The sequence below is a fragment of the Corynebacterium sp. CCM 9204 genome (genome assembly GCF_041357695.1).
Taxonomy (GTDB): domain Bacteria; phylum Actinomycetota; class Actinomycetes; order Mycobacteriales; family Mycobacteriaceae; genus Corynebacterium.
Window position 1 is genome coordinate 519,044 of sequence record NZ_JAUERX010000001.1, and the last position, 57,542, is coordinate 576,585.

Below are 57,542 nucleotides of genomic sequence, written 5' to 3' on the forward strand. Positions count from 1 at the left end.
GAAGGCCGTCATCGCCCAACTACCGGAAGGTAGCTACTGGTACGGGACTTCCAAGGAGGGACACACCGAGCCCGGCTCGGGTGCCGCCTGCGCCTGGAGGCCCTAGCTCTTCCCCTCATCCCGGAGAGCGTCGAGGTATCCCTGGACGAGCCCCGCCCCGGTGTCGGCGTCATCGACGGTGACGGCGAAATCGGTAGCGTTCCGGCGGGAGAGCACGATCGCCGGCCCACCGCGCAGGACGAGGGCGGTACCGCGTACGCTCAGGCGCCAGCCCCAGCCGCCCCATTCACGAGGGTCGAGGTCGATCGCGCGGACCCCGGTGATCTTCTCGTGGGGGATCGTGGAACGGATGAGTCCCGGCCACAGGGACCAGGTTAGGCCACGGTTGTCGACGCGCACCCGGACCCGGGTGAACATCAGTCCGACGACGGCGAGAACGAGGCCTGAGCCGATCATCACCCGGTCCGCGCCACCGGTGTCGTCCGGGAACAGCAGGCCGATGGCGGTGAACACGGCGCCGATGCCCACCGTCACCGCGATCAGCCACGGGCGGGCTGTCGCGTGCCCGAACCACACGGCGCGCCGGGACGCGGAGACCGGCACCACCGCGGCAACCCGCTCCCCGTCGGATTCCTTCGGCACGGGCGTCGCCGCCCGGGCCAGCAGCGCCCCGACCGCCACAGACAGCGCCAGGAAAAGCAGGACCGAGACCGTGCGCAGTCGGACATCCTGAGGTGAGGGGGCCACGAGATTGACGTGGACGGTCCAGATCTCCAGTGCGCCCAGGAAGGTCGCGGCGAAGCCCGCGCAGCCCGCGAGGAACCGCTGGCGGGTTCCGGCCAGGGCGCCCATCAGCGCTGTGGTTCCGATGGCCATGCCGCCGACGACTAGGAGGAACGCGGTGGGGGAGTCGAAGCCGTCGGGGGTTCCATCGAGGGCGAAGTGCGTAGCGAGTTCGCCCCGGTGTCCCCGCACCATGACGGCGGCGACCCCGGTGAGGGCGACGGCGATGAGCAGCGGTATTCCGAGGGCCAGGGTACGGAAGCGTGTCGTTGGCTTCATGGATGGGCTCCGTTTCAGGGTCATCCGGTGACGCCGCGTGCGGCGAGGGACGCGGTGAGCTGGTCGAGGGAGATCCCCGATTCCCGGGCGAGGCGGGCGAGAGTGTCCAGGGTGTTCTCCACGGCGGTGGTCCGTTCGGGTGGCCGGAGCACCGTGGCGCCCTTTCCCCGGCGCAGCTCCACCAGTCCCTGGTCGCGGAGCTGGCGGTAGGCGCGCAGCACCGTGTTCCGGTTGAGATCGAGTGCCTCGGCGAGCTCCCCGGCCGACGGCAGCCTTGCACCCGCGGGTGTCTCCCCGTCGGTGATCGACCGGGTCAGTGCCGCGACGAGCTGGGTGTAGACGGGCATCGGTGACGAGGTGTCGAGGGTGATCAGCACGGGGACCTCCCGAATGGTAAAGAACTGATAGTGCTAATTAAACTAGCATTATGTGACGGGGTGTCAAGGGGCCCGGCGCCGGCCACTAGACTGAGGCGAATGATCATCTCCACCATCGCCCGTGAACTCGGAGTCCCGGAGGCCCACGTCCGGGCCACCGTCGTCCTCCTCGACGAAGGCAACACCGTCCCCTTCATCGCCCGCTACCGGAAGGAGGCCACCGGCGGCCTGGACGACACCCAGCTCCGGCAACTGGAGGAGCGGCTCGGTTACCTGCGCGAGCTCGAGGACCGTAAGGCCGCCATTCTCACAGCCATCGAGGAGCAGGGGAAACTCACCGACGACCTCCGGGTGCTCATCACCGCCTGCGCATCCAAGGCCCGCCTCGAGGACCTCTACCTGCCGTTCAAGAAGCGCCGCAAGACCAAGGCCGACACCGCGCGGGAAGCTGGCCTCGAACCCCTCGTCGACACGCTCACCACCGAACAGGGCACCGACGCCGAGACAGCCGCCGCCGGCTACATCTGCGAGGGCTTCGAGGACACGAAGAAAGTGCTCGACGGGGCGCGCGCCATCCTCATCGACAGGTTCGCCACCGACGCCGACCTCGTCGGCGAGGTCCGCGAGGAGATGTACCGCCGCGGACGCATGTCCGCCACCGTCGTCGAGGGCAAGGAACAGGAGGGAGCGAAGTTCAAGGACTACTTCGAGTTCTCCGAACCCTTCACCCGGCTGCCCAGCCACCGGATCCTCGCCCTGCTGCGCGGGGAGAAGGAGTGCGTGCTGCACCTCGACCTCGACGCCGGCGACGACGAGTTCTACCAGGGACTCATCGCCGACCGCTTCGATCTCGACGTCACCGCCTCCACCTGGCTCGCCGACGCCGTCCGCTGGGGCTGGCGCACCAAGCTCTACGTCTCCTCCGGACTCGACGTCCGCATGCGCCTCAAGGAGCACGCCGAAGCCGGGGCCCTCGACGTCTTCGCCACCAACCTCCGCGACGTCCTGCTCGCCGCGCCCGCCGGCCAACGCGCCACCCTCGGCCTCGACCCCGGCTACCGTAACGGCGTGAAGACCGCTGTCGTGGACCCCACCGGAAAGGTCCTGGCCACCACCATCATCCACCCGCACCAGCCACAGAACCGGTGGGACAGCGCCGTGCGCGAACTTGCCGACCTGTGCGCCACCCACGGCGTCGAACTCATCGCCGTCGGCAACGGCACCGCCAGCCGGGAGACCGAGAAACTCTCCCACCAGGTCGCGGACCTCCTGTCCAGGGCCGGTGGGCGCAAACCCACCACCGTCGTCGTCAGCGAATCAGGCGCCTCCGTCTACTCCGCGAGCAGCCTCGCCGCCGCCGAGTTCCCCGACATGGACGTCTCCCTGCGTGGCGCGGTGTCGATCGCCCGCAGGCTCCAGGACCCGCTCGCCGAGCTCGTCAAGATCGACCCCAAATCCATCGGTGTCGGCCAGTACCAGCACGACGTCAACCAGACGCAGCTCGCCCGCACCCTCGACGGAGTCGTCGAGGACGCCGTCAACGCCGTCGGCGTGGACCTCAACACCGCCTCCGCGCCGCTGCTCACCCGCGTCGCCGGAATCAGCTCCACGCTGGCCGACAACATCGTCGGCTGGCGCGACGAGCACGGCCGCTTCCCCTCCCGCCGCGCCCTCAAGGACGTGCCCAGGCTTGGCCCCAAGGCCTTCCAGCAGTGCGCCGGCTTCCTCCGCATCACCGGCGGCGAGGACCCCCTCGACGCCTCCGCCGTCCACCCCGAGGCCTACCCCGTCGTCCGTCGCATCGCGAAAGCGACCGGACTCGGCGTCGCCGACCTCATCGGTAACTCCCGGGTCCTCGGCACCTTGAACCCGGCCGACTTCACCGACGAGAAGTTCGGTCTGCCCACCGTCACCGACATCATCGCCGAACTCGACAAACCGGGCCGCGACCCCCGGCCCGAGTTCACCACGGCGACATTCAAGGAGGGCGTGGAGAAGATCTCCGACCTGACCCCGGGCATGATCCTCGAGGGCACCGTCACCAACGTCGCGGCCTTCGGCGCATTCGTCGACGTCGGCGTCCACCAGGATGGACTCGTCCACGTCTCCGCCATGTCCACAAAGTTCGTCGAGGACCCGCACACCGTCGTCCGCTCCGGACAGGTCGTCAAGGTCAAGGTGATGGAGGTCGATGTCGACCGCAAACGCATCGGGCTCTCCCTGCGGCTCGACGACGAACCAGGTGCACCCGCCCCGAAACCACAGCGTGGCGGTGCGGGTAGCGGCAACCGAAGTGGTGGTGGCAACCGTGGCGGCCGGAAGGGGCGCGGCGGGGGAGACGGCACCCGCAGCAACGCCAACGGCAGGCCCGCCCCCGGTGGGTCACTCGCGGACGCGCTGAAAAAGGCCGGCTTCGGGAAGTGAGGTGGGTAGAGTTCTAGCTCTTCTCCCCAGTCACGTCTCCTTCCCATGCCGAGATTCCGCCGTCGAGTCCAACGGCGGAATCAATTCCAGCTTCCCGTAGACGCTCGATAGCCTCCTCGGAGCGACTATCGTCGCTGCGGCAGTAGACGGCGTAGTTCCGGCTCTTGTTCAGATGTCCGGCGAGTGCGTCGAAGTCATCTGCGGTGACATCGAGGAGAACGGCGCCCGGGATGTGGCTCTCCCGGTATTCATCTGCGGTACCCACATCAAGAACCATCGCACCATTGTTGATCGCCGCAGCGAACTCGGCAGGAGAGACATGGGACCCGTCGAACTCGGGGACCTCCGAGGGCGTCTTCGGGACCGAACTGGTGGAATCGTCACTCCCTTCGGCCTCGGTGATGGGGGTTGTGGAGGTTTCCGTACCGGTGGTTGCGGTGACAGTAGTTTCACTCCCCGAGATGGTTGCCCCGGAATCGTCGGTATCTCCGGCGCAGGATGCCAGGAGGATCATACTGAGGGACAGGAAACACGTGATCTTCTTCATGGATACAGATAATGCACGATCCCTCTGTCTGAAGGGTAGCGCCGCTCCGGGAATCGGTCCACGGAGGAGAGTGCACGATGCAAGTCCTCCAGAACTGGAGATGGCTTGTGTCCTGGTTTTCCCGGTGGCATACTTGAGCAGTTGTCATATCGGGCCAAGTCCGGGGGCGACGCACATGTACCGGGCACGAACCGGCCGAGCGCCCGACACCGGGAGACGCCGCCAGGGTCCTCTGTCCATGCACCAGAATCTAAGGAATCAACACATGAACATTCTCGACAAGGTCGATGCCGCACAGTTGCGCGACGACGTCCCGGCATTCCGCGCCGGCGACACGGTCAACGTGCACGTGAAGGTCATCGAGGGCGAAAAGTCCCGTATCCAGGTCTTCAAGGGTGTCGTCATCCGCCGCCAGAACGGTGGCATCCGCGAGACCTTCACCGTCCGCAAGGTCTCCTTCGGCATCGGTGTGGAGCGTACCTTCCCGGTCCACTCCCCGAACATCGACCACATCGAGGTACTGACCCGCGGTGACGTGCGTCGTGCCAAGCTGTACTACCTGCGCAACCTGCGCGGCAAGGCAGCCAAGATCAAGGAGAAGCGCTGATCCCACCCCAGCGGGTGTTTTCGCACCCGTTGACGGAACAGGCACTCCGGTGACCACCCTGCTCCCTCGCCACAGGCCGGGGAGCAGGGTGGTTTTCTTGTGCCGGGGTTGATCCCGTGCATGGTTCGCTGCGGCGGTGACAGGGATACGACTGCTGGTAACGTGAGCGGGCGTGAGTGAATCGACGAATCCAAGCCCCGCAGCAGACCGGGCCCCCAACGAGGCCCGGGGCACCGGATCGGTGCCTCTTGAACGAAACTCCAGCGAAGAATCCCGTGAGGACAAGAAGGGTTCCTACCCGTGGTACGTCGAAATCCCCGTCGTCGTGGTGCTCACACTGATCATGGTGGCCATAATGCAGCTTTTCGTCGGGCGGATCTACCTCATCCCCTCGCAATCCATGGAACCAACCCTGCACGGATGCGAGGGGTGTACCGGTGACCGGATCGCCGTCGACAAGCTGACCTACCGTTTCAGCGAACCGAAAGCCGGCGACGTCGTCGTGTTCAAGGGAACCGACTCCTGGAACGCCCAGTTCACCACGCACCGCTCCGCAAACCCCGCCATCCGTGGTCTGCAGAACCTCGGCTCCTACGTCGGGCTCGTCGCACCCGACGAGAACACACTGGTCAAACGGATCATCGCCACCGGCGGCCAGACCATCGAATGTCAGGCGGGCGACCCCGGTGTCATGGTCGACGGCAAAAAGGTCGACGACTCCTTCATCCAGCAACCCCCGACCTACCCCGTCGACGAACGAACCGGATCCGTCGAATGCGGCGGTACATATTTCGGCCCCATCACCGTCCCTGAAGGAAACATCTTCGTGATGGGCGACAACCGCACGAACTCCGCGGACTCCCGTTACCACCTCGGGGACCAGTTCCAGGGCACCATTCCCGAGGAGAACATCCGTGGCAAGGTGCAGGCCATCATCCTGCCTATCAGCCGCATCGGCCTCGTCGACGATCCCGACATCCAGAACTGACCACCGTGGTGGCGAACGTCGTGCGCCAAGTCCGGGTCCGGCGGATGCCCCATGCCCGGACCCTCGAACATGCCCTCGACAAACACGGCCTCGGCCCCGTCGCCGGAGTCGATGAAGCCGGGCGGGGCGCCTGCGCCGGACCGATCTCCATCGCGGCCTGCATACTCCCGGACGGGCCCATCCCGGAGCTGGAACGCCTCACCGACTCGAAGAAGCTCAGCCCCGCGCTCCGCGCCCGCCTCGCACCCCTGATCAAGGACACCGCACTCGCGTGGTCGGTCGTGCTCATCGACGCCGACGACATCGACCGCTGGGGCATCCAGCACGCCAACATCTCCGGAATGCGCCGCGCGGTCGCCCAGCTCGGCACCCCGCCCGGATACGTCCTCACCGACGCCATGCGGGTCCCCGGCTTCCGGGCACCCAGCCTGCCCATCATCGGCGGCGACGCCGCAGCCCGGTGCATCGCCGCAGCCAGCGTCCTGGCGAAACAGACCCGCGACGAGATCATGGTCGAACTCGACCGCACACACCCCGGCTACGGCTTCGCCGCACACAAGGGATACGGAACTTCCGCGCACATGGACGCGGTGCGCCGCCACGGCGCAAGCCCCGTCCACCGCTACACTTACGCCAATGTGGCCACGGCACACCGACAGTGGTGTGCCGGGTCAGCGTCAGCTGTCACACGCGGCCCCGAGGAGGTCAGGCACAAATGAGCGCCGAGGAACTGGAGAACTACGAGGCAGAGGTCGAACTGTCGCTGTACCGCGAGTACCGGGACATCGTCAGCCAGTTCTCCTACGTCGTCGAGACCGAGCGCCGCTTCTACCTCGCCAACGCCGTCGAACTCATCCCACGCAACGCCAACGGCGAGGTGTACTACGAGGTACGCATGTCCGACGCCTGGGTCTGGGACATGTACCGCTCCGCACGCTTCGTGCGCTTCGTCCGGGTGATCACCTTCAAGGACGTCAACATCGAGGAACTCGACAAACCGGAGATGATCATCCCGGAGTGATTCGGGGGCGCAGAGATTTGGGGCGGTGGTGATGTCGCGGGCGTAGAGCACCCAAGGGTCGTAGACGAAGTTGTCATCCGAGTACTGCTCCTGTCCGACGAACACCCGATCCGAGCCAGACCACTTTCAGCCATGAACGGATACGTCCCGGCCAGCGTGGCTTCCGCTCTGTGCGCTTTGGGGGCGGGCGCCCTTATTCTAGGGCGCTCGATCCTTGTTGATGCAGCGGTTTTCTTCATGTCACTGTCAATGTCGATGCGCACCCGGCTCTTCGCTGGCCAGGAGCACAGTCGCGCCGTCTCGGCGTGGATTGCGGCGGTCGCCCTTGATATTCCTGTAGGACCGGTCCTGGTCAGCTTCCTCCTCGATCACTTCTGGTGGTGTTCCGTCTTCCTCCTCAATATCCCGCTCTGCCTTAGAGCGGGGAGAACGAGTGGATCTCCGCTGCTACGGTGGTTCCGCTGGTCGGAGGTGTGGTACTCGGTGCCCGGGTCATCATCTAGCTTCGGACGGTTTCCTTGCCGCTCATTGACGGCCTTGTGATCACCGTTCCCCTTGGTGAGGTGGCTCTCAAGGCCAGGGACTATCGGCCTGTGGTTGCGGTCAGCTTCATCGTCCTGGCCGTTGCGTGCGGCTTGGCTGCTACCACGACCACATCCTTGACGGCGGCAAACTTCATAATGTGGAATGTGATCATAGGCATCGGGATCGACTGTTCTCTGCCGAATTGCATGGACCTCTCCATGAGATCTCTTGATGTCGAACGCTGCGGGGTCGGCTCGACCCCCGTGCAGAGTATGCGGCAACTCGGCGGTTCCTTTGGAGTTGCCGTATTCGGTACCGTCCTCACTTCGGCTTATCGTGGTCATCTACGCCTCGACGGCGGCCTACCCAGCGAACTCATCGAAGGAGCCACAGATTCGCCCTCATGTGGTGGCGTCGTGGCCCGCGAGGTCGGGCCAATCGTTCCTGGTCTTTTCAGGACGGATTTGTCGCGGGGATCAAGCAGTTTTCTGGGGGAATGTGTGTTAGTAGAGTAGGGTTGGCTGCGGTCGTCGCTGTTCTCAGGGTTTCCCGTGGCCCCGGTTCCGGATCGGAGGAGTTCGCTGATGAATGATGAGAACAATGGCATCGCTATCTCGGAGGTGACGACTCGGCTACGAGGCCAGACAATCCTCGACGCAGTTACACTCCACATTAAACCTGGTAGCGTCCACGCGCTCGTCGGCATGAATGGGGCAGGAAAGACGACCTTAATGCGCAATTTACTTGGTATGCTGCGCATCGACTCGGGACAGATTCGCCTTCTGGGATCCCCCCTTAACCGGCTCTCAGCTGAGGCTTGGAGCCGGATCGGGCATATGATCGAAGGTCCCGCGCTCTACCCCGAGTTCACGGTGCGCGAGCATCTGAGCAATATGTTCGCTCTGCGTGGTCTGTCGGACACCTGCACGGTCGAGGTGCTCAACCACACCGTCGAGCGCCTAGGGCTCACACCCTGGATCGATGTCCGGACGAACCGGCTTTCTCTCGACACTCGGCAGAAGGTCGCCCTTGCTGCGGCGCTTGGACCTTGCCCCGAGATTCTCATCTTAGACGAGCCCGCGAACGCCCTTGACCCCATCGCCATTCGTGCGCTGCGTGATCTCATCCGGGAGGTCGCCGACTTCGGCGGGGCGGTACTGATCTCCAGTCATCACCTCGACGAACTCGCTCGGCTTGCAGATCATGTCACCCTGCTGCACCGTGGTTCGATCGTCGGTGACCTTGACACGAGCGGCCACGATCTCGAGAAGGTCTTCTTCGAGACGATTCTACGCGCCGACAAAGCGCGTCAGAGCAAGGAGTCGTAGCCATGAGTCCACTCTTCTTGGTGACCCTGCGGTTCGAGGCCGAGAAGCTGCGCCGATCGAACGTCGTTAGAATAGCGACGCTGATCCTCGTGTTTTTCCCGGTCGCGCTTGCAGCGGGCGGTGTCACCGCGTTGCGTACCGATCTCCAGGGTGCCTTCGCTGCCAAGGCCTCCCTGCTTGTGCAAGGCGAGGGTTGGAACGCTTATCTCGGCCTGTGTGCACAGGTGCTTTCCGTCGCGGTACTCCTCGGAGCTGGGTTTGTCTGCGCTTGGACCTTTGGTCGAGAGTTTGAGCAGAACACGATTGTCAACCTCTTCGGTTTGTCCGTAGGCCGCCGCGACTTTGCCTTGGCCAAGTGTCTCACGCTCATCGCATGGGTCCTCATCATTTCGGTCTTCGTCACGATCGTTACCCTTGTCGTGGGCGTGGCGCTCGGCCCCATGAGCGGTTCCCCGAATGGTGTTTGGCTGCCCTTTTTAGTCTCTGTGCTCTCGGGACTAAATGCTCTTCCCCTAGCTTGGGTCGCGACTGTCCGGCGCAGCTATCTGCCTGCCATCGCGGTGCTTCTCGGCATCGTCGTCATGGTACAGCTACTCATGATTATCGGGGTCGGCGCGTGGTTTCCATGGTCAGTCCCCGGCCTGCTGGCGGGTTTTTCGCCCACGTTGCGCCCTACCTTCATACAGTGTCTCCTTCCGTTGGTTGTCGCAGTCATTTCGATCTCGGCTACCTTACTAACTTGGGCCCGTTTGGAACTCGGACGTAGCTGATCTGGACCACCAACCGACGTGTCTCATCAGGCCGCCCACCACCGTGGGGTACGACCCCTGTTGTCTTCGTCTTCGGTGGGCAGGGTACCCAGTACTTCGGGATGGGTCGCCACCACTTCGACCACGACGAGGTCTTCCGGGCATCCGCGCTAGCCATCGGCCCGATCTGCGGCGATTACGGGCATGGAGGTGTCCTCAACGAGACTATGGCCCGCCCACCTGACGTGCGGTTTGCCATGGAGGACTGACGGCTCTCACGCCCGGGTATTGCCATCATCCAACTCGCCTTCGCCGATAGTCTGATGGCCCCTGGAACGATCCCAGATGTCGTGGCGGGATCCAGTCGGCGTAACTCATCGCCCCTCAGTGTCGCCGGTGTCTTTGACCGGGAGTGGCGACTCAAGGTGCTCGTCGAGCAGGTCTGTTCGCTTGAGCGGCACCGGCCCGTTGGCGGCTTGCTCGCCAACCTCGCGGATGTCGTGGGCCAGCCGGAGGCCCGGCTGGCGGCGGAGATCGCCGCGGCCGGTGGCCATGACATGTTGATGATCGGTCCACCCGGGTCCGGGAAGTCCATGATCACGGCACGTCTCCCGGGGATTCTCCCGCCGTTGACGGAGCGGGAGTGCTTGGCTGCGACCGCCGTGCACTCTGTGGCCGGGCGGACGTTCACCGGTGTCGTGTCCCGGGCTCCGTTCATCGCGCCCCACTTCAGTCGGCGGTGGTGCGAACCCGCTGCCGGGGGCGGTGAGTCTCGCCCATCACGGTGTCCCCTTCCTCGACAGGGGTCGAGAGATGACTGCTCCACACAGGTGCCGTAAAAGGACTGTGCCACGGTGCTTGTCTGTGAACGTCGTGCCCGAATAGGAGCATTCGGACCGTGAACCCTGCGTGGTTCAGTCGGGGCTGAGGTCATGCAACGCTCACCGGGAGGACCCGGAGTTCGGCTACCGCTACCTCGCCGACGAGGCTCACGCCGCCGGCGAGTCGATGTGTCACCGGACCGTGCGGCGGATCTGTCAGGACAACGGATGGGCCAGCACCATCAGCTGACGTGGGAGGGGCAGGCACAGGCGTTCGGGACCGCCCGTCCACGACGACCTGGTCAACCGCGAGTTCACCGCCGATGTCAGGGGAACGGTGCTGCGCCGGGACCATCCCGCCGACAATGTGGCCATGGCGCTGCTCGCGGCGCATACGGTGCGGGGCCGGATCAGCCAACGGCGCGTCGACCGAACGCTCCGGGTCGCATGGACATTTGCGGACCTGGAATACAGGGACGCACCTGATCTTGAGCGGATCGTCATGCTGTGCAGTAAACATATCTAGACACATTTAGCGCCGGTGTTCTTCTCATGTCGTTCCCGGCCTCCGGTGGACAACCGCCGGTTCCAGCGTGTTGTGCACAGTGCCCGGCGATGTGGAACCTCCGACGCAGGTGTTTCGGGGGACGGTTACGCAACCCACCGCCGCTGTGTCAGACGGGGCGGAGCCCTTGCCACCGATCCTCCGAGAGTCACCCCAGGTCCCGAACGATGGCTGGCCGGGCGGCGGAGCCCTTGCCACCGATCCTCCGGGAGTCGCCCGAATGCCCATTCCCACACCCGCTGAACTAGGTCGTGTCGGTGAAGAAGCCGCCGCCCGGTACTACACGTCCCAAGGCGACCGCATCCTCGCCAGGAATATGTCCTGCTCTCAAGGGGAGGTCGACCTGATAGTCGAGGCTGCTGACGGAACCGTCGTCTTCGTCGAGGTGAAGACCCGCTCCACGGCGTGGTTCGGTGGGATCGAGGCGATCTCGCCCCTCAAGTTCGTCAGGGTCAGGCGTGCGGCGGCTGTCTGGTTGGCGGAGCATCCCGCGCATTCGGTGCGTTTTGATGCGATTCTGGTGACCCCGCACGCGGGTCACTGGTCGATCGAGTGTTGGGAGGACATCGACCGTGGCGCTCGGTAGGAACCGCACCGCAGCGGTCAGGGGTGTCACGGCCGGCGTCATCGATGTGGAGGTGAGTACGGGGCGTGGGCTGCCCGCGCTCGACCGGTGTCCGACTCGCGGTCACGAGGCAGGATCTGCCCATGGGTGTGGTTCAATGAGGTATGGACCAGTCAAGGGTCGCCCTCATCACCGGTGTTCTCGGCGTGGTGGAATAGGCTTCGCCGTTGCTTCACGATTGGCGGCGCGTGGGTTCGATCTTGTTCTCGCCCATCACGCGCCGCACGATGCCGATCAACCGTGGGGTGCGGATGATGTTGACGCAGTGGTGTCAGCCATTCGCGATCGGCTGGAGCCCGGGCGGCGAGTTGAGGCGTTCGGTGGCGATCTCGCGGAACCCGATGCGCCAACCCGTCTGGTCGGCGAGGCGCGGACCGCATTTGGTCATGTCGACGTCCTGGTCGCCAACCATGCTCGCTCCGGCGGCGATGGTCCCCTACTTGAGCAAACGTCTGCGTCCCTGGATGATCATTGGGCCGTCAACGCCCGTTCCACCCTTCTGCTCTGCAAGGAGTTCGCTGCCCAGCACGACGGTCGTTCGGGTGGTCGAATCGTCATGATGACCTCAGGCCAGAACCTCGGGCCCATGCCCGGCGAGGTTGCCTACGGGGCCGCCAAGGCCGCCTTGGTAGGCATCCTCGCGACCGTGGCGCACGAGCTCGCTCCGCGCGGTATCACGGTCAATTGCGTCAACCCGGGACCGATCGATACGGACTCCTATGTGACCGACGAACTCCGCCAGATGCTGGCGGATCGCTTCCCGTTCGGTCGGTGGGGCGAGCCTGATGATCCGACGCGCCTGATCGACTGGCTGGTGTCCGACGACGGCAGGTGGCTCACCGGTCAGGTGATCAACAGCGAGGGTGGTTTCATTCGGTGATGATTTCGCCTCGTCAGCGCAAGCCCTCGGCGCGAGAGGTGCGGTATGCAACCCCGGCTGAACCGTCCTGGGTTCGGTTCCGAGTCTTGTGAATGAGAATCAAGGTGAGTCGGTTGATCGCCGGGTCTATCACGCGATGCCGGTCGGGCCGTGCTTTCGCTTTGCGGTCGCCATGCGTACCAGGCCACTGGTGACCATGCTGAGGCAGCCGACCGTCAGGACGCCGATTGCGTCGGGGGCGAAGCGGAACAGCCACGGCCACGGCGTCCCGGACGCCTGACGGATACCGAGCATCAGGGCCGTCGGTAGTACGGCGTGGTACAGCAGCGATTCCTCCAGTCGTCGGGGTCGCGTGCGCGAGTGCCAGCCGAAGACTCCGACCGTCAGGAATGCGGCATAGGCCAGATTCAGGATGCTCTGTCGTATTCGTGCCTTCCGCTTGTCCGGGAGCTCCTTGATGGGCAGGTTGAGCAGCACACGAATGATGTCTCCGCCCAGGTCTTCGAGCAGTGGCGTACGCACCGGGAAGTCACCGAGGTTGGTTACCAGAACGAACGCGATGCCCAGATCAGGTACGAGGCCGAAGACGCTCGAGGATTGCGGGACTTTACCACTGTGCGTGTAGACGGCATGACCCGCGATGTCCTTCTTCACCCATCCGAAGCCGTACAAGCCGGAGTCACCGAAGGTGTCGCTGACTGCTGGGCTGCGTCGCACGGTGACACCGGAATTCAGCATCGTGTCGATCGCGCACTGTGAGAGTATCTGTCGACCGCAGAATGTGCCGCCCGACAGGATCATCGACAGGAACCGGCCTGCATCCTCAGATGAGGCAACGACGCCTCCGGACGGCCCCTGGATCCATGATTTTGGGCCGAAGTCGGCCCGCATAGCCGGGCAGTTCTTTCCGAAGACGTTTGTCCGGCCGCGCGTGCCGATGACCTCAGGCGCGGACCCACTGTGTCGCATCCCCAGTGGCTCCAGTATCCGAGCGGACAGCAGGCGTCCGAACGGGACCCCTGAGGCCGTGCTGAGGACCTGCCCGAGCAGGTTGTAGTTCTGGTTGGCGTAGCTGAAGCTCTGTTCGCGTCGTCGGGTGAGGCGCCCGGGAGTGGCGTCTGTGCGCAGGCCACTGACGTGGCAGGCGAGGTCGCTGAGGGTGATGTCCTCCGGGAGATCCGCCTCTGTCAGGTATCGTGTCGCCGGGTCATCCAACCTGAGCAGTCCTTCGTCGACGTGCTGTAAGAGCAGTGCAGCAGTCATTGACTTGCTGGTCGATCCCAGCATCACCGGGGTCCTCACCGAGAGTTCACCGTGTTCAACGGTGAGCAGCGGCCCGTCGGACGTGACGACATGGAGGACGGCTCCGGGTAGGTCGGCTGCGACGAAATGTGCGCGTGCTACCCGTTCCAGTTCAGAGAGTGTGACGCTGCTCGTCATGCGTGATCCCACCGAATCGTGACCTCGACCGGGGTTCGTGCCCCGCCCGCCTGGCCGGTGCACGGTCTGTCGCGCACGTCAGGTCCGGTGCCTGCATTCATCGTCACAACGCCCAGTGTTCCCACACTGGTGAGTGGAATGCAACCGTGTGTCGGGAGATGGGCAAAACCGACACCAGAGTCGATGCCGTCGTCAGGAGGTAGGACGCCGACATGGCCACCGAAATGCGCCGCTCCTGGCGTGATGGACTGCAGACGAAGATCACCCCGAGCATGCGGAACACCATGTGGTGGGTGAAGAAGACTGTGGCGGCGCAGAGTGCGAGCCGGATTTCGGCTGTCTCGTCACGGGTGCTTTTGGGTCGAGGGACTGCCGGGCGCTCGAAAAGCGTGGGTCAGCCTCGGCGCCGATGACTGTCGGTGCTCCGGGTGGGCGTAGTCCCGGGCCGGGATTGTGGGGGATTCGTTCGACTCAATGGTGGAATCTCGGTTGCGGCATCCATGTGTTCGTTGCCGCTGCTTCGATGCGTGGTGACGTCGCTGCGGCTGCATCGCCCCGCGGTAGGGAATCGCAATTTCGGAGGATGGATGTTCGACAGCGTGCTTTCACTCCGTGACCGTACGGTCGGCTCTGCGGGAGGACTCGGGAACCGGCTCCACGCCGCGCTGTGGGCAGCTTTTCGTTCAGGTCCAGAAGCGCCGTGCTCCGGTGACGGGGGTCGGGACTGTGGGCGTCGTTCAACCTGATGAATCGGTAGTGATCATTTGCGGGGCCGGAAACAGGATGGACCGGTGGACAACTGTTGATTCTGCCGTGTTGTGCACAGAGTGTGCGGGGACCGGGCACCCGATTTTGCGTTTCGGGGGACGGTGGAGTCACCACCACCGGTGTCCCGGGGACTGGGGTGGGGAACCTTATCGCCCATTCTTAGGAGACATCTTCATGCCTACCCTCACATCGCCTGAAATCGGACGCGTCGGCGAGGATATCGCTGCACACCATTACCGGAGCACAGGTCACCGTATCCTCGCCAGAAATGTCTCGTATCCGGTGGGGGAGATCGATCTGATTGCGGAAACCCGTGACGGAACCGTCGTCTTTGTCGAGGTGAAGACCCGGTCCACCGCTGCGTTTGGTGGTATTGAGGCCGTCTCGTGCCGCAAGGTGTCCAGGATGAGACGGGCGGCGGCATTGTGGTTGTCGGATCACCCGGCACCTGCCGTGCGTTTTGACGCGGTTCTCATTCTGCCGCGTGGGGACAATTGGGGGATCGAGTGCTGGGAGGATTTCGACGGTGGCACTCGGTAGTACACGTACGGCGGCGGTCACGGGAATAGCCGCCAGCATCGTTGATGTCGAGGCCAGTGTGGGGCGTGGACTACCTGGCATTCATGTGCTCGGGTTGGGGGATACCGCCGTCAGTGAAGCACGGGACCGGATTCGTACCGCGTGTTTGAACTCGTCCCTGCCGTGGCCCAGGACGCGCATCGTGGTCAGTCTCTCCCCGGCGTCACTGCCTAAATCTGGTTCCGGTTTCGATCTGGCGATGGCCTTGGCTGTTCTCACCGCGGGGGATCAGTCTGAAGGTGTCGGTGTCCTGGATTCGACACTGATTCTTGGTGAAATCGGTCTTGATGGTGCGGTTCGCCCGGTCACCGGTGTACTGCCTGCACTGCTGGCGGCCCGTGATGCGGGACTTGGTCGAGCCGTCGTACCGAGGGCTAATGCGGCGGAAGCCGCCTTGGTTCCTTCTTTTCCGGTGTTCATTGTTGACACTCTCGATCAGGCGTTTCGGTGGGCTGTCGGTCGTGGAGAGCTTGCTTCGGTGTCTGAGGTGGCGTGTGGGGTGAAGCTGGAGGAAGCCGTCCCTGATTTCTCCGACGTACTCGGACAACCCGAGGCCCGTTTGGCTGCGGAGATCGCCGCCGCAGGAGGTCATCACATGCTGATGACCGGTCCTCCCGGGTCCGGTAAGTCCATGATCGCGGCCCGGCTTCCGGGTATTCTCCCGTCGTTGTCGGAAAGGCAACGTCTGGAAGTGACTGCGGTGCATTCGGTTGCGGGGAGGACCTTCACGGGGCCGGTGCTCCGGGCACCGTTCGTTGCACCCCACCACAGCATCACCCGTGCCGCTCTGTTGGGGGGAGGGGCGGGTTCGCCGCTTCCCGGGGCTGTGAGCCTGGCTCACCATGGCGTGTTGTTCCTCGATGAGGTGAGTGAGATTCCTGCGGGGACACTCGACAGCCTCCGCACACCCCTGGACACCGGAATGGTGCGGGTGCTCCGGTCGCGGAGGGATGTGACGTTCCCCGCCAGATTCCAGCTCGTACTCGCCGCCAATCCCTGTCGTTGCGCCGCGGAGAGTGCACGCCGGTGCCGGTGTCGCTCCGGGGAACGGGCACGTCACCTCTCCAATCTGTCCGGACCGTTGCGGGACCGAATCGACCTGCACGTAACGACACGGGCCCGTGGCGCTGTGGTGACACCGGGCAGTGAGGAATCGTCGGTGGTTATGGCTGAACGGGTGGCGGTGGCCCGGGAACGGGCGTCATACAGGTGGCGGCATGCGGGTGGGGAAGCGGTGCTCACCGCGGATATCTCCGGGGCTGTGCTCCGTCGGGATCATGCTGCGGAGGACGCGGCCATGGCGTTCCTTGCCAGTCATACGGCACGTGGACGAATCAGTCAGAGACGGGTCGACCGGACTCTCCGTCTCGCGTGGACATTGGCTGACCTGGAACAGCGGAATCGTCCGGATCTGGATCACATTGCCCGCGCGTTGGAATACTCCGTCTCCGGTGGAATGGAGCCCGCTGATGACTGACCGGATTGAATTCAGTTCACGGTGGTCGCGTCGCCGACATGCGTGGGCCTACCTCTCACGGGTTATCGAGGGGCCATCGGCTCCCCTGCAACATCTACTGTCGGAGGGACACGACGTGGAGGCGATCGCGGCTGGAATTCGTGCGCGGGAAAAGTGGATCGGTCCGCTCCTGGAACAGACGGCCAGCCGATACCTGGTCGACCGGGCTGCGGCTGATCTCATCACTGCGGATCGGGAGGGGGCCAGGCTGATCACCCCGGATGATGATGAGTGGCCGACGGAGCAGTTTGATCGGGCTTTCGCGTTCGCTGACTCAGCACGGGATCACGCAGGCAGGTCAGGTGGGAAGGATGCCGTCGCTCCGCATGCGCTGTGGGTGCGGGGAGATGCTCTGGCGCAATTGTCGGAGAGGGCGGTTGCCGTGGTCGGGACCCGCGCCATCACCCGCTACGGGTGGGAGGCGACCCGCATGCTCGTCGAAGGGCTGGCGGCATCCCAGTGGACTGTTGTATCTGGCGGAGCACTCGGTGTTGACACTGTTGCGCATGAGACCGCGGTGGAGAACGGGATCCCGACGGTGGTCGTTGCGGCGTGCGGAATGGGACGCTGCTATCCGGCACGCAACGCCGCCTTGTTCGACCGGGTATCGGGCGATGATGTTCGCGGGGCTGTCATCACAGAGTATCCACCGGGTGTCCATCCGGCGCGGCACCGCTTTCTCACGAGAAACAGGCTTGTCGCGGCATTGGCTCAGGGCACCGTTGTTGTGGAGGCTGCGTGGCGTTCAGGAGCGCTCAACACTCTCACCTGGGCGGCGAAATTGGGCTCTGTGGCGATGGCTGTACCTGGCCCGGTGACGAGTCGCGCTTCACTCGGCTGTCACGAGAGGATTCGGAATGGCGACGCCCAGATGGTGACGTCTGCTGACGAGATCAGGGAGCTGATCGAGCCTCTGGGAACTCTCGATGTGAAGGAACAGTACGAATTGGCTTTTCCCGCCAATGCGGCTCAGTTACTCAGTCACACGGAACTGAAGGTCTACGATGCTACATCTTTTGAGACCTGTGTCACAGAAGCGATCGCCGAAGCTGCCGGGATCACAGTGCCGTTGACCGTTCATATCCTTGTTGACCTGCAGCAGAAGGGATTGGTCCGAAGAGACCGTTCTGGCTGGCGGCGCGAGCTGGAAACGATCGGCTGAAGAAACTTCAACCAAAGGGTTGCACGATTGCAGAGCCAACCCTAAAGTTACAGAGGCAAGCCTAAGTTACTGCTTCAAGGTTCGGGCTGGTTCCTTGTCGCAACTGCCTCTGAAGCTTCTCACGCACCGGGCGGTGTCCGCACCTCCAAGTCCTGGATGAGGCTGATGAAGGCGCTAGGGTTATGCATATGGGTGAGTCAGATGCGAAGGCGGCACGGTCAGGGATGATCGTGCCGCCTTCCGCATGTCCGAGTAGGATCATCTCTGATTCTCGATTTCGTTTACTCCTGCTCCATCGCCGACTCCCGCTGCCGGAAGGTGGTGTATGTGACTGCTGACGAGAAGGTGCCTGTTTCCGCAGGGCCTCTGCCGGAGGCGCTGGAAGACTTCTGTGAACATCTTCTTCTGGTGGAGAACCGTTCGGCTGCGACGGTTCGTGCTTACCGTAGTGATCTGTCGCCCCTTTTTGAATCCATGGGTCAATGGGGTGAGTTCACTCAGTCGGCGCTGCGAGCGTGGCTGGCGGACGCCCACCGCGACGGGCTTTCACGTGCCACTCTCGCTCGGCGTACCGCGGCCGTTCGATCCTTCAGCGCCTGGGCGGTCCGGCAGGGTTATTTGCCAGCCGATGTCGCGGCCCGGCTCGCGAGTCCGAAAACGACCCGCCATCTTCCTCGGGTACTACGGATTGATGAGGCCGCGTGTGTGCTCGAATCGGTGGATGCAGACACAGAGCCCGAGCAGCTCCGGGACCGGGCGATGCTCGAATTCCTGTATGCCAGTGCGGTCCGGATCTCTGAGCTGTGCGGTCTCGATGTGTCTGACGTGGACCTGTCCACGCGCATGGCACGGGTGACGGGCAAAGGCGGGAAACAGCGGGTACTTCCTTTCGGGCCGACGGCGGCCGCTGCCGTCGGTGCCTGGTTGGACACCGGACGCGGACATCTCGCGTGTGCTACCGAAAACGCGTTGTTCGTCGGGGTTCGCGGTGGTCGCATCAACCCTCGTCAGGTTCGTCGTATCGTGCAGGCTGCGGCTGTGACTGCGGGCACGGATGGACTCACTCCGCACGGGATCCGGCACAGTGCCGCGACGCATCTGCTTGACGGTGGTGCGGATATCCGGGAGGTGCAGGAGTTACTTGGCCATTCCTCTCTGCAGACCACGCAGATCTACACGCATGTGTCGACCGCGCGTTTGGGGGAGGCGTTCAGACAGGCTCATCCACGGGCTTGAGTCGAATGAGTGGCCTCGGGAGAAGGCTCAGAGGATTTATATAAGAGGAATCTTCCTGTAGTGCGCCCCAACTGATCCCGGGCCAACCGCGTGGATCTGATCCCAGCCTGCCTATGATCTGTCCCTCCGTGACGGTGTCACCGGTGGACACTGTCGCGACGACAGGCTGGTAGGTCGTTCTGGTTCCGTCTGGGTGGTCGATGGAGACGGTTCCGATGCCTGCAACGGAACCCGAGAATCGGACCGTGCCGCCCCCCGCGGCGTGCACCGGAGCGCCGGGAGACAGCTCGAGATCAACGCCCCGGTGTCCCGGTAACCAATCTTGCTCCGGAGGGTCGAACGGACGGAGGACCGTGCCCGGGCTCTCTTTGCCGGTACTGGGTGACACCCACGCGTGTGCGGGTGTCGTGGTGTCGGGATGCGTCGACGGGATGATGAGCATGAGGAACCCGAGCACGGGAATGAGAGCGGTTCCGCGACAACTGCCGCGTCGGAGTCGGTGAATCATGGGTGTTTATAGTGCCCGGGGCATGGATCTCCAGGGACCGTAACATCCGGATGCTGTGAGTGCTGTGATGCCTGTGGCCGTTGATGCACAGGGGTCATCGGTTCCGGATGGTTATGGCAGATTCTTTTGGCTTCGCGGCGATTATGAGGCTAGAATTGCTGGTTAGCAGTGTGCCCGTTCCCGGGTGTGCTGACTACGCGCGGCCACATGCCGGACGCACCTGGTTGCCGGGTCTCTTTTTGAGGGGATTCTGGGCGATCTGGCCCGCTTCCGGAAACCTGAACAGACTTCCCGTGGTCCCGGATTTCACCGCTGTTGTTTGGTTGGTGTCGCCTGGGTGGGAAGTCGGGTGTTGGTCGCCAGGGTGCGGGATAAAAACCCGCACAATCAAGAACCGAAACTCCGAGCACAGAAAGGGAGCATCACCATGGCAGTTGTGACCATGCGCGAGCTTCTCGACGCCGGTGTCCACTTCGGACACCAGACCCGCCGTTGGAACCCGAAAATGAAGCGCTTCATTTTCACCGACCGTAACGGCATCTATATCATCGATCTGCAGCAGACGCTGACCTACATCGACCAGGCCTACGAATTCGTCAAGGAGACCGTCGCCCACGGTGGAACCATCCTCTTCGTCGGCACGAAGAAGCAGGCGCAGGAAGCTGTCGCCACCGAGGCTGACCGCGTCGGTATGCCGTACGTCAATCACCGTTGGTTGGGTGGCATGCTCACCAACTTCCAGACCGTCTCCAAGCGCCTGCACCGCATGAAGGAACTGCAGGCCATGGACGCGGCTGAGGACGGCTATGATGGCCGCACCAAGAAGGAAATCCTCATGTTGACCCGCGAGCGCACCAAACTCGAGCGCGTCCTGGGTGGTATCTCCGACATGACCCGCGTGCCCTCCGCACTGTGGATCGTCGACACCAACAAGGAGCACATCGCCGTCAGTGAGGCTCACAAGCTGAACATCCCGGTCGTCGCCGTGCTGGATACGAACTGCGACCCCGATGTCGTCAACTTCCCGATTCCCGGCAACGATGATGCGATCCGCTCCATCTCCGTTCTGAGCCGTATCATCTCCTCCGCTGTTGAGGCAGGCAAGAAGGCCCGCTCCGATCGCGAACTGGCCGCAGCCAAGGAAAACGCAGGCGAGAGCAAGGCTGAGGCCACTGACGAGACCGCCAAGGTCGAGGTCGCCGCAAAGGTCGAAGCCACCGAGGCCGTCGCTGAGTCCGCTCCGAAGGAAGAGGTCGCCGCAGAGCAGCCCGCCGAGGAAAAGACCACCGAAGCTACCGCTGCCGCGGAGTAGTCAACGCCTCCGTCTGATCTCACACCCCCTCGCCGCGACCCAGCCACCACACCACCAACCATCCACGGTCAGTGGATGGGGGCCGGGGAGGATCAAGGCGCGGGGGTTTCGTGTCGCAAGGGTACCCCCGGATCTGCGGGTACCCTGCAGGCCCGGATGAGATCGGACACACTCGGTATCCGGGAGGATTCCGGGCGTCGAGGATGTCTGGCAACCGGTTCCCACGGTTTTGCTGTCCGGCTAGGCTCGTCGACGACGTATCCCACGCACAGATTTCTGTTTTAATAACCCAACAAGGAGGATCGCCCCCTAATGGCGAACTACACTGCTGCAGACGTAAAGAAGCTCCGTGATATCACGGGTTCCGGCATGATGGCCTGTAAGAAGGCACTGGCCGAGCATGACGGCGACTTCGACAAGGCCATTGAGTTCCTGCGTATCAAGGGTGCGAAGGATGTCGGTAAGCGCGCTGAGCGCACCGCCGCTGAGGGCTTGATCGCCGTCTCCGGGAACACCATGGTCGAGATCAACTCCGAGACTGACTTCGTCGCCAAGAATGACGAGTTCAAGGCTTTTGCCGCGAAGATCGCCGAGGCGGCCGCCTCCGTGAAGGCGAATTCCCCGGAGGATCTGAAGAACGCACCGGTCGATGGTGCTACTGCCGAAGAAGCGATCCAGCAGCTCTCCGCCAAGATCGGCGAGAAGTTGGAACTGCGTCGCGCAGTCACCGTCGAGGGTGACAACGTAGCTGTTTACCTGCACCACCGTGCCGCCGACCTGCCCCCGTCAGTCGGTGTGCTCGTGGCCTACACGGGTGAAGGCGAGCAGGCTGCTGAAGCTGCCCGAGTGGCAGCGATGCAGGTCGCCGCGATGAAGGCAAGCTACCTCAACCGGGATGACGTCCCCGCCGAGATCGTGGAGAAGGAGCGTAACATCGCGGAGACCATCTCCCGTGAGGAGGGCAAGCCGGAGAAGGCCCTGCCCAAGATCGTCGAAGGGCGTCTCAACGGTTTCTTCAAGGATGTCTGCCTCAACGAGCAGGCTTCTGTGACGGACAACAAGAAGACCGTCAAAGCCATCATGGAAGAGGCCGGTGTCACCCTCAGCGGGTTCGTCCGTTACGAGGTCGGCCAGCACTAGGCCTAGCTCTTTTTCGGGATAGAAACACCGGAAGCGCCCTCTCCATGAACGGGGAGGGCGCTTCCGGTGTTCTGTCTGTGGCGGAACAACTTAGATGGTGGTTCCGCCATCGTGGTTACCTGAGGACAGTGATCAGAGCTTGGGCCTCAGATAGCCAATGAGATGGGATTTGGTGAATTTTGCTTCGTGCGCGGCTCCGGGGTTCTGGGTCCACACCTTGACATGCGAGCCACTGTCTGAGGTGACCATGGCCACGTGGCCTGCCTCTGGGGCCCACGGCCAGCCTCGGCCCCAGACAGCGACATCACCGCGGCGTGGCTTCGCATTCGCAGGCAGTTTCTCCCAGTGCGCCCCGGGGGGGGGGCGGCCGCGTACAGATCCCTGGCGTAGTACGCGGGAATGAAACGATGTCCGAGGATGTTCTCGTTGTAGTGGTTGAAGAGGGCTACGCACTGGTTCGCGCAGTGATTGTCCTGCTTGCCCCGTGTTTGAGAGGTCAGACGGTCCATCGCTTTGCTTGTTTTGGTGGAAGTGTCTGTTTTGTGCTCCGGATGCATCCAGAAGACATGGCCGTTCTCTCCTTTGCCCCGGAGAACACCGTCGTTGCCGCGTTCCAGAATACGGGCCACTGTGTTTGCGGTGTTCGATGCAGACGGTGCTCTGCCACTGGCAGTAGAACATGAGGTTCCCGTCCTTCTGCATACGCATGTACGCATCGTTTCCGGCGACTTTTTAGGTTCCTGTCACCCAGATCCCTGGTGTGCCGGATCACGAAATTGCCGTCGCTCTACATCGCGGCGAAATATACGCCGTTCTCTGAAGTGAGTTGCTGTCCAGAAATGAGCCGAACGTTCGCGATGATTTTCGACGTGCGTTTCGGTTGGGGTTTGGGCGTCGGTTTCCGGGTTGCACCGCGTTCAGGTTACGGGGTCTGGTTAGCGGATTCTTCGCCGGTTGTCCGTGCCGAAGATCATGGCGATTAGGCTTATGACAGTCCGACTCCGAGTGCGCCGAGAATCTGAACCAACTGCGGTGTCAACGGCGGTAGCGGCGGGAGAGATGGAAGGTCCGTGACAAACTCGGCGATGATGTCCCCTTTCCGGTCCCGGTGGGTATAGGGGCCTCATGCAATGTTCCTTTAGGTCGGGTACAGACCAACCTTGCCTTAGATAGTTCTGTTGGGAAAAAATAATGGGTTGCTGAAATTTTCCTATGGCTCGGGTCGCCCGCTTTTGTCTCGCTAGCCCTGAGCCGAGGACGTGTGAGATCCACGAGTGACAGTGCCATTTGGCTGTGCCATCGGGAGGTGATCCGGGACTCGGGTAAGATCGCCTGATGGTAGAGGAAGACACCGAAGATATGTAGAACCGCGATCAAACCACGAGATCCACAATGGAAGGACACTGCGGCATGGCCGATGAAGCGAGCACCAAACGCCAGGGATTCAAACGGGTGATGTTGAAGCTCGGGGGGGAGATGTTCGGCGGAGGCAAGGTCGGCATTGACCCGGATGTGGTGGAGAATGTCGCCCGTCAGATCGCTGCGGTGGTCAACAATGGAACCGAGGTTGCGGTTGTCATCGGTGGGGGAAACTTCTTCCGTGGCGCGCAGCTTCAGCAGCGTGGCATGGACCGTGCCCGCTCGGACTACATGGGCATGCTCGGCACCGTGATGAACTGCCTCGCGCTCCAGGATTTCCTCGTTCAGCTCGGTATTGACTGCCGTGTTCAGACCGCGATCAACATGGCCCAGGTCGCGGAGCCGTACCTTCCGCTGCGGGCAAAGCGTCATCTGGAGAAGGGACGTGTCGTCATCTTCGGTGCCGGGATGGGTATGCCTTACTTCTCGACGGATACGACGGCCGCGCAGCGTGCCCTGGAGATCGACTGTGAGGTGTTGCTTATGGCGAAGGGCGTCGATGGTGTCTACGATTCTGATCCCAGGACGAATCCCGATGCCCAGCTTTTCGATCAGATCACCCCCCGGGACTGCATCGAGAAGGGGTTGAAGGTCGCGGACGCTACCGCGTTCTCCCTGTGCATGGACAACAATATGCCGATTTTGGTGTTCAATCTGCTCACTGAGGGAAATATCGCACGCGCCGTCACCGGCGAGGGCATCGGAACCCTCGTGCAGTCCTGATAGATTAATCGGGAGAAATAGAAAACCAAACCAGTCCAGCCCCATTCCGCTGTCTGCCCTGGCCACGACAATGCTCCGCTGATACACGTGGTACTGGGGGAGGCGTCGGTCGGCCGAGTCCGAAGGAACAAGCGAACAATCATGATCGATGACACTCTCCTCGAAGCTGAGGAACGAATGACCAATTCTGTCGAGCACGCCCGAGAGGATCTCACCACCATCCGGACAGGTCGAGCTAACCCAGGCATGTTTAACGGTATCGTCGCAGAGTATTACGGTGTACCGACCCCGATCACGCAGATGGCGACGATCTCGGTGCCGGAGCCACGGATGCTCATCATCCGCCCCTACGAGCAGAACGTGATGAACGTGATCGAAAATGCGATCCGCAACTCCGATCTCGGTGTTAATCCGACGAATGACGGTCAGGTACTGCGTGTCACTGTTCCTCAGCTCACCGAGGAACGCCGTCGGGACATGGTCAAGTTGGCCAAATCGAAGGGTGAGGACGCGAAGATCGCCATCCGCAATGTGCGTCGTAAGCATATGGAGATTCTGAAGAAGATCCAGAAGGACGGAGATGCGGGCGAGGATGAGGTGATCGCCGCAGAGAAGGAATTGGACAAGACGACCCAGAAGTATGTTGCGCAGGTCGATGAGCTTGTGGAGAAGAAGGAGAAGGAGTTGATGGAGGTCTAGATGGCCACCATCGAATCCGGTAGACAGTTTCCCGTGCGTGCCGAAGCCCCGAGGGCGTGCTTCGAGGGCTTTTATCAGGCATTAGCCGGGAGACCTCCGCTGCGGATCTGTCATGTCTGAAAACCACACCACGCCCCAGAATCGCGATGATTCGACAGCCCACTACGCGGGGCTTCCCGATCCGTCGGTACTCGACGGTGCTGTGATTGCCGATACGGAGAGTACCGACTCCGACGACCCGGTACGCGGACTGTTCTCCGGTGGTCTGCGCGGAGGAAGCGCCGATGTTGCTGAATCATTGCGTGCCCTCGGCCTCGACCATCTCCCGAAACCCCGTAATTCCGCCGGGCGGGACCTGAAGAAAGCCATCGGAGTCGGTGTCGGACTCGGAACGATCGTTCTGCTGATGATCTTCGTCGTCCCGTTCGGCTGGTATCCGGCCGTTGCCGCTGCGGTTGGTGTCGCCACCTGGGAAGTGCATTCCCGGTTGAAGGAAAAGGGTTATGTCATCCCCAGGGTGATTCTCTTTGCCGGTGGACAGATGATGCTCTGGTTATCGTGGCCGTTCGGGACGAAAGGCCTGGTGGCTGGCTTCGTGGTGAGTGTACTTGCGCTCATGTTCGGGCGTCTTTTCCATCATGGACCGAATACCGCTCCCCAGAACTATCTCCGTGATACCTCGCTCGGGATCTTTGTACTGACCTGGATACCGCTGTTCGCGTCGTTCGCGGCGATGCTTTCACTGATCAATCGGGAAGGCGTGCCGGGGCAGATGTTCATCGTCACCTTCATGGTGTGCGTGATTGCCTCGGACATCGGTGGTTTCGTCTTCGGAGTCATCTTCGGTGCTCATCCGATGGCGCCTGCCGTCAGTCCGAAGAAGTCATGGGAGGGGTTCGCTGGCTCCATGCTGCTCGGAACGGTGTCCGGTGTTCTCCTCGTGCACTTCCTTCTCGATGATATCTGGTGGCGGGGCCTGATCCTGGGGCCCGGCCTCGTCGTGTGTGCGACACTCGGTGATCTGGTGGAGAGCCAGTTCAAGCGGGAACTCGGTATCAAGGACATGTCAACTCTTCTCCCCGGACACGGTGGCCTGATGGACCGGCTGGACGGTTTACTACCGTCAGCGATGGTCACCTGGTTGGTTCTGAGTTTCCTTCAGACCTGATCCAGAGACGAAGAAGCAGGAGCATGAGAGGGTCCCGTTCCGGACAAGAGAGCCGGAACGGGACCCTCATCTGTCAGGGATACTGTTCAGCGGTACTTCTTCAGTTCCCGTCGGAGTTCGAGCATCCGCATGCCTCCCACGAGAGCCATGATCAATGCTCCGGTGATCACTGCGAGTAGAACCCCGACACCCGCGGGAACACTGAACTCCCAGGCGAAGAGAGTGAGATCGACGTGCTGCTGGTTCTGCATGATGAAGACGAGCAGCAGGATCAGCAGTAGTGCTCCGATGATCAAGGCGACCCAAGTGCTACCGGCGACCGTGCGGGCTTTCGTGTTTTGGGTTGCTGGAACATCGTTGGCCGGGTATCCGGTAACTGGGGTGGGAGCGTCAGATGTCAGTTCCGTGGAGTCGGCGTCGGAGGCCTCTGTGTTTCGGGTCATGACCCCATTCAACGGCTTTACGGTGGGATACACAACCCACCGGTTCCATGAATCGTTGTCTGTCGTGCAATGATGGGGGAACTATGACAAAGGAATTACCCCTGGTTTTCGCGGCCCCCAAAAGGGGTATGCCGCCCACCCATTTCGCTGATCTCGATGGAGAACGTCGCATCGCTGCCCTCTCCGACCTCGGGTTACCGCGATTCCGTGCCGACCAGCTCGCCCGCCACTACTATGGCCGGTTGGAAGCGGATCCGCGTACGATGACGGACCTCCCGGCAGCGCAACGTGACACGGTCCGGGATGCGTTGTTCCCCGATATGATGACCTGCATTCGGAGCATCAGTTGTGATGAAGGGCAGACCAGTAAAACGCTTTGGCGACTGCATGACGGCACACTTCTCGAATCCGTACTGATGCGCTACCCGGATCGAGCTACGTTGTGCATCTCGTCCCAGGCGGGATGCGGTATGGCGTGTCCGTTCTGTGCCACGGGGCAGGGAGGGCTGGACCGCAACCTCTCCACCGGTGAGATCGTGGATCAGGTACGGGCTGCAGCCGCCACCATGCGCGATGAGGGGCGCAGATTGTCTAACGTCGTTTTCATGGGTATGGGGGAGCCGTTGGCCAACTACAAGCGTGTGGTGCACGCGGTGAAACAAATTACGGAACCGAACCCGCGCGGTTTCGGTATCTCCCAGCGAAACGTCACGGTGTCCACGGTGGGACTCGCTCCCGCGATCCGCAGACTCGCGGATGAGGGACTGTCGGTCACCCTCGCCGTGTCCCTGCACACGCCAGATGATGAGCTGCGAGACTCTCTCGTTCCGGTGAACAACCGGTGGTCCGTCGACGAAGTCTTGGATGCTGCGCGTTATTACGCGGACCAGACGGGACGGCGGGTTTCCATCGAGTACGCGTTAATCCGGGACATCAACGATCAGGACTGGCGAGCGGACATGCTCGGAAAAAAGCTCCGCAACGCTCTGGGGGCCAGGGTCCATGTGAATCTGATTCCGTTGAATCCCACTCCGGGGTCGAAGTGGGACGCGTCCCCGAAGGATCGGCAGGCGGAGTTCGTGCGTCGGGTCGTGGCACAGGGGGTCGCCTGCACTGTCCGTGATACCCGGGGCCAGGAGATCGCCGCCGCGTGTGGTCAGTTGGCTGCGGAAGAACGCTGAGGGCTGTTCTGAACACGTAGCGTGGGAGATCGGTCGGCCTGTGGAGCGGGTTGCTCCGCTCCGAGACCCCGCCTCCCGTTTTATTCGCTGTGTGATTTAGGGGCCGGTTACGTGGTGATCTGTGAGTAGGCCTCGTCGAGTTTGATACGGGTCCGGTTGCGCTCAATTGTGGGATCAGGAATGGGAATAGCCGACATGAGCGCCTGTGTGTAGGGGTGCTGGGGGTTGTCGAAGAGTTCATCGGTCGGGCCGTGCTCGACGAAGGTCCCCTTGTACATCACGGCGGCTCTGTCGGAGATGTGCCGGATGACGGACAGGTCATGTGCGACGAAAAGATAGGAGATTCCGAGTCGGGCTTTGAGCTCATCAAGAAGGTTGAGCATGCCAGCCTGGATGGAGACATCGAGAGCGGAGACGGGCTCATCCAGTACGATGAGACTGGGGTTTGCCGCGAGTGCCCGGGCGAGACTGATACGTTGCCGTTGGCCGCCGGAGAAGTGACCTGGGAATCGGTCGACGTGTTCCGGGTTGAGTCCGACGAGAGACATGAGTTCGGAGACCCGATCATCCTTGTCGCCATCCCAGCCGAGGGCGTCGAGGGGTTCCCTGAGAATCTCGGAGACGGTGAGTCGTGGATCGAGGGCACCCATCGGATCCTGGAAGACGATCTGGATGTCCTTGCGCAGGAGCCGTCGTTCACGGCGGGAGATCTTTGAGGTGTCTGTGCCGTTGAGGATGATGGTGGTTTCTTCGTTTGGGTTCAGTTCCATCAACTCGAGCAGTGTCGTGGTCTTACCGCAACCGGATTCTCCGACGACCGCGAAACATTCGCCGGCTTTGATGTCGAAGGTGAGTCCCTTGACGGCCTCAACCCAGCCGACCCGGCGCTTGAGCAGTGCGCCCTTCATCAGAGGATAGGTTTTGACGAGGTTCTTGACCTCGAGAACCGTTTTTCGTTCCTCCCTCGGGACGTCGCCCAGAATCTCCTCCGGGCGGGGTGGCACCGGGAAGATTGTTTCTCCGTCCAGGGTTCGTTCGGAGATGTGGGAACTGCGAATGCAGGCGGCGTGCTGGCCTGGACTTACTTCAGTGAGGACCGGTTCGCGGTCGAGGCAGGCTGGTATCGCGATGGGGCAGCGTGGTGCGAATGTGCAGGCATCGGGGAGGTTGACCACCACTGGCGGTGAGCCCTCGATAGTCGTCAGCGCGGTCTTCTCGGTGGCGACGAGGGACGGTATGGAACCGAGGAGGCCGACGGTGTAGGGCATCTTCGGGTTGTCGAAGAGTGTGTGGACGTCGGTTTTTTCCACCGGTCTTCCGGCGTACATCACGAGGACATCATCTGCGGTTCCTGCCACGACACCCATGTCGTGGGTGATCATGATTGTCGCGGCGTTGGTTTCCTTCTGCGCGAGTTTGATGAGGTCAAGGATCTGAGCCTGGATCGTCACGTCCAGGGCTGTGGTCGGCTCATCCGCGATGAGCACCTTGGGTTTGTTGGCGATTGCGATGGCGATGACCACACGCTGCCGCATGCCACCGGAGAACTCGTGGGGAAACGCTTTGGCCCGGGCAGCGGGATCAGGTATTCCGACGAGATCAAGGAGTTCCACGGCTTCCGCCCAGGCTTTCTTTCTCGGCAGGTCACGGTGTGCCTGGATGGCCTCGACGATCTGAGTTCCGATGTCGAAGACGGGGGTTAGTGCTGAGAGCGGATCCTGGAAGATCATGCCGATGTCGTTGCCCCGGATCTTGGACATCTTCGCATCGGACAGACCCAGGATCTCCCGATCATCGAGACGGACGGAACCACTGATCGCGGCGTATGTCGGAAGCAGTCCCATGACCGCCATGGAGGTGACGGACTTTCCCGACCCTGATTCGCCGACGATACCGAGTGTTTTTCCCGGGTACAGATCGAAATCGACGCCACGGACAGCCTCGACTGTTCCGGCCTCGGAGGGGAAGGAGACGCTGAGATCGCGGACGGTGAGTACGGGGGACTGACTCATGCGGTGCCTCCTGCGGCGGAGTTGGGGTCGAGGGCGTCACGTAGACCGTCGGCGATGAACGCCATGGAGACGGTGAGCATGGAGAGGACGGCTGCTGGGAAATAGAACTCCCACGGAGATGATTCGAGGGCGTTGGCGCCCGTGGACAGTAACGTGCCGAGTGACACATCGGGGATCTTCACACCGAGTCCGAGGAAGGAAAGGCCGGTTTCGCTCATGACGGTGGACACGACACCGAGGGTGAGGTTGATGATGAGGAGTGAGCCGATGTTCGGGATCATGTGGCGGATGATGATCCGGCCCGAGCTCACACCCATGTAGCGGGCGGCACGGACGTATTCACGTTCACGCAGTGACAGTGCCATGGACCAGATCACCCGGGCGAAGTACGTCCAGCCGAATGCGATCAGGACGATGGTGAGCAGTTTCCAGTCCCCACCGGATCCGGAGACCAAGAGCGCGATGACCAGGAAAGAGGGGATGACCAGGAGAAAGTGAATCAGCCCGAGGATGGCCTTTTCTGCATTGCCACCGAATAACGCCGCCGCAGTTCCGACGAACGCGGAGATGATCGTTGTGCCGATGGAGACCAGGAGAGCGATGGTCAGGGAGCGGCCGAGGCCGTGGACCGTCATCGCATAAAGATCGTTGCCCGATGAGTTTGTCCCGAACCAATGTTCGGAACTGGGGGGGTGTCGACAGCGCGAGGAAATCTGGGTCGTCATAGGCCCAGTTCGTGGTGAAGGGGCCGATGACAGCCAGGAACACGAGTCCGACGAAGATGATCAGTCCGATCACGGCCATCTTGTTACGGGCGAACCGCCGGACGTAGAGCCTGGTCTTGCTCATCGGCTTAGTGCTGCCGGGCGTGGTTCCGGCAGGTACATCGGGATCCAGTCCCTTGAGTCGTGGATGGTGTTCCTCGCCGTCGGCCTGTGCCTCGGCGATTGTCGCCGATTGAGCGAAAGGTTGGGATGAGATGGTCATGTCAGCGGTGGGGCCGACGCTACCACCGAGGTTCTCGGTCTCGTCGTTTCCGTTGTTGCGATATTTCTTGTACATCAGCTCACCCTCACTCGGGGATCGAGGAAGACCACGAAGACATCGGACAGGATGGCGCCGATCGCGGTCATTGCGGCGCCGAACGCGGCGACGGCGACAACGCCGTGAACGTCATTTCTGGAGATCGTCTGGATGAAGTACTGGCCCATGCCTTGCCATCCGAAGATCGTCTCCGTCATGACGGCTCCCGTGAAAATCCCCGGGATGGAGAATGCGACGGTTGTTGCAACCGGAATGATTGATGTGCGCAGAGCGTGTCGACGGACTGCTTGCCCACGGGTGAGACCTTTCGCCCGTGCGGTGCGGACGTAGTCGGCGTTGATGTTGTCCAGGAGTAATGAGCGCTGGAGGAAGTGGTAGCCGGCGTAGGAGATGATCACCAGGGAGACCGTCGGGAGGACAAGGTGCTGCGCGAGATCTATGAGTGAAGGCCAGAAGCCTTCCACACCGATTGATGAGGAACCGGTGACGTAGAAGATGTTGTCACCCGCCATGTGGTTGATCTTGATCGCGGCCCAGACGACGATCAGGGAAGCGACGACGATATGGATGTTCATCGTGAAGATCGAGGTGAATTGCCAGAACCGGTCACCGGTCTTGTACTGGCGTGAGGCGGTGTACACGCCGATGGAGATTCCGATGATCACCGAGAGTGCGGTTGCCAGCAGCATCAGACGCGCGGACACCCACACGCGGTAGGCGATCTGCTCATTGACGGCGTCTCCGATGGGGGATGAACCCCAGTTCCAGTGGAGCAGGATGTCGGTGAGCCACGTCCACCATCGTTCCAGAATGGGTGTTTTGTCGTTGAGATTTAACGGGGTGAGGATCGCATCGACGCGCTCTTCCGGAACAGGGGGGCGGCGTTCCGCATAGTTGGATCGGGGGTTCAGGAACCCGGATGCCAGGAAGTAGGTGATGTTGACGGCGATGAAGATCATGCCGATCCAGCTCACGGTCTTCTTCAGCAGGTACTTGATCATGTGAGGAGTTCCTTGTTCGACGTCACCCGTTTCGGCGGCAGGGGTGTTGTTCCGATGAGAGGGTGAATCGGGTGGTGGACTGTCATGGTGTGTCTGACGCCACAATATAGGGTCGGTTACAGGGAAGTGAACATCACGTTGCAAGTGTTCGGCAGTGGGGGTGAAAAATCATCATATCAATCCATCCAAAAAGGCCTCAACTGTCGTGAATATGCAGTTAAAAGGGTTTTATCTGATAGATATCAAGCTGTAATGGTGGGGGTAGAAAACTGATGGTACTGCGGATTTGATGCAAGCGTCACGCGACTTCGAAAGATATGGGGATACGAAAAAACCGCGATCCGGGCTACGGATCGCGGTTTTATCAGAGTCGTCGAGAGCGTCTAGGTGTCGATGGCGTGTCTACCGGAGGAGCGGCCGGGGATGGTAGCCGGATCGATGTTCAGGGACCGCAGTTGCGAATCGGTCAGCTCAGCGTAAGCGCCGGTGAGGTTGTGCTGATCGTGTGCCCAGTCGGGTTCGACATGTCCGATCGGTTTGTTGCGGGCGGTTACCGTGCGGACCTGGTTGAGTTTGGGCTGGAACAGGTTGATCAGAAGACCGATGACCAGCAACCCTGTGATGGTGAACAGCCAGATGGTTTCGACGTGGCCGGTGTGATTACCGAAGTGGTAGGCGAGGAGGAAAGCCACCGAGATCCAGCCGGAGATCTGGATGGCGTTACGGCTCAGACCGTGCCAGCCCCAGGCAGCCGAGGGCTCGTCGAGGGTCGACACTCCGTTGTGGATCTGGGGAACGTTGTGGTCGGAACCAGACACGTCAAACTCCTTATGGGATAAAGCACACGTACCGAAATCGCATTCTGTTGACGCCATCATCTCATATCGTGTCACTGACAGCGACCTGAACCCACTAGTCTGGCGGCGGGAAGTGACAAATACGGGGAAAAATCGGCTCAGAAACATGGTTTCTACGCGGTTTCGGGGAACTTTGCGTGAATGGCGACACGCAACATCGCCCCTTTCGGGTGTAGTAAAAGGTTGGGGGGGGGGCGATATCTGAGCCCCGGGCGTCCCTCCGAGCGTAATCAGCGTGATCAATGGAACAATGGGGCAGGTGAGCAAACGCGTTCTTATTCTGGGAAGTACGGGTTCCATCGGAACCCAGGCCATCGAGGTCATCAATGACAACCCCGGCGCTTTTGAGGTTGTTGGAATCGCCGCCGGAGGTTCCGATCCCGCGCAGATCATCGCGCAGGCACGGAACCTGCGTCTCGCCCCGGGCCGGGTGGCGGTGGCGGATATCACCGCCGCTGCCGAGGTTTCCCGTGAACTCGGAGGCCCGGTGATCAGTGGCGCGGACGCGGCACGGGAGCTGGTTGGTGATGTGGAGGCGGACACTGTTCTCAACGCACTCGTCGGGTCGATGGGGTTGGCGGCGACACTCGCGACACTGGAATCCGGTGCAGTCCTTGCCCTGGCCAACAAGGAATCTCTGGTCGCGGGAGGTGATCTCGTTCTTCGTGCCGCGAAACCTGGCCAGCTTGTTCCCGTTGATTCCGAGCATTCCGCCATGGCGCAGTGCCTGATGTCGGGGAGCGGGTACGAGGTGTCCAGGCTCGTTCTCACCGCGTCCGGAGGACCGTTCCGTGGATGGTCCCGTGAACGGATGATGAGTGTCACCCCGCGGCAGGCGGCGGCTCATCCGACGTGGTCCATGGGGCAGATGAATACCCTGAACTCCGCAACTCTGGTGAATAAGGGGCTCGAATTCATCGAGGCGTCGTTGCTTTTCGGCATTCCCGGTGACCGGATCGACGTCGTCGTTCACCCGCAGTCGATCGTGCACTCGATGGTGACCTTTGTCGATGGGGCGACTATCGCGCAGGCGTCCCCACCGTCGATGAAGCTCCCGATCTCCATGGCTCTGGACTGGCCCAGACGCGTGCCGCATGCGCAGGTAGCGCTGGATTTCTCTGGCGCGTTCTCCTGGAATTTTGAACCGGTTGACCATGCCGCTTTCCCCGCTGTCCGGCTTGCGGCGCAGGTTGCTGAAGCCGCAGGGACCTGGCCCGCTGTCTACAACGCCGCCAATGAGGAGGCTGTCGCCGCATTCCTCGCTGGCGATATTCGCTTCCCGGAGATCGTCGATACTGTGTCTGAGGTTCTTGACCGGGCATCAGAATTCGCCTGCCCCGCCGACACTGTGGCCGAGGTACTCGCCGTGGAGGCACACGCCCGGCGTCTGGCGGGGGCGCTCATCCTCGAAAAACGGTGAACCGGGCGAGGGTGTGCGAGACTTGAGCCCGCCGGACAGGCCATCCATCCCGGAAACCGGGATACATTGACAGACATGCAAGGGGAGTGACCTCACCGTGGGTTATCTGCTGGGCGTCATGCTTTTCGCCCTTGGTATCGCGTTGACCATCGCACTGCACGAGGCTGGCCACATGGGGGTCGCCCGGATGTTCGGTATGCGGGTCCGGCGCTACTTCATCGGCTTCGGGCCGACCATCGCTCAGTTCAAGCGGGGGCACACCACCTACGGTCTCAAGGCTGTGCCGCTTGGTGGTTTCTGCGACATCGCTGGGATGACGGCGAACGATTCGCTGACACCCGAGGAAGAACCGCTCGCGATGTGGCGGCGTCCCGCATGGCAGCGTATCGCCGTGCTCGCCGGTGGTGTGGTGATGAACCTCTTCGTCGGGCTCATCCTCATCTACACCGTCGCTATCAGTGCGGGTATCCCGGATCCGGATGTGGATCTCACCCCGACGGTTGACGGGACCGCCTGTGTCGCACCTACTCAAAATGCGGACGGAACTCTTGCGCCTTGTTTTGGTACCGGGCCTGCCGCGGAGGCGGGGATCGTCACGGGCGACCGGATCGTCGCCGTCGACGGTATTCGTATGCACAACTTCATCCAGTTACGGGAGACCCTCATGGCTCGTCCCGGTGAGACGGTGAAGCTCACTGTCGAGCGAGATGGGGGGACACGTGAGGTGGTGCTCACTGTAGCTGAGGTCACACGGATCAACGCCGCCGGTGAGAACGTTGCCGTCGGTGCCATCGGCGTTTCCCGTGCCCCGGTGACAAACGTTTTCCGCAGCTACGGTCCGGTCGAAGGAGTCGGTGCTTCACTCCGGTTCGCGGGGTTGATGTTCTCCGGAACCTTTGAGGGGTTGAAGTCATTCCCGTCGAAGATCCCCGGTGTTGCTGCGGCCGTGGTGGGGGGCGAACGTGCCCAGGATTCGCCCGTCAGTGTCGTGGGGGCGACCCGGCTTGGTGGTGAACTTGCGGAACGTAGCGAATGGGCAACATTCCTGATGATGCTCGCCAGTCTGAATTTCTTCCTTGCGCTGTTCAATGTCGTTCCCCTGCCGCCACTTGACGGTGGGCATATCGCTGTTGTCCTGTGGGAGAAGCTCCGAGATAGCATTCTTCGCCTTCGTGGGCTCCCTCCTGGGGGGCCGGCGGACTACCGTGGACTGATGCCGTTGACCTATGCCGTGGCGGCTGTCCTGCTGACGGTTGGGATGGTCGTCATCGCTGCCGACGTGGTCAATCCGATTCGGTTGCCCGGCTGACGGATCACCCGGTGAGATTTGCTTGGTCGGACACCTCCCCGGGCCGGTGCTACCATCGACCCCGACGACCCACCCTTATCTGACCCATGAGCACCGACCTGCAGACGGTGTGTGACAAGGAGTATTTTCACTGTGACTATCCCCATCGGACTCGGCATGCCAGAGGCACCGCCGCCGGTGCTCGCCCCGAGGCGCAAGACCAGGCAGTTTATGGTCGGTGGCGTTGGTGTCGGATCGGATCATCCGATTTCGGTGCAGTCGATGACGAACACGAAGACCCACGACATCAATGCCACCCTGCAACAGATCGCTCAGCTCACAGCCACGGGCTGCGACATTGTGCGCGTGGCGTGCCCGAAACCGATCGACGCTGAAGCACTGCCAATCATCGCGAAGAAGTCTCCGATTCCTGTGATCGCCGACATCCACTTCCAGCCCAAGTACATCTTCGCGGCGATTGATGCCGGCTGTGCGGCTGTCCGTGTGAACCCAGGTAACATCAAGGAATTCGATGGCCGGGTCAAGGAGGTTGCGCTCGCCGCAGGTTCCGCGGGGATTCCCATCCGTATCGGTGTCAATGCAGGTTCATTGGACAAGCGGATCATGGAGAAATACGGCAAAGCCACTCCGGAGGCTCTCGTCGAGTCGGCACTCTGGGAGGCCAGTCTTTTCGAGGAGCACGGTTTCGGGGATATCAAGATCTCGGTCAAGCACCACGACCCGGTCATCATGGTTGAGGCGTACCGGCAGCTTGCCGCCCAGTGTGACTATCCCCTGCATCTCGGTGTGACTGAGGCCGGCCCGATGTTCCAGGGCACGATCAAATCTGCGGTGGCTTTTTCCGCGCTGCTTTCGGAGGGGATCGGTGACACCATCCGGGTGTCGCTGTCCGCGCCGCCGGAGGAGGAGATCAAGGTCGGTGACATGATCCTCCAGTCGCTGAATCTGCGGCCCCGCAAGTTGGAGATCGTGTCCTGTCCCTCCTGTGGGCGTGCCCAAGTTGACGTGTACAAGCTCGCGGAGGAGGTTACCGCTGCTTTGGACGGCATGGAGTTCCCGCTACGGGTCGCGGTCATGGGATGTGTCGTCAACGGCCCCGGTGAAGCCCGTGATGCGGATATCGGCGTGGCCTCTGGAAATGGTAAGGGGCAGATCTTCGTCAAGGGTGAGGTCATCAAGACTGTACCTGAGTCGCAGATCGTGGAGACGCTGATTGAGGAGGCGATGAAAATTGCGGATGAGTTGGGCCTCGAAGAAGGTAGTGTCAGCGGATCCCCTGAAGTGAAGGTCACGAGCTGACCTTCACACGGGATCGATGCGTGTCGACGTTTTCCCGAGTATCGGCATGCTGGGGAGTGGCGCTGACAGTGGTCCCATCAGTCTCATCCGTCACAACTTGGCAAGTACGGACACGCCGCACCGTTTGGTTGCTATCGCAACCCGTTTCTGGTTGCTAACTTGAACGCCATGAAGAAGACATCGGCGCTGTTCACGGCGATCATGATGGGCGCCGTGGGATTGGTGGGTTGCACACCGAAGCCACCGCCTGTGGATGATGCCGTCAGAACGTTCTTCAGCGCGGTCTCTGACGGGGATTTCGAGGAGGCGGGTGAACTCACCGATTCGCCCACTGTTGCCGCTGAAATGCTCCGGGAGTCCTTTGAGGGCCTGCAGGCCGTACAATTGGGCGTACAGCTCAACGAGCTCGTCACCGGAGAAAACTCCGCCACCGTAAACTTCAACGTCGACTGGTCCTTGCCTCGCGATCGGGAATTGAGCTATCCATCACGGATGTCCCTGAGTATGGTCGGGGGAAAATGGCTCGTCCGCTGGCGACCGAATCTCCTGCACCCCAGGCTCGGAGCGAACCAGCATCTCGAGCTCAGGGCGATCAATGCGGAGCGTGCGCGGGTGATAAGCAATGACGGGGTGGCGCTCCTGGTGCCGGGTACGAGCTACCGGGTACTCGTCAACACGGAGAATCTACGGGATCCTGATGAGACCGCACGGACCGTCGCCCGTGTACTTGATGAGGCCCACAACAGGGACCGCAGCGTGTCCGCCGTCAACGCGAACGAACTCGCTGCACACCTGCTCCAGGCCAAAGGTATGTACTCTGTGTCCCTGGTTAACTCCATCGAAGGACCGAAGGTTATGGAGGCACTCGACGGCGTTGAGGCCGTCACGGTGAACCGGGAGGCTGCGATGGTTCGGACCGACAAGAGTTTCGCGCCGGACATCATCTCGCGGGTCGAAAGAATCGTCAACGATGACCTCGACGGTGAGCGGGGTTGGCAGATCGCCGTGGTTAACTCCTACGGTGCACAGATTGACACTCTGGAGACCCATGCGCCGACACCGGCTCCGGCGGTACGCTTAAGCCTCGACACCAATGCCCAGCGCGCCGCTCAGGCGGCGGTTGACCTTCGTGCGGACATGAAGGCGATGATGGTGGTAATGCGTCCATCAACAGGTGAGATACTGGCCATCGCCCAGACTGCGGAGGCGGATCGTGAAGGTGCGGTGGCTCTCATGGGGCAGTACCCGCCGGGATCGACGTTCAAGATCATCACCGCATCCGCGGGGATGATGGATGAGGGGCTGACACCCGACAGCATCGTCCCGTGCCCCGGTGCGATGGAGATCGGACATCGTATCGTCACCAACTACAATGGTTTCTCCCTGGGATCTGTACCGCTGGAGCGGGCATTCGCTGCCTCCTGTAACACCAGCTTCGCGGACATTTCCGCCCGGCTGAAACCCGGGGAGCTTGAGCAGGTCGGTAAACAGTTCGGACTCGGCCTCGACTACACCATCGAGGGGCTCGGTACCGTGACCGGATCCATCCCGCATGGTGATGAACTGGTCGACCGTACCGAAGCTGGATTCGGCCAGGGCAAGGACCTTGCCAGCCCCTTCGGTATGGCACTAGTCGCGGCCACCGCGGCCACCGGACGCACCCCCCTTCCGGTGCTCATCAACGGACGGGAAACCACCGTCAGTGAACACGTCGATCCACCCACCCGAGTCGCCATTGAGGGACTTCAGCGCATGATGCGCCAGGTCGTCCTCACCGGTACTGCCCGCGGGATGCAGGCTGGGGGAGCAATCCACGGCAAAACCGGTGAAGCTGAGACCGCCGACGGTTCGCACGCGTGGTTCGCCGGATTCCGTGATGATGACATCGCCTTCGCCACCCTCGTGGTCCGTGGGGGTGGATCGGAGACATCGGTGGCCATCACAGACCACTTCTTCCGGTCCCTTGACGATCCATCGCTCCTGCCATCCAAGGATGCGCCCGGCCCGCAGGTTCGTAATCGCCCGCTTGCCGGGGCCGAGTCAGTGGTTCCGGAGCACGCTGCCCCGACTCAGTCTGACGGTGCTTCGGCGGCGATGCTTCCTCCGTACCTCTAGACCCCGCTCAAGAACGATGTCAGTACGCGGAATCGCAGGAAAGTTCGGTGCACCGGTAACCTGTCCGTCGTGGTGCCGGTGGGCAGCGCTACGATGGTGGGCATGTCTACTGCACGCGCACGCCTGATCCCCGGAAAACAAAGCCCCGTCCGCAAGGTGCCCAAGCACATCGAGCGCCCGGAGTACGTTTGGAAGGATACAGTCAGGGAAGCGTGCGGTGAGCCACTCGTACAGACTCCGGAGACCATCGAGGCCATGCGCGAGGCCAGTCGCATCGCCGCGAACGCTCTCGCCATCGCAGGGCAGGCTGTCGCGCCCGGTGTGACCACCGATGAACTTGACCGTATCGCGCACGAATACATGTGCGACCACGGTGCGTACCCGTCCACCCTCGGTTACCGGGGTTTCCCCAAATCATGTTGTACGTCGCTCAACGAGATCGTCTGTCACGGAATCCCGGACTCGACCGTGGTCCAGGACGGTGACATCGTGAACATCGACGTCACCGCCTACAAAAATGGTGTCCACGGTGACACCAACCGGACCTTCTTCGCCGGTGATGTCAGTGAGGAGCACCGTCTGTTGGTGGAGCGTACCTACATCGCGACGATGCGGGGTATCAGGGCGGCGAAGGCGGGCCGCGAGATCAACGTGATTGGCCGGGTCATCGAGTCCTACGCGAAGCGGTTCGGGTATTCCGTTGTCCGTGACTTCACCGGACATGGTGTTGGCCCGACGTTCCACAATGGTCTGGTTGTCGTGCACTACGACAACCCCGAGGATCACACCATCCTCGAGACGGGAATGACGTTGACTGTGGAGCCGATGATCAACATCGGTGACCTGCCCTATGACATCTGGGATGACGGGTGGACCGTGGCGAACCGGGACGGGAAGTTCACCGCCCAGTTCGAGCACACTCTCGTGATCACCGAGGATGGTCCGGAGATTCTGACCATCCCCGACGCCGAGATCGACTCCTACGGCCACGACATCTGATTCGGTGCGACCGTGTCCGCCATCCTCATTGCCGGAACCACCTCGGACGCCGGGAAATCCGTCATCGTCGCGGGGATCTGCCGTGCTCTGGCCCGACGCGGAGTGTCCGTCGCACCGTTCAAGGCACAGAACATGTCGAATAATTCGGCTGTCTGCCCCGACGGCGGGGAGATCGGCCGCGCCCAGGCGCTCCAGGCTGCGGCGTGCGGACTGGAACCGAACGTGGACTTCAACCCGGTGCTCCTAAAACCGGGCAGCGACCACTCGAGCCAACTCGTGGTCCGAGGCCACGCCACAGGTTCGGTGAGCGCCCGGACCTACATCGAGCACCGCAGTCACCTCCGGCAGATCGCAGCCGAGTGTCTGAATGACCTGCGGGCGCGTTTTGACGTCGTAATCTGCGAGGGTGCAGGCTCGCCTGCGGAGATCAACCTGCGGGCCACCGATGTCGCCAACTTTGGTCTTGCAAAGGCCTGTGACCTGCCCGTCTACATCGTCGGGGACATCGATCGTGGCGGTGTCCTCGCGCATCTCTACGGAACTCACCAGATCGTGGACGCTGAGGATCGTGCACGGATCAGTGGATTCATCATCAACAAGTTCCGTGGGGACCAGACGATCCTGGACCCGGGACTCGAGGAATTGGAACGACTCACAGGTGTCCCCACCGTCGGCGTCCTGCCGTTCATCAAGGGGCTGTGGATCGACGCCGAGGATTCCCTGCAGTCACCGCTCGGCGCGAGCGTCGGCCCCTCCGTGCCCGGAGTGGGAACGCAGCGCCTCCGGGTCGCGGCCGTCCGACTGCCACGCATCTCCAACGCCACCGATGTTGAGGCGCTCGCCTGCGAACCCGGGGTGAGCGTCGTCTGGTCCGCTGACGCCGACCAGATCGTCGACGCCGACCTCGTCATTCTCCCCGGAACACGCGCCACCGTCGACGATCTCGCATGGTTGCGGCGAACCGGAATTGCCGAGGCCATCGTTGCACGCGTAGCGGAGAACCGGCCGGTGCTGGGAATCTGCGGTGGCTACCAGATGCTTTGCCGCAGTATCACCGACCCCGTGGAATCTGGGTCATCCGACTCTGTGCGGGGCCTCGGGGTGTTCGACACTGACATCGTCTTCCACCCGGACAAGACCCTCATCCGGCACGACGATGGAGCCTACGAGGTTCACCACGGCAGGGTCGTGCGTTCCACCGAACAGCCGTGGATCGGCAAGGAAGGCGCCAGACGAGGAGCCATCTTCGGCACCCACCGGCACGGCCACCTGGAACACGATGGACACCGCCGAGCCTTCCTCCGGGACATCGCCACGGCTGCCGGACGGACCCGGTTCGTTCTCGCCCCGGACACCTCCTTCGGCGGGGAACGGCTCCACCAACTGGATCTCATCGCGGACACCGTGGAACAAGCAATCGACCTGGACGATCTCATTCCACACCGTTGATCCGGTAGCCCTCGTCTCTCTGCGGAGAAGGGTCGACTCAACGGCGACAGTCGGGGGGAAGTGTAGGGAGCGCAGCGAAGAAAAACTGCTATACAACGTGTTACCCTACCCGCACCACACACCTGGAGAGCCTTCATGAGCACGCTTTATCGTCGTCTCACCATCACGATCGCTTCAGCCGCTCTACTGTTCGGAGCGGCACCCGCGGTCGCATCCGCCGATGCGTTGTCATCCGGGTCGTCGGCCAACCAATCGACCGAGTCCTCCCTGGAGTGGTTCATCGGGCAGATTCTCCAGGGGATCATCGGCACCACCGGCGGTTCCTCCGCTTGGCCGTTCCATGCGCACACCGTCGAGACCGAAGAAGCCGCGACCGGGATGCACTCCGAGCATCAGACCGATTTCTTCTACACCGTGATCGATAAGGACACCATCCGCATGACGATCCTCTCCGGTGACAGTCACTGCTACGGTGTCCGAGGCGTGGTCACCACTACGCCGGACACCGTCGGTATCGCGGCGGTCAAGGGGATCCGCGAGGGTGTCGCTGACGGTCCGTGCACGGCCGTCGCCAGCTATCCGAGGATCGACGTCACTGTTCCTGGCGGTATCAACGGGCGCGCTATCAGGAAGATCACACTCAACGCCGACCAGTTGAACTAATCGGTCATCGTCAGGTGCGGTGGTTGCGGTCGGTATGTCACACCCGCCACCACCGGAAGTGCCGCAGCGACGATGTATGCCCAGGCCAACACGATGCTCGGGGCGTGTGCGGGCCGCCAGATCACCGGTGTGGCAGTGCCGTGGGAGGCAATCTGTGTCTGGATCGTGGCTATCATCATTGTCTGTGCGCGGAGAACCGTTCTGCGGGATGATCCCAGACATGTGATGGATCTGTCGTCAAGAAGTGTGACCCCATTCTTTTTGCCCGCGCATATAAAAAAGGAATGGTGCTACTTCGGGATTGGTCGGGAAGCGGTGCCCTAGCCGAGCCCCGGAGATAGGTGCAGTTCGTGCGCAGGAATCCGGAGGTGAAATCCTGTAGATCGCTTCATCATGTTTGAACGAGGTTTCCATGGCCATATCGGTAGCTATGCGGTCGTCCGGTCGACTATGAACGGGGATGGCGGTGGGTGAATGGCCGGGAACATGCTAAGGAGATGGATACGGTTCATTCACCAGTAGGCGTTCAGGCGTCACGTCGCCTCGTCATCACGGCAAAAGAAAACAGAAAAATCTGGGTATCGGGGCACGGAGTTTGGTGTTGGTGCAATAGGACGGTTCCGCCCACTCCACCGTGAGAGAGCGCATGGTGGAAGGGGATCGGGTACAGGCCAAGGTAGCCGTGTTCCCTGCATCGGGTTTTATCGAGGACGATCTCTCAGCCGGGCTCAGCTTCCACTCGGCCGAAGATAGCCTGCCCTGTACCAGCCTGTCGGGGATCTTCCGGACGGTGAATCCAGGACCGTCATCATTCGGTCCGAAGTTCCTGTCAGAGCATCATCGGTGTGCACAGGAGCCGAAGAGACGAAAAGAACAGAGTGAGAGTGTTCACGTGTGCCTCACGTATGTCAACCTGGAGCGCCCGATCAGCACCTGTTCTCCCCAGCCGGGCGTCCGACCCGGGCACAGTACCGCTGGAAATCGGAGCACTCATTGCCGGTAGCCCGGACTCCGGTAGGTGATTCCCGCGATGACAGGTAACGCGGCAGCCAGAATGTACCCCCATGCCAGAACGATGCTCGGAGCGCGGGCGGGCCACCAGGTGATCGGAGTCGCTGCGACGGTGATGGCGTACATCATGATCGTGGCGAGAATTCCTGCGGCGATCGTGACCGCGTACCAGCGCCACCCCCAGCCGTCGTTGCGCCGTCGATAGGCATCGAAGAGTACGGGGAGGCATCCGAGCAACGCAAGGAACGCGGCGAGGATGACCAGCAACCGGGTCGCCGGGGTATCGGCTCCGAGGGCGGCCCATCCCACTGCCCCGGCACCGAGAATGCTGAATCCGGTCCGCGGAGCCCATTTCCGCGGCAGCTCTCCCAGGCCGCCAATCAGACAGCACATGATGGCCGGAGGTGTGATGTACACCGCTCCTAGGGTTGCCACCAACATCAGTTCGTCCAAGTTGATGATTCTGCTGGCGGCAGTGAGGACACCGAGAATAAGCAGGGCCATGCCGCCCAGGGCGGCCAATCCCCGAAAGACGGTGATACGTCCAGGGAGGTATAGCTGAATGATGGCGCTCGTCGCTCCGAATGCGACCGTCAGTGCGGCCAGAGCAGAGTAACCGATGCTACTCCTGGTGTAGCCGACCCCGAGTGCCGCGAGGATGATCGCTACGGCAGCCGCTATGGATGCGGTGGCAGCGGATACCCCGGGGACGTCATGGTGAGAGGGGAGCTGTGCAGGAGACAAGGAGAGTCAGGCCTTCATCGGTGATCCGGGACAGGTTGCGGCACTCATCTTAATGACTCGGATCCCGACGCCGTGACACACCATCCGACTGGGCACCGGTGAATCGGAGACACAGGGCCAGATGGAACCCAATTGGAAATTGGGCGAACAATCACCATCGAGGGAACCCGGGCGTGGGAATCTGAGCCATTGGACGGAGGGGGAAGCTGGTGGTGGATTCCACAGAGCAGTGTGGCGGCGGCTATTCTCCCTACCCGTTCCTGCCTGAGTAGGAGGTTAGGGTAGCCGTGGAATCACTATCGGCCCTCGTCTCCGCATTCAACATGATGGCGTTGCGCAAGATTCGGCCGCCCCAATGTCAGACCGGCTCCGCAAGCTGTGACGGAGAAGTATCATCGCGTAGTCGTTTCAGTACGTTTTCTGCTGAGATCAGGCACATCGGCACACCGACGCCGGGGACCGTGGTGCCCCCGGCGTAGTACAGACCTTCCACGAGATGACTGGCGTTGGTGCCACGCAGAAACGCGGACTGGGAAAGGGTGTGAGCGGGACCGATACCGCCTCCGCGCCAGGAATTGTAGCGTGCTGAAAAATCCGCTGGTCCGAGAGTTCGGCGTACCACGATCCGTTCAGCCAGATCGTGCACCCCCGTCCACCGGGCAATCTGGTCGATCGCGTCATCGGCGATGGCCTCCACCAGAGATGAGGGATGCTCCGAGTAGGCGGATCCGTGCCCGATCCCCGGATCCGCAGGTACCGGAATCAGGATGAAAAGATTCTCGTGTCCCTCCGGGGCGACATCGGGGTCTGAATCAGATGGTTTGGAGATGTACAGCGACCGTGATGCGGGGAATTCTCGGTCGGTGCAGGAGCCGTCGAAGACAGCATCGAAGTCAGCGCCCCAGTCGCGAGAGAACAAGAGGGTGTGGTGGGCCAGTTCGGGGAGGGTGCCTCGCACACCCAGCATCACCAGGACGGTACCGGGGCCTGGGTTACGGGTACCCCACCATTTTTCAGGATAGCTTCGGAGGTGGGCAGGCAGCAGGGCAGTTTCTGTGTGGTGAAGATCGGCGCAACTGACCACGATGTCCGCGGAGATGTCTTCGACTGCGCCGTCGGCGGTACGGACCCGTACTCCGGTGGCGCGGGCGACGGTGGGCCGCACACGGCCGAAGGCTGCGGGCATCCGCCGACGTGGTGCTCCCGGATGATCCGTCGTGGTGATCCGGAGCACCCTGTTCGCGGTCCGGATCTCTGCTCCGGCGTCGCGGGCGACCCGCTCGATGGCGTCAATGAGTGCGGCGAAACCGCCGACGGGATAACGAACTCCCTGATCCAGGTCCGTGTGGCTCATTAGATGATAGAGCGCCGGAGTCTGATCCGGGCGGGAGGAGAGGAAGACCGCGGGATAGGTGAGGATCTGACGGAGACGAACATCCTCGACATAGCGATGCGCGAAATCCTCCATGGAGGTGGTCAGCAATAGTGCCAGGGTCGACAGCCGACGCCCCACCGCACGGTTGATGAATCCGGCGGGGCCCGTGAATGTGGTGTAGAGGAACTTCTCCACCGCGATGCGGTAGGCATCCGCCGCTGAGTCGAGATACCGGTCAAGTTGCCGCCCGGCGCCGGGCTCGACGGATTCGAAGAGTGCCGTGACTCTGCCGCGACCCGCGGGAACATCGAGTGGCGCATGCCCCTCCGGGTAAACCCGGTAAGCAGGGTCGAGGGTGATCAACTTGAGTTCCGACTCTGTGCTTGTCCCCATGAGGCGAAAGAAGTGATCGAAAGCATCGGGCATGAGGTACCAACTGGGACCCGTGTCCCAGCGGAAGCCCGGAGCTTCGTCCACCGTGAGGGTTCCCGCTCGACCTCCCGTGTTACTGCCCTGCTCGATGACGGTCACACTCAGGCCTTCCCGGGCCAGAAGTGCGGCGGTCGCGAGTCCGGCGGCACCGGCACCGATGACGACGGCCGTACGGGGTGCGGTGGTTTCGGTCATGTTCTCGTTTTTCCTCGGTGTCGGATCGATGGTGCGGACGGTGGTCTCCCGGAGCACCCGGATGCCCCGGGACGGGCCAGTGAGAAGGTGGGTGGGGTTCAGAAGGTACCGGTTAGGTGTCGATAGCAAGTCCACCGACACATCGTGGTGACGAGTGGAGTCCTCCAATGACTAATTGTGCACCGCGCGGTCCTCCGGATGGCGAGATACCCCGACACCAGATATGTCGGAGTCTCCCTCCACCTGGTGTCGGGCCGCGGGATGTGATTCGGGCAAGATCCACACCGGGCCGATGTCGCAGAGCCACAGACCCGTAATCGAGCGGGGGACAGGAAACACCAGCGGGACATACAGGTCGACATTGAGGGACACCTATCAGTGCACCCGCGTGACCCGTGCGGGTCTCCACAACAACATGAAGGGAGTCACGGAGCCTGCGAGCACCAGGAAGGTGGTGAGGAACCGGGTGTGTACATCCACGGAGTTCAACAGGGCGAGAGTCAGGGCGCCGATGGCGATGGACAGTGTCATACCCGTGATACCAGCCACCTGAAGCGCTGAACCGATGAAGCCGCTCTGTTCCGGTGTGCTGAGTTCAAACGGTTCGCTGGACAGACGCGGATAGATGAAACCGATGCCGAACGCAGACAAGCCCCAACCAGCCACAGCGAGTAGCCACGGCGCACCGACTCCCGCGGTCACTGCCACGATGAGCAGACCCGTAGCCATCGCGGCACCGGAAAACCGGGCGACAGCGGGCATTGACCAGTCGTCTGCGAAATGTGCCTGGATCTGTGAACCCATGAACCAAGTGACGCCACTGGCCGTCAGACCGAGACCCGTGAGCGTAGGTCCGAGGCCATAGGCCTGAGCGAGCAAGAGAGGGACGTAGATTTCGGCGCCGAGCACCATATCGGTGAGTATCCGTGAGGCGATCAACCGGGGAACACCGATGCGTCCCCGTAACGTTCCAGCGGGAACCAATGGCTGTATGGACACCGCGATCAATGGTGCCGCGATGATGAATGAGACCAGTCCGGTGCCGAGTGCGAGGTGGGGGGAGTAGTTCAGTATCCCGGTCGCAGCCGAGAGGAGCAGAGCCGCGCCCAGCATCCGGATACCGGTACGCGACAATGATCCCCGTCTGGCCGGGAGCGTGCGAATTGCGGGAAGCATCAGGATCGCCGCGATGATGAGTAGGAACAAAGTGAACAGGAAGACCGAATGCCAGCTCAATGATTCGGTGAGGATTCCGGCGAATGCCGGGCCGATGAGTGACGGGATCACCCAGGCACCGGCGAATGCCGCGAAGATCCTTGGCCGCAGAGCCGCAGGATACATTTGTGCGATCATCGCGTAAATCGCTACGATCACCGCGCCGATTCCGAAACCTTGGATGCCCCGGGATATCAGGAACACCGTCATATCAGGGGCGATGACCGCTAGTCCAAGTCCGGCCGTCAAAATTCCGGTACCGGTGAGCATCGACAGCCTGGCCCCTGCGATGTCGGTGGTGATTCCCGCCGCAACCATTGCCACGATGGACACCGCAAAAGGAATGGAGAACGCCAGCGAATAGGCATCGGTGTTCCCCAGTTCCTCGGTGATACGTGGCATGACCGCAGTGACGGCTGTGTTGTCGAAAGCGCAGGCGGTGATCGCCATGAGCAAACCGATGGTCGTGGCGAAATAGGTGGGTGAGAAGATGCCGTTGACTCGGGAGTCACCGGAATCTGACCGGGTTGCGCTACTGGGCATGACGGCCGATCCTACCGCTACTTCAGGTGCGTGAGGTACTCCGAGTACCCACCAACAGCATGGAACATGCTACCGCGTTCTATCGTGGGAACTCGCTGACCACCACACGTATCGCCATCTGTGATGGAGACGGTCGCGGTCCTCGGCCTGGTTCGTTCATTCGGGGGTAAGACAACGCCCACTCGGTCACCGGCTGATCGCGGGAGCCGGTGGGCGTTGGCCATGCACGTTGAGATGAGCCTAGAACTCCAGACCCAGCAGCGCGTTCTCGATGAGTTCCGGGAGCGCCGGGTGGATCCAGTACTGGTCGTGGGCGACCTCGCGGACATCGAGACCAAAGGCCATCACGGTGATGAGCTGCTGGATCAGTGTGGCGGCCTGTGGACCGATGATGTGGGCACCAAGCAGTTGGCCACTCGTCCGGTCGGCGATGAGTTTTGCGAATCCGGTGGTGTCCTCCATCGCCCAGCCGAAGGCGACGTCCCCGTAATTCTGTATTTTGACCGTGATGTCATGTCCAGCGTCGCGGGCCTCATCCTCGGTGAGCCCGACGCTGGCGATCTGTGGATGAGTGAAGATGGCCGCGGGAACGTTCTTGTGCGGCATCGGCTTCATGTCATCCGGGTTCAGCAGGTTGTGCTTCACTGCGCGCATCTCGGCGTTGGCGACGTGCTTGAGCTGGTAGAGCGAGCTTACGTCACCGAGTGCCCAGACGCCGTCGGCGGTGGTGCGACCGAACTCATCGACCTTCACGCGTTGCCCATCCATCTCGATGCCGGCGGCGTCGAGATTCAATTGATCCCCGTTCGGGGTACGACCGGTTGCGACGAGCAATACTTCGGAGGTCACCTGAGTTCCGTCGTCGAGTTGCAGTGTCACCCCGTTCTCGTCCTCGGTCGCACCTGTCGGGGTGACGCCGAGATGCAGGGTGAAACGGGTACCCGCGACCTCGGTGTAGCGGGCCGAGATGTCGGCATCGGTCTTACGCAGGAGCTGTTTCGACCGGTTGACTAGGGTGACATCCACGCCGAGAGAGGCGAAGACGTGCGCGAATTCGACGGCGATGAAACCACCGCCGAGGATCGTCATCGTTTTCGGTAGTTCCTCCAGGCGCATGATGTTCTCGTTGGTGTAGTACGTCACACCAGATTCAGTGATGGTGGGCAGAATAGTCGGGCGCGCACCCGCGGCGATGATGATGGTGTCGCCGGTGATGGTCACCACCTCGTCACCGGAACCCGTCTCAATGGTTTTCGGCTCGACGAAGCGGGCCGCCCGGTCGTAGACGTCGATGTTCGGGGTCTCATCACCGCGCCGGTATGCCTCGCCTCCGTCTGCGATGGGGTCGATGCGGCGTCCGAAGACGCGCTCGCGTATCGACGACCAGTCCACTCCATTGAGCTGTGCGTCCAGGCCGTAGGTGGCAGCGTTACGGATCTCCTCCGCGATGTCGGCGGTGTAGACGTACATCTTCGTTGGGATGCAGCCGACGTTCAGGCAGGTACCGCCGAAGCGTCCCTTCTCGATGATAGCTATTCTCTGGTCTTGGAATTCCGGACCCGGGATTGAGTTTCCTGATCCGGTTCCAATGATGATGAGATCGTAGTGTGTGCTGGTGGCGGGAGTCGTCATGGTGTGAGTCTGTTGTTCCTCATCGTATCGGGAGTGAATGTGTGCTCGGGCGTTTCAGTACAGTGGGTTTTGCTGGTGGATCGTCGTATTTAACCATTCGAACGTGTGAGTGAAAGCCCTTTCTCTCGAGTGGTGCAGTGAAAGCCAGACATCATGTCGGGCCCCGTCAATCGGCGACACGGTGACGTGTGCACCGAGTGACGGAGCCCACTGTTGAATCTGTTTCACGTTGAGCACCGCGTCCGAGGTGTCGGTCATGGCAGAGTACGGCTTGTTTAACCAGCTCCTCGTAGAACACAACACCAGAACCGGTACACCGCATTCCACACCCCCCGCATGGATGGTGTCCTGGGCACGGACGATGGCAGCCAACCAGCCGATGTTCTTTGCGTGGCCCGCTATGGGTTTGATTCTCGTGTCAAAGTTCCACTCGCCGTGGTAATCCACGTGAATTGACTCTCCGTAGCACGCCAGGCCGCCAGGAAGATCGAACCTCGGGAAGCGGTCGCCCAATGCTCTGATCAGGGGACGGGACCAGCGGTGTAGCGGCGCCGGGAACATCAGGTCGAGCCAGGGGCTGTTCAACACAGCGGCGGGAATTGAGGAGTGCCGGGCGGCGGACACCGGATCCCCGGTCGCTGCGGCGCGGCGTAAGTGATCCAACCAGAGTGGAGCGATGAGTCCACCGGTGGAGTGGGCCTGAATGATCACGCTGGAGTGGTGTTCCCGTACCGCATCGAGGACCGCATTGAGATCCTCGAAGTAACGACGCACATCTCGGACGTCGTGCCATGCCTGTCCGGGAAGATGTGAACGTCCGCACTTACGGAGGTCCACGCCGTAGATGGCGTAGCCCTCCGTGTGGAAACGTTCAGCGACATGCCGTTGAAAGAAGTAGTCGCTCATCCCGTGGATGAAGATCATTGCGGGCCTGGAATCAAAATCCGGGCATGCCTCGGGAAGATACCTGATCAGGGTTGCCACCACTGGACCGTCACCCTCCGGATCGGTACCCAGCCGCAATGTGCGGCGGGTGAATCCGGACCCCAGGATGTCGGGCGTGTATGTGTCGGAGAAAGGCAGGCCACTCATGTGGAACACCCTATCCCGAGGACCGGAGATAGTGAGCAGAACCGGGTCCGGATGTCGAACGTGAAGCTGAATGCGGCCCGCCATCGGAGGCTACATACCGATCTGGTGTCTTCCTGAATGCAACAGGTCCTGTGTGGGAACTTAGATCACGGATTCTGCAAGGAATGCATCAGGGACTCCAGTGCTCCGGGACTGAAGCTGGGCAAGAAGGGGGTGCCGGAAGAAACGTCCCCGATACTGGCCAGGATCATCGGTAAATTCAGCGCGGTGATGATCGCGAGGACAGATCCCAGTATGGTCAGGAAGCCGGCTGTGACCATCACTTCTCCGGTACCGGAGGATGAACCGTTGGACGGAGTGGTTGTCGGGCAATTCATGACGCTTACCGGGATGATCAGCTCGCTGGGAGTGCCACCTGAAACCGTGACCTGGACCGTCTGCTGTGTTTCACCGGTTTTCGTGGTGTCTGCGGGTGTCACGACATTGATGACTGCATCTTCCGGTAGCCCGGTTACCCCGGACCGTGGATCGATCTTTTCACCTTCGCACACGGAGACAGGTTCGGTTGTTAGGTCCGGTGCCCATATAGCGAGTGGTCGTGCATCGGAGTGATCTGAGGTGGAGTCCAGAGGTACGCAGGACTGAAGCTCCTTGAGGGTGTAGAAGGGGGAGCCATCGGCAATGGGCTGGCACTTCGGGCCGAAGGGGGTCTCCTTCTCGTTGAACAACATCCGCACGAGGGTGATACCAGCGCTGTTTCGGAAGGCGTCCCACTGGATGTTGGTGGCCATCGGCACGGTCACCGATGAGTTCCACGGATTATCCTTGTCGTAGAACTTGCCGGGGGGCGTCGGGTGGTTCGCCTGCGGGATCTGGAGGTAGCTCTCGACGGGACCGAGTGTTTCTCCGTGGGTGAAGTAGAAGTTGGCTGCAATATCTGACTGGCCGTTGGCCCGATCGTCGACGTCCTTGAGCAGTAAACGGACAAGGGGATCATAGATCCGGTAGGAATCCGAGGAACCCTCGCGTCCCGGCCCGAAGGTGTAGAAGTCGTGGGCGTCGTAGATGTGGCGCATCTCCCGGGCGGTCCGTGGGGTCATGTACTTTTCGGTTGCCCATCCATCCACTGGAGCTTCGGCTTCAGCGGCCAGTAGTCGGGCGTAGCCATTGACCGTGTAGAACTGGTGCGCCTGGGAAATGGCTTTCTCGTCGTCCAGCGTTGCGATGTAGCCGGGGGAGTAGAGATGACTAAGGATCTCCCGGGCAGCGGCGATGATCTGTGGATCCTTGTATGCGGCTGCACTGGCTTCTTTTTCGTCTGGCAGATTCTGTGAAGCTTTATAAGCTTCATAATCGGGATTGTCTGTATTCTTGTACTCGACCATGAGCTTAGACTGCGGGGTCTGGCTTCCGTCTTCCGCGAATACTCCGGTGTTAATGGGAACCGGTGCAGAAGCGTCGTATCCCATGGATTCTGCGAGTGCAGTGTCTTTGTCGTGGAGCCCGATCGCGAAGTTCACACCGGAAAGTTGTGAGCGTCCCTTCGGTGAGCTGTGGAACGTGAGTTTGTCGGTACTGCCGGGCGTGGCGATGCGATCGTAGAATTCCCTATTGCGCTCATGGTTGCGCTGACCGATGCCCTGCCACTCGTGGGCACCAAGTTTGGTGAGTGTTCCGTATCCGCCGTCGTCCGGTGGGGTGATGTCATTGTTGGCTGGGAGGTCTTTGGTCATTTGCCGGATTTGCCGGATCTGGTCGAGCACCTGTTCTCCGAGGGGTGTCAGTGCTCCAGGAGTTTTCTGTGCTGTTTCCAGGTACTTGATCGTGCTCTTGTATCGGGATGAAGAACTCGCTCCCCGAGAACCATGGCGTCCGAGCACCATGGTGTACACCTGCTCGAACCCCTTGGGAGGGGTAGTCGTATCTTCTGGAGTGCCCATGGGGATGTACTGGTTCTTGAATCCGTACTGGGGCTCGAGGGGTTCGTCAGCGGCGGCGTAACCGAGCAGGGGGTTGATACTGACGGTAACTGCCGCTGTCAAGAGGACAGCGTGTGTTGTCTTCTTCAGACGTGATGGAAGCATGAAGGTGAGGATCCTTCTTCGTAATTGAGGTGATTGAGACAAAAGTTGAGTCGATTCGATGTGAAACCTATGTGTCTAAGCGGGTTTTTTGGAACATTTTTCACCTAAAATTCACTTAATTTTCAAGAATCGTTCACGCTAGGGGGTGTGATATCTCGCAGTGCTGTCGTGGTCGGGGGTAGGCACGAACGTGGGGGGTGATGGGGGTGGATGTTTCTCTCCTTATTGCTTGGTGACTGGTCTCTAGTGAGGGGCATGCCGATGTGGTAATCCGAGGTTCTTGGGAGTGGTGGGTTCTAGTCAACTTCCATCGGGGGTGTTTCCGGGTGTGAATGTGGGCATGGGGGATGCCCTTATGCTGATAGCTCCGGGGCTTGAGGCGTAAGGTGTTACAGCGATAGGCCAGTCCAGGGATCCCTGATCGGGCCGTACCGGTGCTGGTGAAGGCCCTCTTGGCTGACAATTGCCGGTAGGGATATCCCAGCGGGTTCCGTCGGTTTGCTGTCACATTCTGCGTTTCGGTCGGACTTTGCGTTCCGGAGGCGCGCAGATACCGGTGGGGGCTGTCATGGTGAAATGGCGGATATGAAGAGAACCCGTTTCCCGGGACTGGGACGAATGCACAATTCAGAGAACTAGCGAAGGTTGAATACAGTGTCTGACTCCAAGGTTTCTGCAGTTCATGTGACGGATGAGGTCGATGTCTGCCTGATCGGTGCCGGTATCATGTCCGCCACGCTCGGCGCGATGCTCCGGCAGCTCGAACCAGAGTGGTCACAGCTTGTGTTCGAGCGGCTCGATGGCCCTGCGGAAGAGTCCTCATCTCCCTGGAACAACGCCGGAACCGGCCATTCGGCACTGTGTGAGTTGAACTACACCCCGGAGGTCCGGGGCAAGATAGAGATCACCAAGGCCGTAGCCGTCAATGAGAAGTTCCAGATTTCCCGCCAGTTTTGGGCACATCTCCTGGAGAACGACGAGCTCGACAATGCCAGGGGTTTCATCAACCAGGTACCCCACGTCTCTTTTGCGCAGGGGAACGACCAGGTTGAGTATCTTCGCAAACGCTATGAAACGCTGTCCGCGCATCCGCTCTTCCCGGAGATGCGCTACACCGACGACCCACAGAAATTCTCCGAATTCCTCCCCCTGATGGCGGAAGGGCGTGACTTCGACAGGGAGAAGGTCGCTATTTCCTGGACTGAGTCCGGAACTGACATCAACTATGGTGCACTCACCCGTCAGTTTCTTCGCAACGCCAAGGAAGCGGGTACGGAGATTCGTTATGGACACGAGGTTGCCGACATCATTCGGGACGGGGCCAAGTGGAAGATCAAGGTCAAGAATGTCCACACGGGTGACGTCAGTGTGGTGCGGGCGAACTTCGTGTTCGTCGGCGCCGGTGGAATGGCCCTCCCGTTGCTCCAAAAGTCCGGGATCCCGGAGATCCGCGGCTTTGGCGGATTCCCCGTCTCCGGGGAGTGGCTGCGCTGCACCAATGAGGACATCATTGCCCAACATCATGCCAAAGTTTACGGCAAGGCATCTGTGGGTGCTCCACCGATGAGCGTCCCGCACCTGGATACCCGGGTGATCGACGGCAAGACCGGTCTGCTCTTTGGCCCCTACGCGGGGTGGACCCCGAAATTCCTGAAGCACGGATCGTGGTTCGACCTTGCTAAGTCCCTCCGTCCGACCAATGTCCTTTCGATGGCCGCAGTCGGTATCCAGGAGTTGGGGCTGACGAAGTACCTCATTACCGAGGTGATGAAGAAGGAGGAAGCACGGCTCGACGCACTGCGTGAATACATGCCGAGTGCCCGCGCCGAGGACTGGGAACTGGTCACCGCAGGACAGCGGGTGCAGGTCATCAAGCCTGTCGCCGGCCCCCGCTTCGGTTCCCTGGAATTCGGTACCGCCCTCATCAACAATGCCGAAGGCTCGATCGCCGGTATCCTCGGCGCATCCCCGGGGGCATCCGTCGCTCCTGCCGCGATGCTTGAATTGCTCGAGCGTTGCTTCGGGGACCGGATGGTCGGCTGGGGTCCGAAGATCAAGGAGATGGTGCCCACCTATGGCATTAAACTTGCGACGGACGAGAAGATGTTCCGTGAAACCTGGGAGCGTACCCAGAAGATCCTCAAGCTGGAGGGCCAGGACTGACCGTGACGCAGGCTGCCCCCGATACAGGTTTTCCCTTCACTGCGGTCGTTGGCCAGGACCGTTTACGTCTGGCTCTGATCCTGAACGCGATCGCACCCAGAATCGGGGGGGTTGTCGTGCGTGGGGAGAAGGGCACCGCAAAAACGACGACTGTCCGTGCCTTCGCCGCACTACTCGGTGGGGCACCTCTGGTGAATCTTCCCATTGGTTCGACCGAAGACCGTGTCGTCGGTTCTCTTGACGTGGAGACCGTTCTCACCACCGGTCGTGCCGAGTATCGGCCTGGTCTGCTTGCTCAGGCGGATGGTGGTGTTCTCTACGTCGATGAGGTGAATCTCCTCGCGGATCATCTCGTTGACGCACTTCTCGATGCTGCGGCCACTGGTCGGGTCACCATCGAGCGTGACGGAATCTCACATAGTTCTCCCGCGAACTTCGTGCTCGTCGGAACGATGAATCCCGAGGAAGGGGAGTTACGGCCGCAGCTACTCGACCGTTTCGGTCTTGCTGTCGATGTCGCCGCTTCGCGAGATGTCGAGGTCCGAACGGAGATCATCCGCCGTCGACTGGCTTTCGAGGCAGATCCCGTTGGTTTCGCGGACGCATGGTCATCAGAGGATGGTGATCTCGCTGACCGTATCGTCCGTGCCCGTCGGATTCTTCCGGATGTTGAGCTGACGCAAACCAATCTCGTTCGGATCGCCCACATCTGTGCGAGTTTCGACGTTGACGGTATGCGTGCGGATCTGGTGATCGCTCGGACAGCCACCGCCTGTGCCGCATACCGCGGTGACACCAACGTCACAGATGAGGACATTCGTACGGCTGCGCACCTTGCACTTCCGCACCGTCGTCGTCGGGATCCGTTTGATGAACCGGGACTCGACGAGGAAAAACTTGATGACGTGATGGAACAGGCACGCGAAGAGTATCCCGGAACCGAGCAACCGGACGATACACCAGGTCCGGAAAGTGAATCGGCTTCGTCGAAGGCGCCGGATGCCTCAACACCGAATCTGTCGGCGGAACAAGAGGAACCGGCGGAACGACCCGACAACGACGGGAAAGCAGGTCGCGCCGAACAGGGCGCCCCCTTTCGTTCCCAGGATTCTCAGACGGATGAACAATGGCGCCGAGGGGAGCCCCGGTAGGCGTTCGAAGGCGTATTCTCCCCAGGGGCAGAACATACGTGCCGTCGTCGGTGGACGTGGAGTGAACATACCGGGTTCGGTGCTTGCGGCAGCGGAGCGTGGCGCGGCGGTCATCGATGGGCTCATTGATTTTCGTCCGGGGGACCTGCGGGGTTCCCTCCGGCGCGGTAAGGAGTCCAATCTGATTGTCTTTGTCGTTGATGCCTCCGGTTCAATGGCCGGAAGGGACCGGCTCTCCGCAGTGACGGGTGCCGTGGTGTCCATGCTCCGGGACGCTTATCAGCGGCGGGATCGAATCGCTGTGATCTCAGTCAGGGGAAGTGCACCGGAACTGCTGCTTCCGCCAACCGGCTCCACTGTCGCCGCTGTACGTAGACTTGACGGAGCTCCCACCGGAGGGCGCACACCGCTCGGTGAGGGGCTGATGATGGCACATGAACTCATTGAGAGGGAGTATCGCAGGGAACCCGGCCGTCGGGCACTGCTCGTCGTATTATCCGACGGGCGCGCCACCGGGGTGTCCGGAACAGGTGGTGTTCGTCGTGCCGCGGCCCGCATCAGGGATCGACGGCTGGCTGGGAGCATCGTCATCGACTGTGAGCGGTCCGGAAGGATTCGTCTCGGGTTGGCAACCGATCTGGCAAAGCGACTCGATGGCGTCTGTGTCCGACTGGATGAGGTGTCGGCGGATGCAGTGGCTGGAGTGATCGAGGCGGTATGAACGGGGTCCATCCCCGGTGGCGCTGATCTTTCGGACTAGGTGGTTGGGTGCGCCGAGTGTGTTCACCCGGCGCTGTCGGGGAGTCGGGACAGAATCAAATCGGTGAACACATCTACGCGGCCGCCGCACGAGTCCAGATCCTCCGGACCCAGGAGAATCTGATCGGTCTTCCCGTCCAGGTAGACGATGACCGGACTGGTGCCATCGGCTGCCCGTTCCGTGTCTGCGTCCATCTCATTGAGGTGCACGGTCTCCAACGGAACGGGTAGTTGTTTGATCGCTTTGGTCCAGTCCTTCCTCGGTCGTGTGGATTTTCCGTGGCTGATGTCGCATAGGCCGCAGTGAGTCGCTCCCCGGATCTTGTTCACGACATAGGTGAGCTCTCCGAGGAGTCCGCCATTGGCGTTGTAGACGCCGACGAGCCGGGCCGGAGTGGAATCTTGGCGATCTTGTGACAAGTGGGGAGTTCCTTATGCGTGGGAAAACGGGATGATACGCCTGGGTCAACGATCACCGGGGTCCAAATATTCCCCGAAGATGTCACTAATTAAGTAAAAATCTGAGTAAAATATAAATAAAAATAAAGAACTCTATCTTTTTTATATTTGGTTAGGGTAAGTTGAGGGAAGTTTAATTCGGCACCGACGACAGAGTGCTTTATGTGCGGTCTCGTCTTAGTACGGGGCATTGTCGCAATACCTCGATAAAAGCGTCGGCCTCCCCACTTCAGAAAGTATTACCATTATGAAACTATCTCCCCGTCGCATTTCCCGTACCGGCCTCGCCGCTGTTGCGTGCCTTTCGATGTCTGTGTCTCTCATGGTTCCCGCCGTTGCACTCGCTGACGAGAACTCGACGATCGGTATCGATCACGTCGCCTCGACCACCCGGTATGCGGAAGATACCCCGGCACTCTCCTGGGGGATTCTGGAGCCGTTCCGTCGGGCTTCCGGTGGTTTCGATCGCGTGTTTGATGGTGCGACACTCCATTCGGGTGTCCCGTCCTTTGCGTTTCTTTCCCGTACAAACCAGGACGACGGCACCATCATCCTGAAGTATGCAGGCACGGCCAACGTCATGAATTTCTGCGGGGAGGACTACACGGGCGAGGATGAGCGTGGAAGCTGCAAGCTCGATTTCACCTTCAGTGAGCCGATCGTGACCTTCAACCCGACTGTCGGTACCGGACAGCTTTCGGTTGTC

53 protein-coding genes and 2 pseudogenes (2 of these 55 running past the window's edge) are annotated in these 57,542 nt (G+C 61.4%); 36 read left to right on the top strand and 19 right to left on the bottom strand.

Annotated elements, in window-relative coordinates:
* Window positions 1–106 carry the final stretch of a tRNA (guanosine(37)-N1)-methyltransferase TrmD gene (gene trmD / locus QWU43_RS02245; RefSeq protein WP_370917197.1) on the top strand. The gene continues 1,133 nt to the left of window position 1, outside the view, so only the last 106 of its 1,239 coding nucleotides appear in the window; its start codon lies off the left edge, out of view; its stop codon occupies window positions 104–106.
* Here trmD and QWU43_RS02250 read toward each other — a convergent pair.
* Together QWU43_RS02250 and QWU43_RS02255 are read right to left on the bottom strand one after the other, a co-directional pair.
* Complete coding sequence (locus QWU43_RS02250) at window positions 103–1,062, bottom strand: hypothetical protein (protein ID WP_370917026.1); 960 nt, start codon at window positions 1,060–1,062, stop codon at window positions 103–105. The two genes, trmD and QWU43_RS02250, sit on opposite strands and share 4 nt — an antisense overlap.
* A 20-nt stretch (window positions 1,063–1,082) precedes the next feature.
* Window positions 1,083–1,439 carry a GntR family transcriptional regulator gene (locus QWU43_RS02255; protein ID WP_370917027.1) on the bottom strand — a complete coding sequence of 119 codons (357 nt, stop codon included), beginning with the start codon at window positions 1,437–1,439 and terminating at the stop codon, window positions 1,083–1,085.
* A gap of 99 nt (window positions 1,440–1,538) precedes the next feature.
* On the opposite strand from QWU43_RS02255, the gene QWU43_RS02260 reads away from it, so the two are divergent.
* Complete coding sequence (locus QWU43_RS02260; protein WP_370917028.1) at window positions 1,539–3,863, top strand: Tex family protein; 2,325 nt, start codon at window positions 1,539–1,541, stop codon at window positions 3,861–3,863.
* Window positions 3,864–3,876: 13 nt separating this feature from the next.
* On the opposite strand, the gene QWU43_RS02265 is transcribed toward QWU43_RS02260, so the two are convergent.
* Entirely contained in the window at window positions 3,877–4,410 is a 534-nt protein-coding gene (locus tag QWU43_RS02265; RefSeq protein WP_370917029.1) for a rhodanese-like domain-containing protein, read from the bottom strand.
* 265 nt (window positions 4,411–4,675) lie between these two features.
* On the opposite strand from QWU43_RS02265, the gene rplS reads away from it, so the two are divergent.
* From rplS to QWU43_RS02290, 5 genes are all read left to right on the top strand, one after another.
* Window positions 4,676–5,017, top strand: a complete 342-nt coding sequence (gene rplS, locus QWU43_RS02270) for a 50S ribosomal protein L19 (RefSeq protein ID WP_370913912.1) — start codon at window positions 4,676–4,678, stop codon at window positions 5,015–5,017.
* A gap of 241 nt (window positions 5,018–5,258) precedes the next feature.
* Complete coding sequence (gene lepB / locus QWU43_RS02275) at window positions 5,259–6,005, top strand: signal peptidase I (RefSeq protein WP_370914284.1); 747 nt, start codon at window positions 5,259–5,261, stop codon at window positions 6,003–6,005.
* Between the two features lie 44 nt (window positions 6,006–6,049).
* Window positions 6,050–6,724, top strand: a complete 675-nt coding sequence (locus QWU43_RS02280; protein ID WP_370917198.1) for a ribonuclease HII — start codon at window positions 6,050–6,052, stop codon at window positions 6,722–6,724.
* Entirely contained in the window at window positions 6,721–7,026 is a 306-nt protein-coding gene (locus QWU43_RS02285; protein WP_248167112.1) for a DUF2469 domain-containing protein, read from the top strand. The genes QWU43_RS02280 and QWU43_RS02285 overlap by 4 nt, the downstream gene beginning before the upstream one ends.
* Window positions 7,027–7,158: 132 nt before the next feature.
* A complete protein-coding gene (locus tag QWU43_RS02290) occupies window positions 7,159–7,569 on the top strand; it encodes a hypothetical protein (RefSeq protein ID WP_370917030.1) in 411 nt (136 codons plus the stop codon).
* A 40-nt stretch (window positions 7,570–7,609) separates the two neighbouring features.
* Here QWU43_RS02290 and QWU43_RS02295 read toward each other — a convergent pair whose 3' ends face one another.
* Window positions 7,610–7,759 (bottom strand): hypothetical protein, encoded by a 150-nt coding sequence (locus QWU43_RS02295; RefSeq protein WP_370917031.1) that lies wholly within the window; start codon window positions 7,757–7,759, stop codon window positions 7,610–7,612.
* Between the two features lie 10 nt (window positions 7,760–7,769).
* Between QWU43_RS02295 and QWU43_RS02300 the strand changes: the two genes are divergently transcribed.
* The 5 genes and pseudogenes from QWU43_RS02300 to QWU43_RS02320 form a co-directional block, all read left to right on the top strand.
* A complete protein-coding gene (locus QWU43_RS02300) occupies window positions 7,770–8,066 on the top strand; it encodes a hypothetical protein (RefSeq protein ID WP_370917032.1) in 297 nt (98 codons plus the stop codon).
* 69 nt (window positions 8,067–8,135) lie between these two features.
* Complete coding sequence (locus tag QWU43_RS02305) at window positions 8,136–8,879, top strand: ABC transporter ATP-binding protein (RefSeq protein ID WP_370917033.1); 744 nt, start codon at window positions 8,136–8,138, stop codon at window positions 8,877–8,879.
* A gap of 2 nt (window positions 8,880–8,881) precedes the next feature.
* Entirely contained in the window at window positions 8,882–9,649 is a 768-nt protein-coding gene (locus QWU43_RS02310; RefSeq protein WP_370917034.1) for an ABC transporter permease, read from the top strand.
* Window positions 9,650–9,750: 101 nt separating this feature from the next.
* Window positions 9,751–9,897: a hypothetical protein gene (locus QWU43_RS02315; RefSeq protein ID WP_370917035.1), complete on the top strand. Its 147-nt coding sequence runs from the start codon at window positions 9,751–9,753 to the stop codon at window positions 9,895–9,897.
* Window positions 9,898–10,113: 216 nt separating this feature from the next.
* A pseudogene (locus QWU43_RS02320) lies at window positions 10,114–10,450 on the top strand (ATP-binding protein); the annotation flags it as partial.
* Between the two features lie 108 nt (window positions 10,451–10,558).
* Here QWU43_RS02320 and QWU43_RS02325 read toward each other — a convergent pair.
* Complete coding sequence (locus QWU43_RS02325) at window positions 10,559–10,804, bottom strand: hypothetical protein (protein ID WP_370917036.1); 246 nt, start codon at window positions 10,802–10,804, stop codon at window positions 10,559–10,561.
* 18 nt (window positions 10,805–10,822) lie between these two features.
* On the opposite strand from QWU43_RS02325, the gene QWU43_RS02330 reads away from it, so the two are divergent.
* The 3 genes from QWU43_RS02330 to QWU43_RS02340 all read left to right on the top strand — a co-directional run bounded on the left by QWU43_RS02330 (window position 10,823) and on the right by QWU43_RS02340 (window position 12,519).
* Complete coding sequence (locus tag QWU43_RS02330) at window positions 10,823–10,975, top strand: hypothetical protein (RefSeq protein ID WP_234034458.1); 153 nt, start codon at window positions 10,823–10,825, stop codon at window positions 10,973–10,975.
* A 259-nt stretch (window positions 10,976–11,234) separates the two neighbouring features.
* Entirely contained in the window at window positions 11,235–11,600 is a 366-nt protein-coding gene (locus tag QWU43_RS02335) for a YraN family protein (RefSeq protein WP_370917037.1), read from the top strand.
* Between the two features lie 136 nt (window positions 11,601–11,736).
* On the top strand, window positions 11,737–12,519 hold the full coding sequence (locus QWU43_RS02340) for an SDR family oxidoreductase (protein WP_370917038.1): 783 nt from the start codon (window positions 11,737–11,739) through the stop codon (window positions 12,517–12,519).
* 129 nt (window positions 12,520–12,648) lie between these two features.
* Here QWU43_RS02340 and QWU43_RS02345 read toward each other — a convergent pair whose 3' ends face one another.
* Window positions 12,649–13,959 carry a serine hydrolase domain-containing protein gene (locus QWU43_RS02345; RefSeq protein WP_370917039.1) on the bottom strand — a complete coding sequence of 437 codons (1,311 nt, stop codon included), beginning with the start codon at window positions 13,957–13,959 and terminating at the stop codon, window positions 12,649–12,651.
* Window positions 13,960–14,901: 942 nt separating this feature from the next.
* Between QWU43_RS02345 and QWU43_RS02350 the strand changes: the two genes are divergently transcribed.
* The 4 genes from QWU43_RS02350 (at window position 14,902) to QWU43_RS02365 (ending at window position 19,220) form a co-directional block, all read left to right on the top strand.
* Window positions 14,902–15,267, top strand: a complete 366-nt coding sequence (locus QWU43_RS02350; protein WP_370913916.1) for a YraN family protein — start codon at window positions 14,902–14,904, stop codon at window positions 15,265–15,267.
* Window positions 15,254–16,783 carry a YifB family Mg chelatase-like AAA ATPase gene (locus QWU43_RS02355; RefSeq protein WP_370913917.1) on the top strand — a complete coding sequence of 510 codons (1,530 nt, stop codon included), beginning with the start codon at window positions 15,254–15,256 and terminating at the stop codon, window positions 16,781–16,783. Before QWU43_RS02350 ends, QWU43_RS02355 begins: the two co-directional genes overlap by 14 nt.
* Window positions 16,776–17,984, top strand: a complete 1,209-nt coding sequence (gene dprA, locus QWU43_RS02360; protein ID WP_370913918.1) for a DNA-processing protein DprA — start codon at window positions 16,776–16,778, stop codon at window positions 17,982–17,984. The genes QWU43_RS02355 and dprA overlap by 8 nt, the downstream gene beginning before the upstream one ends.
* 327 nt (window positions 17,985–18,311) lie before the next feature.
* Window positions 18,312–19,220: a tyrosine recombinase XerC gene (locus QWU43_RS02365; RefSeq protein WP_370913919.1), complete on the top strand. Its 909-nt coding sequence runs from the start codon at window positions 18,312–18,314 to the stop codon at window positions 19,218–19,220.
* Here QWU43_RS02365 and QWU43_RS02370 read toward each other — a convergent pair.
* Window positions 19,195–19,662 carry a murein hydrolase activator EnvC gene (locus tag QWU43_RS02370; RefSeq protein WP_370914286.1) on the bottom strand — a complete coding sequence of 156 codons (468 nt, stop codon included), beginning with the start codon at window positions 19,660–19,662 and terminating at the stop codon, window positions 19,195–19,197. The genes QWU43_RS02365 and QWU43_RS02370 overlap by 26 nt on opposite strands.
* A 493-nt stretch (window positions 19,663–20,155) precedes the next feature.
* On the opposite strand from QWU43_RS02370, the gene rpsB reads away from it, so the two are divergent.
* From rpsB to QWU43_RS02395, 5 genes are all read left to right on the top strand, one after another.
* Window positions 20,156–21,040, top strand: coding sequence for a 30S ribosomal protein S2 (gene rpsB / locus QWU43_RS02375; RefSeq protein WP_370913920.1), 885 nt, complete (start codon window positions 20,156–20,158; stop codon window positions 21,038–21,040).
* A 312-nt stretch (window positions 21,041–21,352) separates the two neighbouring features.
* The gene (tsf, locus tag QWU43_RS02380) at window positions 21,353–22,180 is read left to right on the top strand and encodes a translation elongation factor Ts (protein WP_370913921.1); all 828 of its coding nucleotides are present in this window, start codon (window positions 21,353–21,355) and stop codon (window positions 22,178–22,180) included.
* 1,410 nt (window positions 22,181–23,590) lie between these two features.
* The gene (gene pyrH, locus QWU43_RS02385; RefSeq protein WP_370913922.1) at window positions 23,591–24,322 is read left to right on the top strand and encodes a UMP kinase; all 732 of its coding nucleotides are present in this window, start codon (window positions 23,591–23,593) and stop codon (window positions 24,320–24,322) included.
* A gap of 141 nt (window positions 24,323–24,463) precedes the next feature.
* A complete protein-coding gene (frr, locus tag QWU43_RS02390; RefSeq protein WP_370913923.1) occupies window positions 24,464–25,021 on the top strand; it encodes a ribosome recycling factor in 558 nt (185 codons plus the stop codon).
* A gap of 112 nt (window positions 25,022–25,133) precedes the next feature.
* Window positions 25,134–26,189 (top strand): phosphatidate cytidylyltransferase, encoded by a 1,056-nt coding sequence (locus QWU43_RS02395; protein WP_370913924.1) that lies wholly within the window; start codon window positions 25,134–25,136, stop codon window positions 26,187–26,189.
* Between the two features lie 86 nt (window positions 26,190–26,275).
* On the opposite strand, the gene QWU43_RS02400 is transcribed toward QWU43_RS02395, so the two are convergent.
* Complete coding sequence (locus QWU43_RS02400) at window positions 26,276–26,632, bottom strand: lipopolysaccharide assembly LapA domain-containing protein (protein WP_370913925.1); 357 nt, start codon at window positions 26,630–26,632, stop codon at window positions 26,276–26,278.
* 83 nt (window positions 26,633–26,715) lie between these two features.
* On the opposite strand from QWU43_RS02400, the gene rlmN reads away from it, so the two are divergent.
* A complete protein-coding gene (gene rlmN, locus QWU43_RS02405; RefSeq protein WP_370913926.1) occupies window positions 26,716–27,813 on the top strand; it encodes a 23S rRNA (adenine(2503)-C(2))-methyltransferase RlmN in 1,098 nt (365 codons plus the stop codon).
* Between the two features lie 107 nt (window positions 27,814–27,920).
* Here the strand turns inward: rlmN and QWU43_RS02410 are convergent, their stop codons facing one another.
* From QWU43_RS02410 to QWU43_RS02425, 4 genes and pseudogenes are all read right to left on the bottom strand, one after another.
* Window positions 27,921–29,825, bottom strand: coding sequence for an ABC transporter ATP-binding protein (locus QWU43_RS02410; protein WP_370917040.1), 1,905 nt, complete (start codon window positions 29,823–29,825; stop codon window positions 27,921–27,923).
* Window positions 29,822–30,887 (bottom strand): annotated as a pseudogene (locus tag QWU43_RS02415) (ABC transporter permease). The gene QWU43_RS02410 and the pseudogene QWU43_RS02415 overlap by 4 nt, the downstream one beginning before the upstream one ends.
* Entirely contained in the window at window positions 30,887–31,870 is a 984-nt protein-coding gene (locus tag QWU43_RS02420) for an ABC transporter permease (protein WP_370917041.1), read from the bottom strand. The pseudogene QWU43_RS02415 and the gene QWU43_RS02420 overlap by 1 nt, the downstream one beginning before the upstream one ends.
* A gap of 383 nt (window positions 31,871–32,253) precedes the next feature.
* Complete coding sequence (locus QWU43_RS02425) at window positions 32,254–32,688, bottom strand: DUF2631 domain-containing protein (RefSeq protein ID WP_370913930.1); 435 nt, start codon at window positions 32,686–32,688, stop codon at window positions 32,254–32,256.
* 289 nt (window positions 32,689–32,977) lie between these two features.
* Here QWU43_RS02425 and dxr point away from each other — a divergent pair, with 289 nt between their 5' ends.
* The 7 genes from dxr (at window position 32,978) to QWU43_RS02460 (ending at window position 41,981) form a co-directional block, all read left to right on the top strand.
* Window positions 32,978–34,147 carry a 1-deoxy-D-xylulose-5-phosphate reductoisomerase gene (gene dxr / locus QWU43_RS02430; protein ID WP_370914287.1) on the top strand — a complete coding sequence of 390 codons (1,170 nt, stop codon included), beginning with the start codon at window positions 32,978–32,980 and terminating at the stop codon, window positions 34,145–34,147.
* A gap of 118 nt (window positions 34,148–34,265) precedes the next feature.
* Window positions 34,266–35,456: an RIP metalloprotease gene (locus QWU43_RS02435; RefSeq protein ID WP_370914288.1), complete on the top strand. Its 1,191-nt coding sequence runs from the start codon at window positions 34,266–34,268 to the stop codon at window positions 35,454–35,456.
* A 156-nt stretch (window positions 35,457–35,612) separates the two neighbouring features.
* Window positions 35,613–36,755 carry a flavodoxin-dependent (E)-4-hydroxy-3-methylbut-2-enyl-diphosphate synthase gene (gene ispG / locus QWU43_RS02440; protein ID WP_370917199.1) on the top strand — a complete coding sequence of 381 codons (1,143 nt, stop codon included), beginning with the start codon at window positions 35,613–35,615 and terminating at the stop codon, window positions 36,753–36,755.
* 168 nt (window positions 36,756–36,923) lie between these two features.
* Entirely contained in the window at window positions 36,924–38,870 is a 1,947-nt protein-coding gene (locus QWU43_RS02445) for a penicillin-binding transpeptidase domain-containing protein (protein WP_370913931.1), read from the top strand.
* 93 nt (window positions 38,871–38,963) lie between these two features.
* Window positions 38,964–39,869: a type I methionyl aminopeptidase gene (gene map, locus QWU43_RS02450; RefSeq protein WP_370914290.1), complete on the top strand. Its 906-nt coding sequence runs from the start codon at window positions 38,964–38,966 to the stop codon at window positions 39,867–39,869.
* A 12-nt stretch (window positions 39,870–39,881) separates the two neighbouring features.
* Window positions 39,882–41,318, top strand: coding sequence for a cobyric acid synthase (locus QWU43_RS02455; RefSeq protein WP_370917042.1), 1,437 nt, complete (start codon window positions 39,882–39,884; stop codon window positions 41,316–41,318).
* Window positions 41,319–41,453: 135 nt separating this feature from the next.
* Window positions 41,454–41,981: a hypothetical protein gene (locus tag QWU43_RS02460; protein WP_370913933.1), complete on the top strand. Its 528-nt coding sequence runs from the start codon at window positions 41,454–41,456 to the stop codon at window positions 41,979–41,981.
* Between the two features lie 990 nt (window positions 41,982–42,971).
* Here the strand turns inward: QWU43_RS02460 and QWU43_RS02465 are convergent.
* The 6 genes from QWU43_RS02465 to QWU43_RS02490 all read right to left on the bottom strand — a co-directional run bounded on the left by QWU43_RS02465 (window position 42,972) and on the right by QWU43_RS02490 (window position 52,304).
* Window positions 42,972–43,736 (bottom strand): hypothetical protein, encoded by a 765-nt coding sequence (locus tag QWU43_RS02465; protein ID WP_370917043.1) that lies wholly within the window; start codon window positions 43,734–43,736, stop codon window positions 42,972–42,974.
* Window positions 43,737–44,094: 358 nt separating this feature from the next.
* Entirely contained in the window at window positions 44,095–45,738 is a 1,644-nt protein-coding gene (gene crtI / locus QWU43_RS02470; RefSeq protein WP_370917044.1) for a phytoene desaturase family protein, read from the bottom strand.
* A 375-nt stretch (window positions 45,739–46,113) separates the two neighbouring features.
* Window positions 46,114–47,496 (bottom strand): MFS transporter, encoded by a 1,383-nt coding sequence (locus tag QWU43_RS02475; RefSeq protein ID WP_370917045.1) that lies wholly within the window; start codon window positions 47,494–47,496, stop codon window positions 46,114–46,116.
* A 240-nt stretch (window positions 47,497–47,736) separates the two neighbouring features.
* Window positions 47,737–49,128: a mycothione reductase gene (gene mtr / locus QWU43_RS02480; protein ID WP_370917046.1), complete on the bottom strand. Its 1,392-nt coding sequence runs from the start codon at window positions 49,126–49,128 to the stop codon at window positions 47,737–47,739.
* 54 nt (window positions 49,129–49,182) lie between these two features.
* On the bottom strand, window positions 49,183–50,220 hold the full coding sequence (locus tag QWU43_RS02485) for an alpha/beta hydrolase (RefSeq protein ID WP_370917047.1): 1,038 nt from the start codon (window positions 50,218–50,220) through the stop codon (window positions 49,183–49,185).
* Between the two features lie 146 nt (window positions 50,221–50,366).
* A complete protein-coding gene (locus QWU43_RS02490) occupies window positions 50,367–52,304 on the bottom strand; it encodes a histidine-type phosphatase (protein WP_370917048.1) in 1,938 nt (645 codons plus the stop codon).
* A 654-nt stretch (window positions 52,305–52,958) separates the two neighbouring features.
* On the opposite strand from QWU43_RS02490, the gene mqo reads away from it, so the two are divergent.
* The 3 genes from mqo to QWU43_RS02505 are packed head-to-tail and all read left to right on the top strand — an operon-like array spanning window position 52,959 to window position 56,339.
* Entirely contained in the window at window positions 52,959–54,467 is a 1,509-nt protein-coding gene (mqo, locus tag QWU43_RS02495) for a malate dehydrogenase (quinone) (RefSeq protein WP_370917049.1), read from the top strand.
* A 2-nt stretch (window positions 54,468–54,469) separates the two neighbouring features.
* Entirely contained in the window at window positions 54,470–55,618 is a 1,149-nt protein-coding gene (locus QWU43_RS02500; protein WP_370913941.1) for an ATP-binding protein, read from the top strand.
* Window positions 55,587–56,339, top strand: a complete 753-nt coding sequence (locus QWU43_RS02505) for a VWA domain-containing protein (protein WP_370913942.1) — start codon at window positions 55,587–55,589, stop codon at window positions 56,337–56,339. Before QWU43_RS02500 ends, QWU43_RS02505 begins: the two co-directional genes overlap by 32 nt.
* Before the next feature lie 62 nt (window positions 56,340–56,401).
* Here QWU43_RS02505 and QWU43_RS02510 read toward each other — a convergent pair whose 3' ends face one another.
* Window positions 56,402–56,797, bottom strand: coding sequence for a hypothetical protein (locus tag QWU43_RS02510; protein ID WP_370913943.1), 396 nt, complete (start codon window positions 56,795–56,797; stop codon window positions 56,402–56,404).
* Window positions 56,798–57,083: 286 nt separating this feature from the next.
* Between QWU43_RS02510 and QWU43_RS02515 the strand changes: the two genes are divergently transcribed.
* Window positions 57,084–57,542 carry the 5' portion of an HtaA domain-containing protein gene (locus tag QWU43_RS02515; protein WP_370913944.1) on the top strand. Its footprint extends 1,692 nt past the window's final position, so only the first 459 of its 2,151 coding nucleotides appear in the window; the start codon lies at window positions 57,084–57,086; its stop codon lies beyond the right edge, outside the window.

Coding starts and splice junctions, on each gene's coding strand:
- QWU43_RS02250 (WP_370917026.1), bottom strand. CDS start 1,062: ATGAAGCCAACGACACGCTTCCGTACCCTGGCCCTCGGAATACCGCTG.
- QWU43_RS02260 (WP_370917028.1), top strand. CDS start 1,539: ATGATCATCTCCACCATCGCCCGTGAACTCGGAGTCCCGGAGGCCCAC.
- QWU43_RS02265 (WP_370917029.1), bottom strand. CDS start 4,410: ATGAAGAAGATCACGTGTTTCCTGTCCCTCAGTATGATCCTCCTGGCA.
- rplS (WP_370913912.1), top strand. CDS start 4,676: ATGAACATTCTCGACAAGGTCGATGCCGCACAGTTGCGCGACGACGTC.
- QWU43_RS02280 (WP_370917198.1), top strand. CDS start 6,050: ATGCCCCATGCCCGGACCCTCGAACATGCCCTCGACAAACACGGCCTC.
- QWU43_RS02285 (WP_248167112.1), top strand. CDS start 6,721: ATGAGCGCCGAGGAACTGGAGAACTACGAGGCAGAGGTCGAACTGTCG.
- QWU43_RS02290 (WP_370917030.1), top strand. CDS start 7,159: ATGAACGGATACGTCCCGGCCAGCGTGGCTTCCGCTCTGTGCGCTTTG.
- QWU43_RS02295 (WP_370917031.1), bottom strand. CDS start 7,759: ATGCAATTCGGCAGAGAACAGTCGATCCCGATGCCTATGATCACATTC.
- QWU43_RS02300 (WP_370917032.1), top strand. CDS start 7,770: ATGAGATCTCTTGATGTCGAACGCTGCGGGGTCGGCTCGACCCCCGTG.
- QWU43_RS02305 (WP_370917033.1), top strand. CDS start 8,136: ATGAATGATGAGAACAATGGCATCGCTATCTCGGAGGTGACGACTCGG.
- QWU43_RS02310 (WP_370917034.1), top strand. CDS start 8,882: ATGAGTCCACTCTTCTTGGTGACCCTGCGGTTCGAGGCCGAGAAGCTG.
- QWU43_RS02315 (WP_370917035.1), top strand. CDS start 9,751: ATGGGTCGCCACCACTTCGACCACGACGAGGTCTTCCGGGCATCCGCG.
- QWU43_RS02325 (WP_370917036.1), bottom strand. CDS start 10,804: ATGGTCCCGGCGCAGCACCGTTCCCCTGACATCGGCGGTGAACTCGCG.
- QWU43_RS02330 (WP_234034458.1), top strand. CDS start 10,823: ATGGCGCTGCTCGCGGCGCATACGGTGCGGGGCCGGATCAGCCAACGG.
- QWU43_RS02335 (WP_370917037.1), top strand. CDS start 11,235: ATGCCCATTCCCACACCCGCTGAACTAGGTCGTGTCGGTGAAGAAGCC.
- QWU43_RS02340 (WP_370917038.1), top strand. CDS start 11,737: ATGAGGTATGGACCAGTCAAGGGTCGCCCTCATCACCGGTGTTCTCGG.
- QWU43_RS02345 (WP_370917039.1), bottom strand. CDS start 13,959: ATGACGAGCAGCGTCACACTCTCTGAACTGGAACGGGTAGCACGCGCA.
- QWU43_RS02350 (WP_370913916.1), top strand. CDS start 14,902: ATGCCTACCCTCACATCGCCTGAAATCGGACGCGTCGGCGAGGATATC.
- dprA (WP_370913918.1), top strand. CDS start 16,776: ATGACTGACCGGATTGAATTCAGTTCACGGTGGTCGCGTCGCCGACAT.
- QWU43_RS02370 (WP_370914286.1), bottom strand. CDS start 19,662: ATGCTCATCATCCCGTCGACGCATCCCGACACCACGACACCCGCACAC.
- rpsB (WP_370913920.1), top strand. CDS start 20,156: ATGGCAGTTGTGACCATGCGCGAGCTTCTCGACGCCGGTGTCCACTTC.
- tsf (WP_370913921.1), top strand. CDS start 21,353: ATGGCGAACTACACTGCTGCAGACGTAAAGAAGCTCCGTGATATCACG.
- pyrH (WP_370913922.1), top strand. CDS start 23,591: ATGGCCGATGAAGCGAGCACCAAACGCCAGGGATTCAAACGGGTGATG.
- frr (WP_370913923.1), top strand. CDS start 24,464: ATGATCGATGACACTCTCCTCGAAGCTGAGGAACGAATGACCAATTCT.
- QWU43_RS02395 (WP_370913924.1), top strand. CDS start 25,134: ATGTCTGAAAACCACACCACGCCCCAGAATCGCGATGATTCGACAGCC.
- QWU43_RS02400 (WP_370913925.1), bottom strand. CDS start 26,632: ATGACCCGAAACACAGAGGCCTCCGACGCCGACTCCACGGAACTGACA.
- rlmN (WP_370913926.1), top strand. CDS start 26,716: ATGACAAAGGAATTACCCCTGGTTTTCGCGGCCCCCAAAAGGGGTATG.
- QWU43_RS02410 (WP_370917040.1), bottom strand. CDS start 29,825: ATGAGTCAGTCCCCCGTACTCACCGTCCGCGATCTCAGCGTCTCCTTC.
- QWU43_RS02420 (WP_370917041.1), bottom strand. CDS start 31,870: ATGATCAAGTACCTGCTGAAGAAGACCGTGAGCTGGATCGGCATGATC.
- dxr (WP_370914287.1), top strand. CDS start 32,978: ATGGGGCAGGTGAGCAAACGCGTTCTTATTCTGGGAAGTACGGGTTCC.
- QWU43_RS02435 (WP_370914288.1), top strand. CDS start 34,266: ATGCTTTTCGCCCTTGGTATCGCGTTGACCATCGCACTGCACGAGGCT.
- ispG (WP_370917199.1), top strand. CDS start 35,613: ATGCCAGAGGCACCGCCGCCGGTGCTCGCCCCGAGGCGCAAGACCAGG.
- QWU43_RS02445 (WP_370913931.1), top strand. CDS start 36,924: ATGAAGAAGACATCGGCGCTGTTCACGGCGATCATGATGGGCGCCGTG.
- map (WP_370914290.1), top strand. CDS start 38,964: ATGGTGGGCATGTCTACTGCACGCGCACGCCTGATCCCCGGAAAACAA.
- QWU43_RS02460 (WP_370913933.1), top strand. CDS start 41,454: ATGAGCACGCTTTATCGTCGTCTCACCATCACGATCGCTTCAGCCGCT.
- crtI (WP_370917044.1), bottom strand. CDS start 45,738: ATGACCGAAACCACCGCACCCCGTACGGCCGTCGTCATCGGTGCCGGT.
- QWU43_RS02475 (WP_370917045.1), bottom strand. CDS start 47,496: ATGCCCAGTAGCGCAACCCGGTCAGATTCCGGTGACTCCCGAGTCAAC.
- mtr (WP_370917046.1), bottom strand. CDS start 49,128: ATGACGACTCCCGCCACCAGCACACACTACGATCTCATCATCATTGGA.
- QWU43_RS02485 (WP_370917047.1), bottom strand. CDS start 50,220: ATGAGTGGCCTGCCTTTCTCCGACACATACACGCCCGACATCCTGGGG.
- QWU43_RS02490 (WP_370917048.1), bottom strand. CDS start 52,304: ATGCTTCCATCACGTCTGAAGAAGACAACACACGCTGTCCTCTTGACA.
- QWU43_RS02505 (WP_370913942.1), top strand. CDS start 55,587: ATGAACAATGGCGCCGAGGGGAGCCCCGGTAGGCGTTCGAAGGCGTAT.